Annotated in this window: 55 protein-coding genes (1 of these 55 cut by a window edge); 26 read left to right on the forward strand and 29 right to left on the reverse strand. The window is 70.4% G+C overall.

Annotated features, from left to right (window positions below):
- Window positions 1–144 precede the first annotated feature (144 nt).
- Entirely contained in the window at window positions 145–555 is a 411-nt protein-coding gene (locus tag ACFW9O_RS32085) for an organic hydroperoxide resistance protein (RefSeq protein ID WP_384614216.1), read from the reverse strand.
- A gap of 111 nt (window positions 556–666) precedes the next feature.
- Here ACFW9O_RS32085 and ACFW9O_RS32090 point away from each other — a divergent pair, with 111 nt between their 5' ends.
- From ACFW9O_RS32090 to ACFW9O_RS32100, 3 genes are all read left to right on the forward strand, one after another.
- Window positions 667–1,146 carry a MarR family winged helix-turn-helix transcriptional regulator gene (locus tag ACFW9O_RS32090; RefSeq protein WP_384614217.1) on the forward strand — a complete coding sequence of 160 codons (480 nt, stop codon included), beginning with the start codon at window positions 667–669 and terminating at the stop codon, window positions 1,144–1,146.
- A 93-nt stretch (window positions 1,147–1,239) separates the two neighbouring features.
- Window positions 1,240–2,073 (forward strand): PP2C family protein-serine/threonine phosphatase, encoded by an 834-nt coding sequence (locus tag ACFW9O_RS32095; protein WP_384614219.1) that lies wholly within the window; start codon window positions 1,240–1,242, stop codon window positions 2,071–2,073.
- Window positions 2,074–2,136: 63 nt separating this feature from the next.
- Complete coding sequence (locus ACFW9O_RS32100; protein WP_384614221.1) at window positions 2,137–3,132, forward strand: MASE1 domain-containing protein; 996 nt, start codon at window positions 2,137–2,139, stop codon at window positions 3,130–3,132.
- A gap of 25 nt (window positions 3,133–3,157) precedes the next feature.
- Here the strand turns inward: ACFW9O_RS32100 and ACFW9O_RS32105 are convergent, their stop codons facing one another.
- Together ACFW9O_RS32105 and ACFW9O_RS32110 are read right to left on the reverse strand one after the other, a co-directional pair.
- Window positions 3,158–4,489 carry an FAD-binding protein gene (locus ACFW9O_RS32105; RefSeq protein ID WP_384614223.1) on the reverse strand — a complete coding sequence of 444 codons (1,332 nt, stop codon included), beginning with the start codon at window positions 4,487–4,489 and terminating at the stop codon, window positions 3,158–3,160.
- 53 nt (window positions 4,490–4,542) lie between these two features.
- Window positions 4,543–5,346 (reverse strand): SAM-dependent methyltransferase, encoded by an 804-nt coding sequence (locus ACFW9O_RS32110; protein ID WP_384614225.1) that lies wholly within the window; start codon window positions 5,344–5,346, stop codon window positions 4,543–4,545.
- A 333-nt stretch (window positions 5,347–5,679) separates the two neighbouring features.
- On the opposite strand from ACFW9O_RS32110, the gene ACFW9O_RS32115 reads away from it, so the two are divergent.
- From ACFW9O_RS32115 to ACFW9O_RS32125, 3 genes are all read left to right on the forward strand, one after another.
- Complete coding sequence (locus ACFW9O_RS32115) at window positions 5,680–5,874, forward strand: antitoxin (protein WP_384614227.1); 195 nt, start codon at window positions 5,680–5,682, stop codon at window positions 5,872–5,874.
- 234 nt (window positions 5,875–6,108) lie between these two features.
- Entirely contained in the window at window positions 6,109–7,683 is a 1,575-nt protein-coding gene (locus tag ACFW9O_RS32120; RefSeq protein ID WP_384614229.1) for a sigma-70 family RNA polymerase sigma factor, read from the forward strand.
- 141 nt (window positions 7,684–7,824) lie between these two features.
- Window positions 7,825–9,678, forward strand: coding sequence for an FUSC family protein (locus ACFW9O_RS32125; protein ID WP_384614230.1), 1,854 nt, complete (start codon window positions 7,825–7,827; stop codon window positions 9,676–9,678).
- A gap of 56 nt (window positions 9,679–9,734) precedes the next feature.
- Here the strand turns inward: ACFW9O_RS32125 and ACFW9O_RS32130 are convergent, their stop codons facing one another.
- Window positions 9,735–10,241, reverse strand: coding sequence for a DinB family protein (locus tag ACFW9O_RS32130; RefSeq protein ID WP_384614232.1), 507 nt, complete (start codon window positions 10,239–10,241; stop codon window positions 9,735–9,737).
- A gap of 68 nt (window positions 10,242–10,309) precedes the next feature.
- Here ACFW9O_RS32130 and ACFW9O_RS32135 point away from each other — a divergent pair, with 68 nt between their 5' ends.
- Window positions 10,310–10,687 carry a VOC family protein gene (locus ACFW9O_RS32135; RefSeq protein WP_384614233.1) on the forward strand — a complete coding sequence of 126 codons (378 nt, stop codon included), beginning with the start codon at window positions 10,310–10,312 and terminating at the stop codon, window positions 10,685–10,687.
- A 61-nt stretch (window positions 10,688–10,748) separates the two neighbouring features.
- On the opposite strand, the gene ACFW9O_RS32140 is transcribed toward ACFW9O_RS32135, so the two are convergent.
- The 3 genes from ACFW9O_RS32140 to ACFW9O_RS32150 all read right to left on the reverse strand — a co-directional run bounded on the left by ACFW9O_RS32140 (window position 10,749) and on the right by ACFW9O_RS32150 (window position 13,623).
- Window positions 10,749–11,090 (reverse strand): hypothetical protein, encoded by a 342-nt coding sequence (locus tag ACFW9O_RS32140; RefSeq protein ID WP_351182347.1) that lies wholly within the window; start codon window positions 11,088–11,090, stop codon window positions 10,749–10,751.
- 39 nt (window positions 11,091–11,129) lie between these two features.
- Window positions 11,130–12,860, reverse strand: coding sequence for a cytochrome c oxidase subunit I (ctaD, locus tag ACFW9O_RS32145; protein ID WP_384614235.1), 1,731 nt, complete (start codon window positions 12,858–12,860; stop codon window positions 11,130–11,132).
- 211 nt (window positions 12,861–13,071) lie between these two features.
- Complete coding sequence (locus ACFW9O_RS32150) at window positions 13,072–13,623, reverse strand: glycoside hydrolase family 25 protein (RefSeq protein ID WP_384614237.1); 552 nt, start codon at window positions 13,621–13,623, stop codon at window positions 13,072–13,074.
- On the opposite strand from ACFW9O_RS32150, the gene ACFW9O_RS32155 reads away from it, so the two are divergent.
- Window positions 13,553–14,467: an NADPH-dependent F420 reductase gene (locus ACFW9O_RS32155; RefSeq protein ID WP_384614239.1), complete on the forward strand. Its 915-nt coding sequence runs from the start codon at window positions 13,553–13,555 to the stop codon at window positions 14,465–14,467. The genes ACFW9O_RS32150 and ACFW9O_RS32155 overlap by 71 nt on opposite strands.
- Window positions 14,468–14,526: 59 nt before the next feature.
- Here the strand turns inward: ACFW9O_RS32155 and ACFW9O_RS32160 are convergent, their stop codons facing one another.
- From ACFW9O_RS32160 to ACFW9O_RS32175, 4 genes are all read right to left on the reverse strand, one after another.
- Entirely contained in the window at window positions 14,527–15,228 is a 702-nt protein-coding gene (locus tag ACFW9O_RS32160; protein ID WP_384614241.1) for an SDR family oxidoreductase, read from the reverse strand.
- Between the two features lie 203 nt (window positions 15,229–15,431).
- Complete coding sequence (locus ACFW9O_RS32165) at window positions 15,432–16,235, reverse strand: alpha/beta fold hydrolase (RefSeq protein WP_384614243.1); 804 nt, start codon at window positions 16,233–16,235, stop codon at window positions 15,432–15,434.
- A 136-nt stretch (window positions 16,236–16,371) separates the two neighbouring features.
- Window positions 16,372–16,557 carry a hypothetical protein gene (locus ACFW9O_RS32170; protein ID WP_351181756.1) on the reverse strand — a complete coding sequence of 62 codons (186 nt, stop codon included), beginning with the start codon at window positions 16,555–16,557 and terminating at the stop codon, window positions 16,372–16,374.
- Window positions 16,558–17,082: 525 nt separating this feature from the next.
- Window positions 17,083–17,814 (reverse strand): SDR family NAD(P)-dependent oxidoreductase, encoded by a 732-nt coding sequence (locus ACFW9O_RS32175; RefSeq protein ID WP_351181773.1) that lies wholly within the window; start codon window positions 17,812–17,814, stop codon window positions 17,083–17,085.
- A 95-nt stretch (window positions 17,815–17,909) separates the two neighbouring features.
- Between ACFW9O_RS32175 and ACFW9O_RS32180 the strand changes: the two genes are divergently transcribed.
- Both ACFW9O_RS32180 and ACFW9O_RS32185 read left to right on the forward strand, forming a co-directional pair.
- Complete coding sequence (locus ACFW9O_RS32180; RefSeq protein ID WP_351182191.1) at window positions 17,910–18,761, forward strand: LysR family transcriptional regulator; 852 nt, start codon at window positions 17,910–17,912, stop codon at window positions 18,759–18,761.
- Window positions 18,762–19,081: 320 nt separating this feature from the next.
- Window positions 19,082–19,627, forward strand: coding sequence for an SRPBCC family protein (locus ACFW9O_RS32185; RefSeq protein ID WP_383185166.1), 546 nt, complete (start codon window positions 19,082–19,084; stop codon window positions 19,625–19,627).
- A 29-nt stretch (window positions 19,628–19,656) separates the two neighbouring features.
- Here the strand turns inward: ACFW9O_RS32185 and ACFW9O_RS32190 are convergent, their stop codons facing one another.
- Window positions 19,657–20,517, reverse strand: a complete 861-nt coding sequence (locus tag ACFW9O_RS32190) for a pentapeptide repeat-containing protein (RefSeq protein WP_384614245.1) — start codon at window positions 20,515–20,517, stop codon at window positions 19,657–19,659.
- Window positions 20,518–20,662: 145 nt separating this feature from the next.
- Between ACFW9O_RS32190 and ACFW9O_RS32195 the strand changes: the two genes are divergently transcribed.
- Together ACFW9O_RS32195 and ACFW9O_RS32200 are read left to right on the forward strand one after the other, a co-directional pair.
- Window positions 20,663–21,160 (forward strand): hypothetical protein, encoded by a 498-nt coding sequence (locus ACFW9O_RS32195; protein WP_384614246.1) that lies wholly within the window; start codon window positions 20,663–20,665, stop codon window positions 21,158–21,160.
- 81 nt (window positions 21,161–21,241) lie between these two features.
- Complete coding sequence (locus ACFW9O_RS32200; protein ID WP_384614247.1) at window positions 21,242–21,472, forward strand: hypothetical protein; 231 nt, start codon at window positions 21,242–21,244, stop codon at window positions 21,470–21,472.
- An 82-nt stretch (window positions 21,473–21,554) separates the two neighbouring features.
- Here ACFW9O_RS32200 and ACFW9O_RS32205 read toward each other — a convergent pair whose 3' ends face one another.
- Window positions 21,555–22,316, reverse strand: coding sequence for an ArsR/SmtB family transcription factor (locus ACFW9O_RS32205; protein WP_384614249.1), 762 nt, complete (start codon window positions 22,314–22,316; stop codon window positions 21,555–21,557).
- 199 nt (window positions 22,317–22,515) lie between these two features.
- Between ACFW9O_RS32205 and rhaI the strand changes: the two genes are divergently transcribed.
- The 4 genes from rhaI (at window position 22,516) to ACFW9O_RS32225 (ending at window position 28,876) form a co-directional block, all read left to right on the forward strand.
- Complete coding sequence (gene rhaI / locus ACFW9O_RS32210) at window positions 22,516–23,682, forward strand: L-rhamnose isomerase (protein WP_384614251.1); 1,167 nt, start codon at window positions 22,516–22,518, stop codon at window positions 23,680–23,682.
- A 70-nt stretch (window positions 23,683–23,752) separates the two neighbouring features.
- On the forward strand, window positions 23,753–25,798 hold the full coding sequence (locus ACFW9O_RS32215) for a bifunctional aldolase/short-chain dehydrogenase (protein WP_384614253.1): 2,046 nt from the start codon (window positions 23,753–23,755) through the stop codon (window positions 25,796–25,798).
- A 77-nt stretch (window positions 25,799–25,875) separates the two neighbouring features.
- Window positions 25,876–27,420 carry a rhamnulokinase family protein gene (locus tag ACFW9O_RS32220; RefSeq protein WP_384614254.1) on the forward strand — a complete coding sequence of 515 codons (1,545 nt, stop codon included), beginning with the start codon at window positions 25,876–25,878 and terminating at the stop codon, window positions 27,418–27,420.
- Window positions 27,413–28,876: an arabinose isomerase gene (locus ACFW9O_RS32225; protein WP_384614256.1), complete on the forward strand. Its 1,464-nt coding sequence runs from the start codon at window positions 27,413–27,415 to the stop codon at window positions 28,874–28,876. Before ACFW9O_RS32220 ends, ACFW9O_RS32225 begins: the two co-directional genes overlap by 8 nt.
- 33 nt (window positions 28,877–28,909) lie before the next feature.
- On the opposite strand, the gene ACFW9O_RS32230 is transcribed toward ACFW9O_RS32225, so the two are convergent.
- Window positions 28,910–29,968, reverse strand: coding sequence for an enoyl-CoA hydratase/isomerase family protein (locus ACFW9O_RS32230; RefSeq protein WP_384614258.1), 1,059 nt, complete (start codon window positions 29,966–29,968; stop codon window positions 28,910–28,912).
- Window positions 29,969–30,168: 200 nt separating this feature from the next.
- On the opposite strand from ACFW9O_RS32230, the gene ACFW9O_RS32235 reads away from it, so the two are divergent.
- On the forward strand, window positions 30,169–32,310 hold the full coding sequence (locus ACFW9O_RS32235) for a SpoIIE family protein phosphatase (RefSeq protein ID WP_384614260.1): 2,142 nt from the start codon (window positions 30,169–30,171) through the stop codon (window positions 32,308–32,310).
- 131 nt (window positions 32,311–32,441) lie between these two features.
- On the opposite strand, the gene ACFW9O_RS32240 is transcribed toward ACFW9O_RS32235, so the two are convergent.
- On the reverse strand, window positions 32,442–33,071 hold the full coding sequence (locus ACFW9O_RS32240) for an LAETG motif-containing sortase-dependent surface protein (protein WP_384614262.1): 630 nt from the start codon (window positions 33,069–33,071) through the stop codon (window positions 32,442–32,444).
- A gap of 251 nt (window positions 33,072–33,322) precedes the next feature.
- Between ACFW9O_RS32240 and ACFW9O_RS32245 the strand changes: the two genes are divergently transcribed.
- On the forward strand, window positions 33,323–34,006 hold the full coding sequence (locus ACFW9O_RS32245; protein ID WP_384614264.1) for a histidine phosphatase family protein: 684 nt from the start codon (window positions 33,323–33,325) through the stop codon (window positions 34,004–34,006).
- 17 nt (window positions 34,007–34,023) lie between these two features.
- Here the strand turns inward: ACFW9O_RS32245 and ACFW9O_RS32250 are convergent, their stop codons facing one another.
- The 3 genes from ACFW9O_RS32250 to ACFW9O_RS32260 all read right to left on the reverse strand — a co-directional run bounded on the left by ACFW9O_RS32250 (window position 34,024) and on the right by ACFW9O_RS32260 (window position 36,062).
- The gene (locus ACFW9O_RS32250) at window positions 34,024–34,512 is read right to left on the reverse strand and encodes a GNAT family N-acetyltransferase (RefSeq protein WP_384614265.1); all 489 of its coding nucleotides are present in this window, start codon (window positions 34,510–34,512) and stop codon (window positions 34,024–34,026) included.
- A gap of 40 nt (window positions 34,513–34,552) precedes the next feature.
- Window positions 34,553–35,542: a DUF6397 family protein gene (locus ACFW9O_RS32255; RefSeq protein ID WP_384614267.1), complete on the reverse strand. Its 990-nt coding sequence runs from the start codon at window positions 35,540–35,542 to the stop codon at window positions 34,553–34,555.
- 109 nt (window positions 35,543–35,651) lie between these two features.
- Window positions 35,652–36,062, reverse strand: a complete 411-nt coding sequence (locus ACFW9O_RS32260) for a roadblock/LC7 domain-containing protein (RefSeq protein ID WP_384614268.1) — start codon at window positions 36,060–36,062, stop codon at window positions 35,652–35,654.
- Between the two features lie 136 nt (window positions 36,063–36,198).
- On the opposite strand from ACFW9O_RS32260, the gene ACFW9O_RS32265 reads away from it, so the two are divergent.
- Entirely contained in the window at window positions 36,199–36,627 is a 429-nt protein-coding gene (locus tag ACFW9O_RS32265) for a PPOX class F420-dependent oxidoreductase (protein WP_384614270.1), read from the forward strand.
- Between the two features lie 35 nt (window positions 36,628–36,662).
- Here the strand turns inward: ACFW9O_RS32265 and ACFW9O_RS32270 are convergent, their stop codons facing one another.
- The 5 genes from ACFW9O_RS32270 to ACFW9O_RS32290 all read right to left on the reverse strand — a co-directional run bounded on the left by ACFW9O_RS32270 (window position 36,663) and on the right by ACFW9O_RS32290 (window position 41,934).
- Window positions 36,663–37,295 (reverse strand): ATP/GTP-binding protein, encoded by a 633-nt coding sequence (locus ACFW9O_RS32270; protein ID WP_351180089.1) that lies wholly within the window; start codon window positions 37,293–37,295, stop codon window positions 36,663–36,665.
- A 251-nt stretch (window positions 37,296–37,546) separates the two neighbouring features.
- Window positions 37,547–37,948, reverse strand: coding sequence for a DUF742 domain-containing protein (locus ACFW9O_RS32275; protein ID WP_329204345.1), 402 nt, complete (start codon window positions 37,946–37,948; stop codon window positions 37,547–37,549).
- A gap of 22 nt (window positions 37,949–37,970) precedes the next feature.
- Window positions 37,971–38,405: a roadblock/LC7 domain-containing protein gene (locus tag ACFW9O_RS32280; protein WP_329204346.1), complete on the reverse strand. Its 435-nt coding sequence runs from the start codon at window positions 38,403–38,405 to the stop codon at window positions 37,971–37,973.
- Complete coding sequence (locus tag ACFW9O_RS32285; protein ID WP_384614272.1) at window positions 38,402–41,062, reverse strand: nitrate- and nitrite sensing domain-containing protein; 2,661 nt, start codon at window positions 41,060–41,062, stop codon at window positions 38,402–38,404. The genes ACFW9O_RS32280 and ACFW9O_RS32285 overlap by 4 nt, the downstream gene beginning before the upstream one ends.
- Before the next feature lie 101 nt (window positions 41,063–41,163).
- Window positions 41,164–41,934 (reverse strand): MHYT domain-containing protein, encoded by a 771-nt coding sequence (locus ACFW9O_RS32290; RefSeq protein WP_351180096.1) that lies wholly within the window; start codon window positions 41,932–41,934, stop codon window positions 41,164–41,166.
- A gap of 161 nt (window positions 41,935–42,095) precedes the next feature.
- Here ACFW9O_RS32290 and ACFW9O_RS32295 point away from each other — a divergent pair, with 161 nt between their 5' ends.
- Entirely contained in the window at window positions 42,096–42,695 is a 600-nt protein-coding gene (locus ACFW9O_RS32295; protein WP_384614274.1) for a class I SAM-dependent methyltransferase, read from the forward strand.
- Between the two features lie 11 nt (window positions 42,696–42,706).
- Here the strand turns inward: ACFW9O_RS32295 and ACFW9O_RS32300 are convergent, their stop codons facing one another.
- Complete coding sequence (locus ACFW9O_RS32300) at window positions 42,707–43,474, reverse strand: alpha/beta fold hydrolase (protein ID WP_384614276.1); 768 nt, start codon at window positions 43,472–43,474, stop codon at window positions 42,707–42,709.
- A 104-nt stretch (window positions 43,475–43,578) separates the two neighbouring features.
- On the opposite strand from ACFW9O_RS32300, the gene ACFW9O_RS32305 reads away from it, so the two are divergent.
- A complete protein-coding gene (locus ACFW9O_RS32305) occupies window positions 43,579–44,109 on the forward strand; it encodes a PadR family transcriptional regulator (RefSeq protein WP_384614278.1) in 531 nt (176 codons plus the stop codon).
- On the opposite strand, the gene ACFW9O_RS32310 is transcribed toward ACFW9O_RS32305, so the two are convergent.
- Entirely contained in the window at window positions 44,089–44,991 is a 903-nt protein-coding gene (locus ACFW9O_RS32310) for an oxygenase MpaB family protein (protein ID WP_384614280.1), read from the reverse strand. The genes ACFW9O_RS32305 and ACFW9O_RS32310 overlap by 21 nt on opposite strands.
- Before the next feature lie 208 nt (window positions 44,992–45,199).
- Between ACFW9O_RS32310 and ACFW9O_RS32315 the strand changes: the two genes are divergently transcribed.
- Window positions 45,200–46,081, forward strand: a complete 882-nt coding sequence (locus ACFW9O_RS32315; RefSeq protein WP_384614282.1) for a hypothetical protein — start codon at window positions 45,200–45,202, stop codon at window positions 46,079–46,081.
- A gap of 100 nt (window positions 46,082–46,181) precedes the next feature.
- On the opposite strand, the gene ACFW9O_RS32320 is transcribed toward ACFW9O_RS32315, so the two are convergent.
- The 3 genes from ACFW9O_RS32320 to ACFW9O_RS32330 all read right to left on the reverse strand — a co-directional run bounded on the left by ACFW9O_RS32320 (window position 46,182) and on the right by ACFW9O_RS32330 (window position 48,050).
- Window positions 46,182–46,712, reverse strand: coding sequence for an MOSC domain-containing protein (locus tag ACFW9O_RS32320; RefSeq protein ID WP_384614283.1), 531 nt, complete (start codon window positions 46,710–46,712; stop codon window positions 46,182–46,184).
- A gap of 8 nt (window positions 46,713–46,720) precedes the next feature.
- The gene (locus ACFW9O_RS32325; protein ID WP_329204354.1) at window positions 46,721–46,903 is read right to left on the reverse strand and encodes a hypothetical protein; all 183 of its coding nucleotides are present in this window, start codon (window positions 46,901–46,903) and stop codon (window positions 46,721–46,723) included.
- Between the two features lie 85 nt (window positions 46,904–46,988).
- Window positions 46,989–48,050: a fatty acid desaturase family protein gene (locus ACFW9O_RS32330; RefSeq protein ID WP_384614285.1), complete on the reverse strand. Its 1,062-nt coding sequence runs from the start codon at window positions 48,048–48,050 to the stop codon at window positions 46,989–46,991.
- A gap of 258 nt (window positions 48,051–48,308) precedes the next feature.
- On the opposite strand from ACFW9O_RS32330, the gene ACFW9O_RS32335 reads away from it, so the two are divergent.
- From ACFW9O_RS32335 to ACFW9O_RS32350, 4 genes are all read left to right on the forward strand, one after another.
- On the forward strand, window positions 48,309–51,212 hold the full coding sequence (locus ACFW9O_RS32335) for a DEAD/DEAH box helicase (RefSeq protein ID WP_384614287.1): 2,904 nt from the start codon (window positions 48,309–48,311) through the stop codon (window positions 51,210–51,212).
- Complete coding sequence (locus ACFW9O_RS32340; protein WP_384614288.1) at window positions 51,209–52,504, forward strand: SWF or SNF family helicase; 1,296 nt, start codon at window positions 51,209–51,211, stop codon at window positions 52,502–52,504. Before ACFW9O_RS32335 ends, ACFW9O_RS32340 begins: the two co-directional genes overlap by 4 nt.
- A gap of 113 nt (window positions 52,505–52,617) precedes the next feature.
- The gene (locus ACFW9O_RS32345) at window positions 52,618–53,976 is read left to right on the forward strand and encodes an esterase-like activity of phytase family protein (RefSeq protein ID WP_384614289.1); all 1,359 of its coding nucleotides are present in this window, start codon (window positions 52,618–52,620) and stop codon (window positions 53,974–53,976) included.
- Between the two features lie 210 nt (window positions 53,977–54,186).
- Window positions 54,187–54,768, forward strand: a complete 582-nt coding sequence (locus tag ACFW9O_RS32350; RefSeq protein ID WP_384614291.1) for an N-acetylmuramoyl-L-alanine amidase — start codon at window positions 54,187–54,189, stop codon at window positions 54,766–54,768.
- Window positions 54,769–54,812: 44 nt separating this feature from the next.
- Here the strand turns inward: ACFW9O_RS32350 and ACFW9O_RS32355 are convergent, their stop codons facing one another.
- Window positions 54,813–54,871: the end of an MFS transporter gene (locus tag ACFW9O_RS32355; protein WP_384614292.1), read on the reverse strand. Its footprint extends 1,594 nt past the window's final position; 59 of the gene's 1,653 nt are visible here — the last part of the coding sequence; its start codon lies off the right edge, out of view; it ends in the stop codon at window positions 54,813–54,815.

The raw sequence follows: 54,871 nt of genomic DNA on the forward strand, positions 1-54,871 counted from the left end.
TAGCTCATCGCCCTGCGCGCCGGCCTCCAAAACCTGTTGCCGCTGGTTCGCCTCCGGCCCCCCCGGCTCGCCCCGGACCGCCGCCGGCCCGCCACCGCCCGTGGGGCCGCGGGCCTGCGGCGTGAGTGGAGGCGGCCGGCTCGGTTACTCGATGACGAGTTCGACGTCTATGTTGCCGCGGGTGGCCTTGGAGTACGGGCAGTAGGCGTGCGTGGCCTCGACCAGCCGACGTCCGGTCTCGCCCTCGAGAGCCTCCGGCAGCTCGACGCGCATGACCACCGCGAGGCCGAAGCCCGTGTCGTCCTTGCCGATCGACACCTCGGCCGTCACGGAGACGTCCTTGGTGTCGAGCTTCATCTCGCGGCCGACCGCGCTCATCGCGCTGGCGAAGCAGGCCGCGTATCCGGCGGCGAACAGCTGCTCCGGGTTCGTGCCCTTCCCGTTACCCCCGAGGGCGGGCGGCAGGGCGAGGCCGAGGTCGATCTGGCCGTCCGAACTCACTGCCCGGCCTTCGCGGCCGTTCGCGGTGGCGACAGCGGTGTACAGCGCGTCCATGGGATGACCTTCTCTCGTACGACGGCGACCGCGGGCCGGTCGCCTCCAAGAGAATTGCACATAACTTAATTGCGCACAACCCAATGACGGGCAGCAGGTTACTCTGGACTCATGACGCCACCGCCGATCCCCGCTCCCGACCTGACGGACCTGCCGGACTCCGAGCTCCTCCGGCTGGACCACCAGGTCTGCTTCTCGCTCCAGGCAGCCTCGCGCGCCTTCGGCGGCGTCTATCGCGAAGCGCTCAAGGAGCTCGGCCTCACCTACCCCCAGTACCTCGCGATGATGGTCCTGTGGGAGCACGGCCCGCTCCCGGTCAAGACGATCGGTGAGCGGCTGCACCTGGATTCCGGAACGCTGTCCCCGCTGCTCAAGAGGCTGGAAGCGGCCGGACTCGTCAGACGCGAACGCAGCCCGGAGGACGAACGGTCGGTCACCGTCCACCTCACGGAGGCGGGAACCGGGCTGCGCGAGCGCGCGCTGCCCGTCCCGCGCACGATCCTCGGAGCCACGGGCATGTCGGTCCAGGAGATCCTCGCCCTGCAGGAGACTCTCGGACGGCTCACGGCATCCCTGAGCCGGAACGACTGAGCTCGCTCGTCTCCCTCGCACCCGAACCGCAGCGGTCGCAGGACCCTGCCCGCCGAAATAGGATGCACGTACTTACGCACCGCGGAGCGGCCCATGAACCGGCGTCGAACTCCCAGATCAGCGAGCGCCGAGGACCTGCTCAGCACACTGCAGCACCTGACTGCCCGTGCCCGGCAGGAGGTCGAGCTGCATCGGGCGCGGGTCGAGCTGGCCGGTGCCCTGCAGCGCAAGATGCTGCCTGCTGCGCTGCCCTCGCTGCCGGGCCTTCAGATCGCCGCCCGATACGCTCCCGCCCGCGACGGGCTGGACATCGGCGGCGACTGGTACGACGCGTTCCTGCTCCCCGACGGTTCGCTCGGACTGGCCATAGGCGATGTCCAGGGCCACGACGTCGAAGCGGCGGCCTTCATGGGGCAGATACGGATCGCCATGCGCGCCATCGCCATCACGGCGTCTGATCCGGGCGAGGTCATGGGCCGGACGAACGACCTGATTCTCTCGGTGGACTCCACTCTCTTCGCCACCTGCTCGTTCTTCCGGCTGGACCCTGTGACCGGGGACCTCCAGAGCGCGCGGGCGGGTCATGTGGCCAGTGTGTGGGCCACCGCCGACGGACGGTCGGGGATCACGGCGGACGCGGGAGGGCTCCCGCTGGGTATCGACGCCCAGCAGCACTATCCGGTCACGCGGCGCACGCTGGCCGCCGACGGATCCCTCGTCCTGGTCACCGACGGGGTCGTCGAAGGGCCTTCGCTGTCGATCGGGGACGGTCTGGAGCGGGTCAGGCGGCTGGTGAGTTCCCATGCCGGGGCCACGGCCGAGGAACTGGCCGACAGGGTGCTCCGGGCAGGGACACTCACCGGCCACGAGGACGATGTGGCCGTCCTCGTGCTGCGGCACGAGCCTCCCCCGCCGGGCGCCAGGTGACGTAGGGGTCGGGCCGCGCGTGTCACGGCCGCCTGCTCCCACGGGCGGTGTCTGATGAGATGCGTGATCCGCAGCGAGGAAACGAGACGTCGGACCCTGCTCGGCCTGCAGATGGCGGGCATCGCGGCTGCCTACTACGCGTCCGGACAGCTCGGTCTGTTCAGGCAGGTGACCGTCAACAGCGCCGTGGTCTCGCCGCTCTGGCCCCCCACGGGCATCGCTGTGGCCGCCCTGCTGTACCTGGGTATCCGGGTCTGGCCGGCGATCGCGGTCGGATCGCTGCTCAGCGTCCTCTCGATCAGCGGCGAACTCAGCCTCTCGAGCGTCGGCATCGCGGCAGGCAGCACGCTGGCCCCCGTGTGCTCCTGTCTCACCCTTCGCGCGGTGGGTTTCCGCAACGAACTGGACCGCCTGCGCGACGGTGTCGCCCTCGTCTTCCTGGGAGCGATGGGCAGCATGCTCATCAGTGCGACCGTCGGTGCCGGAATCCTGCTGCTCAACGGCAATCTGCCGTCGGGGAAGTTCTGGCCCGTCTGGTCGGCCTGGTGGGCCGGCGACGCCATGGGGGTCCTCATGGTCACTCCGCTGCTGCTCGTCCTGCGAACGGCTCGCCTGCCGCAACGTGGTGATCGGTGGGCGGAGCCCGTGGCGCTGGCGGTGGTCACGGTGGTGCTGGCAGTGGTCGCCACCAGGAGTCCGCTGTCCATGATCTACCTCGTGTTCCCGCCGCTCGTCTGGGCAGCGCTGCGCTTCCAGCTGGCAGGCAGCGCCCCGTGCGTTCTCCTGGTCTCCGTCATGGCGATCATTTCCGGAACCGACCGGGTGGGGCCGTTCGAATCCCACTCCTGGCTCGAGATCATGCTCAACCTCGCGGTCCTCAACGGCTGCGTGGCGCTCACCGCCCTGCTCCTGGCGGCGATCGTCACGGAGCACAAGAACATCCGCCACGAGACGGAACTGGCGTGCGATGAGCTCGCCGCCCTGGTGGAGGAGCTCGCACCACATCCGGTGCGGCGCCGCGGAGCGGCCGGGCCGGAGGAAGGGCCCGGCTCGCTCTGACCCCCTTGGGGGCGTCCGCTCGTTCTCAGCCGGTCTCGCCGATGTCGGTGGAGGTGCCGCTGCCCGTACGGGGGAAGTGGTACGCGAGGAACTCGTTGCGGAAGGTACCTGTGGGGTCGAACCGGTGAGCGAGCCGCTCGAAATCGGCGTAGTGGCCGTACAGGGTGCGCAGCGTCCCCGGAGGGGTGGTGAACACCTTGCCCCAGTGCGGCCGGGCCCCGAACGGGGCCAGAGCCTCCTCGATCGCCGCCAGGACGGGTGTGACCGCTGCCGTGTCGGGCACCCAGGTGAAGTGGAAGGCCACGGAGTCGGTGCCCTGGGCGGGGCTCAGCCACAGGTCGTCGGCGGCCACCGTGCGGATCTCAGAGATCTGCAGAAGCGGTGCGATGCGCTCCCGGATGCGGTCCAGGGCCTCGTAGGCCGCGACCGCGTCCTGCCGGGCGACGAAGTACTCCGACTGGAGTTCCTCGCCGTTGCTCGGGGTGAATTCGAGCCGGAAGTGGGGAAGCCGGGCGTGCCAGGGGCCGGGGTCGCCCTGCTGGGGCGTGCAGTGCTTCGCCGGCATGCCGGGTACGGGATGGCGCGGCCCGTCCGCGAGCGTCGCACCGAGCCACTGGGGCGGCGCCGTACGGTGTCCGTCCCCGGTCACCCGCTGCTTGAGCCACACCTGGTCGATCGGTCCGTCCCGCCAGCGGGTGAAGAGGCTCACGCTGTAGGCCTCGGCCATCACGTCGTCGAAGCGGCCGAGCAGGTGTTCCGCGGGCAGCCCCTCGTACACCCATTGCTGAATGTCGAACGCGGGCACGAGGTCCAGGGTCACAGTGGTCACGATCCCCAGCGCGCCGAGGGAGACCACGGCGCCCGCGAAGTCGGGGTCCCCCCTGCGCAGCGTCTCCACGCTGCCGTCCGCCGTGACAAGCTCCAGCGCACGCACCGCACCCGCGAGGGAACGGTTGCCCACGCCGGAGCCGTGGGTGCCCGTCGCGCAGGCGCCCGCGACCGAGATGTGGGGCAGCGATCCCAGGTTGTGCAGGGCGAATCCGCTTCGGTGCAGCGTCTCGGTCAGTTCGCCGAAGCGCAGCCCCGCGCTCACCGTCGCGGTACCGGCCTTCCTGTCGATCTCGATCGACCGGGGCAGCCCCGCCACGGATATCAGGTCGCCCTCGGTATCGGCGACCGTGTTGAAGGAATGGCCGGTGCCCAGCGCCCCTACCGCACTCCCGGCGGCGACGATGCTCCGGAGCTCGGCCACCGTGGCCGGCGTGTGCAGCTTCCGCGCCCCGAAAGTGATGTTCCCTGCCCAGTTGCGCCGCGGGAGAGTGCCCGCCGTCCCGGGGTCCGACGAATGATCGATCATGACTCGGGAGCTTACGCTCCACCCGTCCGCCCCGGCCCGGAGCCGCCTCCGGCTCAGGCCTTGCGTGCGACGCCGCTGACCGCGTGGCTCTGCGGGGAGTCCAGCCTGTCCTGACCGGGGTCCGGGCGCCAGGCCGACGTCCTGACGATGCCCGGCTCGACCACGTCCAGCCCGTGGAAGAACTCGGCGATGCGTGCGGGACTGCGCAGGTGGTAGGAGCTCGCCGAGTTCGCGTTGTATGCCTCGATGGCACTGTTCAGCGAGTCGCTCGTGTCGGTGCCGTCGGCGAGCGCCAGATAGCTCCCGGACGGCAGCCCCGCCAGCAGGCGGTCGACGAGCGCCCACGGGTCCTCGTCGTCAGGCAGCTGGCCCATGATGCCGAGCAGGGTGAGACCGATCGGCCGGCCGGGATCCAGGGTCCGGGCAGCCTCTTCGAGGATGTGGTCCGTGTCGCGCACATCGGCGTCGATGTACGCGCAGGCGCCTTCGGGGGTACTGGTCAGCAGCGCTCTGGCGTGCGTCAGGACGAGTGGGTCGTTGTCGACGTACACGATGCGGGACTCGGGAGCGATCCACTGGGCGACCTCATGCGTGTTGTTCGCCGTGGGCAGCCCCGTCCCGATGTCGAGGAACTGGCGGACTCCGGCCTCGCCGGCCAGGAAGCGGACCGCGCGGGCCAGGAAGGCGCGCTGGTCACGGGCGATGCCCGCGATGTCGGGAAACATCCGCAGGATCATCTCGCCCACCGCAGCGTCGGCCGGGTAGTTGTCCTTGCCTCCGAGCAGGTAATTCCATACACGGGCGGAGTGCGGCCGGTCCGCATGCAGGTCGGCCGGCGGCTGTCCGGGAATGCTCATGGCGAAAGCCTCACACACTGCACCTTCGGGACACCGCTACGGCAGGGAGTGAACGACCGGAGCGCTCCTCAGTAGGGCAGGGTCCGCCCGGACGGGGTGCGCAGGTCCAGCGGGGGCGGCCCCGTGGGGGGTGGCGGACGACGGACGATCTGGATGCGGCCCACTGCCACCACCTCCTCCTGGTAACCCGGTATGTGCCCACCCGGGAGCTCTTCACACGTCCGGACCGGATCCTGGCGTGTGAAGAGCGTCCGGGCGTCGCCCGCGGATGCGGCCGCCGCGATGTGCGGTGACCCTTGATGGGAGGGGGACGCCGACCGGAGGAGACCAGCCATGTCCGCACTGGACAAGATCAAGAAGATGTTGAAGGGGCACGAGGACCAGGCCGGCAAGGGCGTCGACAAGGCGGGTGACATGGTCGACGACAAGACCCAGGGGAAGTACCGCGGTCAGGTCGACACCGGCCAGGACAAGCTCAAGCAGCAGCTCGGCGCCGACCGTGACAAGGACAACCCGCCCCGTACCTGACATAAGAACGCCGGCTGCCTGGCCGGCCTCTTCCGTACCGCTCATCTCCGCACGCCGGACCGGGTGACACCTTCGTGCCACCGCGGCCCGGCGTGCGGTGTGCCGGGCCGCGGCGGCACGGTGCGGGGAGAAGCTCGCAAGACCGGGCCGGGAATTCCTGTTATCGTCCCCGCCGCACGCCGTCTCCCGAGTGTGGGCAGTGACGGAACAGGATCCCGGAAGAGTGAGCACACCATGGGCGAGGCACGCGAGACGGCGTTGATCAAGGCGGCGCAAAAGGGGGACCAGCAGGCGCAGGACCAACTCGTCGCGTCGTACCTGCCGCTGGTCTACAACATCGTCGGCCGTGCTCTGAACGGCCACGCGGACGTCGACGACGTCGTGCAGGAGAGTGTGCTGCGCATGCTCGACGGCCTCCCCTCGCTCCGCTCCCCGGGGAGCTTCCGGTCGTGGTTCGTGGCCATCACCATGAACCAGATCCGGGGGCACTGGCGTGAGCGAAGAACCGGGGACATATCCGCCGACCGGATGGACGACGCGTACGACCTCGTCGATCCCGGGGCCGATTTCGTCGAGCTGACCATCGTCCGCCTCGGCCTGACCGGACAGCGGCGTGAGGCCGCCGAGGCCACTCGCTGGCTGGACGAGGACGATCGCGCGTTGCTCTCGCTGTGGTGGCTGGAGACGGCCGGCGAGTTGTCCCGGGCCGAGGTCGCCGCTGCGCTCGACCTCTCCCCGCAGCACACCGCGGTGCGTGTACAGCGGATGAAGGCCCAGCTGGAAGGGGCCAGGGTGGTCGTGCGCGCGCTGGCCGCCCGCCCGCGCTGCATCCTGCTGCAGGACCTCACCGCCGGATGGGACGGGGTGCCGTCCGCGCTCTGGCGCAAGCGCATGGCCCGCCACGCGCGTGAGTGCACCGTGTGCTCGGGGCACGGGTCGGGCATGGTGCCGGCGGAGGGCCTGCTGGTGGGCCTGGCTCTCGTACCCCTGGCAGCGTCCGCCGCCGGTGCGGGAGCGTCCGCGGCCGGCAGGGACATCCTCCCGGTGGCCGAAGCCACGCACCTGTCCGGTCCGGGGCGCGCCGAGCGGCGGCGGAGTCAGGTGCGGCGCCGCCGTCGCACCACCGTGCTGGCGGGGCTGGTGGCGGTGACGGTCCTGGGCGGCGGAGGCGCCGCGGTGCACCTCTACACGGACGGGGACGACGAAGGTCCGGCGACGGCGGTCGCGCCTCAGTCCGGCTCCGCCCCCTCGCTGTCCGCGCCGGAGTCCCTGTCCGCTTCGCCGTCCTCCGCATCGCCCTCTCCGTCGCCGTCCCGGACGAAGAAGAAGACCGCCTCCCCCACCCCCAAGGCCGCTCCGAGCACGCGTGCGCCGTCCTCGAAGCCGCCGGCCGCACCGGCTCCGAAGCCCGCGGACCCACCGCCGTCCTCGGCCGCCGACGAGGTCACGGCGCTGGTCAACGCCGAGCGCGCGAAGGAGGGCTGTTCAGCGGTCCGCAGCAACAGCAAACTGGCGACGGCCGCGTCGCGGCACTCCGCCGACATGGTGTCGCGCGACTACTTCTCGCACACCTCCCCCGACGGCACAGACCCGGGCGACCGCATCACGGCGGCGGGTTACCGCTGGAGCACGTACGGCGAGAACATCGCGAAGGGGCAGAGCTCTCCGGCCGCGGTGATGGACTCCTGGATGAACAGCCCCGGCCACCGGGCGAACATCCTCAACTGCGCGTTCAAGGAGATCGGGGTCGGACGTGTGGACTCGTCCGGCGGCCCTGTGTGGACGCAGAACTTCGGAGCCGCCCTGTGACGTCGCGCGTCCGGCAGGCCGTCATATTGCGGAAACGAGCAGGTAGCACCCCCTCCACGTAAAGGATCTACGCTGGGGAGGCGCCCAGGCCGAAGGTGTCCGCCGGCGATCTGATGATCCCCCTGCGCGGACAGGAGCCCGGTGTTCACACCTGCTTTTCTCTCCACCGTCCCTCCCCTCCCTCCGTGGCTCGCCCATGTGCTGCGGGCGCAGCGCGGGCCGGTCCCGTGGAACGCGGTGCTGCGGGGGTCCCTGGCCGGGGCCCCGCTGCTCGCGGCGGTTCTCGCCGATCGGCCGACGGCGGGGATCCCGGCAGCGCTGGGGGCGATGCTGGCCGGGATCAACGACCGTCCGGGCAGCCGGCGCGCCGCGCTCTCCCGGCTCGGGATCCCCGCGCTCGCGGGATCGGCCGGTCTACTGCTCGGCACCATGACCGCGGCCGCCGCCGGAGCCGGTCCGTCCGTGGTCGTTCTGCCGCTTCTGCTCGGGGTGCTGGGGCTGATCGCGGGAGCGGTCAGCTCGACGGGTCCGGTCGCGTCCGCGTGCGGTACGCAGCTGCTGGTGGCGGCTGTGATCGGGGCCGGCATGCCGTTGCCCGAGCCTGGTCCGCAGCGTGCCCTGCTGTTCCTGGCGGGTGCGGGATGGCTCATCCTGCTCCGTCTGGTCCTGCCCTCCCCCGTCCGGCCCGGCGGCGGCCCGTACCGGCTCGACGGGGAGCGGGAGGCGGTTGCCGCCGTGTACGGGGCCGTGGCCGGGCTCCTGGAGGCGGCCGGCGGACGGCGGGCTCTCGCGCGGCGCGCCGCGCTCAGTGCGGCCCTCGACCACGCGCAGGACGCGCTGACGGGGCCGAGGCTCCGTCGGCGGGCGAGTTCGGCGGCCGAGCGCAGGCTGCACGCGCAGTACGCCGCGGCGCTGCCGCTCGCCGAAGCGGCGACCGCGCTGGCCTGGGCGGGGGTTTCGCTGCCCGCCGGAATCGTGGACGGTCCGCGCCGGCTGGCCGACGCGGTGCGTACGGGCGGCTCCTGCGGGCCGCTGTCGGCCCCGGCACGTACCGATGCCGCGCTGCGGGCTCTGGACGATGCCATCCTGCGGGCCGCAACGGCCTTCGACTGCCCCGCGGGTGCGCCGGTGCGCACCCGGAAGGGGCGTTCCTACCTCTCCGCCGTGAGCGGGGCGTGGAGTGCCGCGGGACGTGAGTACGGGGTACGGGTCGCGCTCTGCTGCGTGGCGAGCACGGTCGTGGCGCAGGCTCTGCATCACGAGCACTGGTACTGGCTGCCCGCCACGACCGTGTTCCTGGTCAAGCCCGATCTGGGACCGCTGGTGTCGCGGGTGGTGTGCAGGGCCGTGGGGACCGTCGCCGGTGCCGCTGTCTTCGGTGTGGTGGCCCTGCTGCTGCCCGGCCCCTTCACCCTGGTCGGAGTGGTCGCGCTCTGCGGTGCGCTGCTTCCCGTCGCCACCCGGCATTTCGCGGTGCAGACAGCGGTGGTGACGGTGCTCGTGCTCGCGCTCGTCCTGCTGGGCGGAGAACCGCCGGCGGCCTGGGGCCGCGTCGTGGAGTCCCTCCTCGCCTGCGCCACGGTGCTGCTCGTCGGACACCTCCCGCTGCCCGGCAGTCGGGGTCACCGGGTCCGCGCGGCACTCGACAGTGCGGTGGGCGCGGCGCACCGGTACCTGCGGCACGTACTGGGTGCCCCGGAGGACCGCCACGGGCGGGACGCGCTGCGGCGCGACGCCTACCGGTCGCTGGCCGCGGCGCGCGCGGCCATCGACCTGTCGGCGGCCGAACTTCCGGCGGTGGCCCGGCACACGGCCGGATCCGGGGACGTGGCGAGTGCCCTGGAGCAGCTCATCGACACGACGACGGCCTGCGCCGTGCAGTTGGGGCACCATGCCGACGAACTTCCCGCCTCGCACGCCGAGCAGCTCGCCGCGCAGCTGTCCGCGCTCGACCGGGCGTGGCCCGCGCCGCGCCCGGTGGTTCCTGCCGCCTGATCGACGGTCGCGAGCCGCGGCGCCCGACGGCCGTGCCGGGAGCAGTCGGCGTCCGCTCATTCCCCGGTGGAGCCGTCGATCCGCTCCCTGAGCAGGTCGGCATGACCGTTGTGCCGGGCGTACTCCTCGATCATGTGGGTGAGGATGTACCGGAGCGAGAACAGCTCGTCGCGCCACTTGACGGTGGCGTCGAGCGACCCGGCGGCGTCGACGATCTCGCGGGACCGCGCGCAGGCGGTGCGCCAGACGGTGAACGCCTCGACGGGGTCGGCCTCATGGCTGTCGAACTCGGCGAAGGTGCCGTTGACGGTGCCCGGCCAGTAGGCCCCGGGATCCTCGCCGTTCCAGACGGCCTGGAACCATATTCGCTCGACCTCGGCGGTGTGCCGGACCAGTCCGATGAGGGAGAGGCCTGACGGGGCGACGGCCTTGTGCCGCAGCTGGTTCGCCGTCAGACCGGCGCACTTCAGTTCCAGCGTCTCGCGCTGGTACTGCAGGAAGCCGGTGAGTGACGTGCGGTCGTCAGCCGTTCTGGAGGGTTCGGTACGCCGGTGATCGTTCATCCCGGCATCCTGTCAGGGGCCCGGCCTGACCCGTTCGAGTTTCTCGGCCGGCTCGTAGGATGCGGACCATGATCGCCGAACTGCAGTGTGTGGTGCTGGACTGCCCGGATCCCGTCGTGCTCGCCGATTTCTACGCGGCCGTGCTGGGCGGCAACGTGAATCAGCCCGATCCTCGATGGGAGAACGACGAGAGCTGGGCGACCGTCCATGCACCTGCCGGGTTCGTGCTCGCGTTCCAGCGGGTCGAGCCGTACCGCCCGCCGCGGTGGCCGGATCCCGAGCACCCGCAGCAGTCACATCTGGACTTCGGCGTCCCCGACCTGGATCGCGCCCAGGAGCAGGTGCTCGCGCTCGGCGCGACCGTGCTGGACGATCGGCCCGCCTCACGGAGTTGGCGCGTCTTCGCCGATCCGGCGGGGCATCCGTTCTGTCTGGTGCGTGACTGACCGCGGCCGGCCGTCGCCCCGGGTTCCGCGCCGAGCGCCCGGGGCAACGGCCGGCCGCGGTTCACCGGCTGATCAGTGTGAGGGCCGTGCAGGTACCGCTCGCCGCGCCGACGGCCAGCACGGACGCTGCCACGCAGCGTGCCCTGAGCCGCTCGTACCGTGCGGTGTACTCACCGCGGAGCTCGCCGGCGCGGTCGGCGATTCTCAGGAGTGACTGCCGGGAGAGGGCCACCCGGTCGGCGACGTAGACGCGTTCGACGTCCTCCAGCTGGGCGGTCGTCAGCCAGGGCAGCTGCTCGGTGAAGCGGGAGGCCCCTCGGCGGGCCTCCTCGACCTCGGCGTTCCACAGCAGGTAGCCCTCCATCTGGGCAAGGCCCCGGGCACTGTCCTTGTCCGGTTCCACGCGGTCCTCCTTTCGTCCGGCCGTCGTTCGGGCCCCGTCTCACGCCTGCTTGTCCCCGGGCGCCACCGTCTTCGAGTCCGCGGGGCGGTTGACCACTTCTTCGAGCGCGCGGACAGCGGGGTGGTGCAGGTCGAACGCCGGGGATTCGGAACGGATCCGCGGCAGCGTGAGGAAGTTGTGCCGCGGAGGCGGGCAGGACGTCGCCCATTCGAGCGAACGGCCGTAGCCCCACGGGTCGTCGACCTCGACCTTCTTGCCGTACTTGGCGGTCTTCCACACGTTGTAGAGGAAGGGCAGCACCGACAGGCCGAGCAGGAAGGAGGCGATCGTCGAGATGGTGTTGAGCGCGGTGAAGCCGTCCGCCGCGAGGTAGTCCGCGTACCGACGGGGCATACCTTCAGCGCCGAGCCAGTGCTGCACCAGGAACGTGCCGTGGAAGCCCACGAACAGCGTCCAGAAGCACATCTTCCCTAGCCGTTCGTCCAGCATCTTTCCGGTGAACTTCGGCCACCAGAAGTGGAATCCGGCGAACATCGCGAAGACCACGGTGCCGAACACGACGTAGTGGAAGTGCGCCACCACGAAGTACGAGTCGGAGACGTGGAAGTCCAGGGGCGGCGACGCCAGGATGACGCCCGTGAGGCCGCCGAAGAGGAAGGTGACGAGGAACCCGACCGACCAGAGCATCGGTGTCTCGAAGGAAAGCGACCCCTTCCACATCGTGCCGATCCAGTTGAAGAACTTCACACCGGTCGGTACCGCGATGAGGAATGTCATGAACGAGAAGAACGGCAGGAGCACACCGCCGGTGACGTACATGTGGTGCGCCCACACCGTCGCGGAGAGACCGGCGATGGAAATCGTCGCCGCGATGAGGCCGATGTAGCCGAACATCGGCTTCCGGCTGAACACCGGGAAGATCTCGGAGACGATTCCGAAGAACGGCAGAGCGATGATGTACACCTCTGGATGGCCGAAGAACCAGAAGAGGTGCTGCCAGAGCAATGCGCCGCCATTGGCCGCGTCGAAGATGTGCGCACCGAATTTCCTGTCGACCTCGAGGGCGAGCAGGGCTCCCGCCAGGACGGGGAAGGCCAGCAGGACCAGAACACCGGTGAGAAGTACGTTCCATACGAAGATCGGCATGCGGAACATCGTCATGCCGGGGGCGCGCATGCAGATGATCGTGGTGATGAAGTTGACCGAGCCGAGGATCGTGCCGAAGCCGGAGAAGGCCAGGCCCATGATCCACATGTCGGCGCCGATTCCGGGCGAGAAGACCGCATCGGTGAGCGGGGAGTAGGCGAACCAGCCGAAGTCGGCCGCGCCCTGCGGGGTGAGGAAACCGGCCACGGCGATGATCGAGCCGAAGAGGTACAGCCAGTACGCGAACATGTTCAGTCGCGGGAACGCCACATCGGGCGCGCCGATCTGCAGCGGCATGATCCAGTTCGCGAACCCGGCGAACAGCGGCGTCGCGAACATCAGCAGCATGATCGTGCCGTGCATCGTGAACGCCTGGTTGAACTGCTCGTTCGACACGATCTGATTACCCGGCCGGGCCAGTTCGGCACGCATCACGAGCGCCAGGACACCGCCGATGAGGAAGAAGGCGAACGACGTGAGCAGGTACATCGTGCCGATCGTCTTGTGGTCGGTGGTGGTCAGCCACTTGATGACCACATTCCCCGGCTGCTTCCGGTGAAGGGGCAACTCGTCCTGAAAGGCGGTATCGGATTCCACCGATTCTGCGGGGCCCCTCGTCGTCACTGCGGCACTCCTTCGGTCGACGGCCGGTTGCGGACTCGGCGACCAGGATGGACTCCCCCGTGGCGGTACCGCGGGACATCCCTGTCCGCACTGCACCTGTGGCTGGCAAAGGACACTCCATTGGCCGACGGCCACGCCACCCTTGTTGACGCACGGACCGCGGGCAGACGGCGGGGACGCCTTTCCGTACGGCCTCCCCCGTCGAGGGCGCTCAGCCCTTGGCCCAGGCCCGCATGGCCGCGCGTGAGGAGAAGTCGGCCACGTTCTTGTCAATCGGCCGGTCGGTGTATTGGTGAATGCGCCAGGACGCCTCGATCCGCGGCTTTCCCGCCGTCACGTAGTCGGCGATCCAGAGACCGTCGCCCGCATACGAGGTCGTGTCGTGATTCAGCCAGAAGGACCGATTGCAGTACAGCAGGACACGGTGGTCGGGCCGCAGACGCTTCACCTCACGGATGAAGCGGTCCTTGTCCCCATTGCTCGCCCGGGTCCCCTCGCCGGTCGTCTCCCAGTCGACGGCGAGCAGATCGCCGGCCTTCTCCGGCGCACCGGCGACGAAGTACGCCGCCTGTTCCTTGACGTCCCCCGGCCACAGGAAGTGGTAGAAGCCCACGACGCACCCGGCTCCTCTGGCGCGTGTCGTCTGGCCGGCGAGGCGCGGATTGATGTACGAACGTCCTTCGGTCGCCTTTATGAAAACGAAGTCCAGACCGTCCGTGTCGAAGGACGTCTGGTGGGAACTGACATCGACGCCGTGCAGCACAGGCGTCACCTCCACATGGGGCATTACGGTTCCGGTTCTCCTCCCATGCGTGCCCGCGTGCACGGGTTCCATCCGCCCACGGCACGCAGAACCGATTCGGTGCGGGCGGAATAGTCGCCGCCCGAACGCGGTTGGTGGTCCCGCGAGACGTTCTCACCCAACGCAGCAGCATCGGAAGGTCGAATCCATGAAGATCGGCATCATCGGGGCCGGCAACATCGGCGGCAACCTGACGCGGCGTCTTACCGAGCTCGGACACGATGTGTCCGTCGCGAACTCTCGCGGACCCGACACTCTCCAGGCGCTCGTCGACGAGACGGGCGCCACCGCGGTCACCGCGGCACAGGCGGCGCGCGACGCCCGGATCGTCGTGGTGACCGTCCCTCTCGGAAGAGTCCCGGACCTGCCCTCCGGGCTCATCGACGGGGCCGCACCAGGCGCGGCTGTCATCGACACCGGCAACTACTACCCGCAGCGTGACGGACGCATCGCCGCCATCGAGGACGGCCTGCCGGAGAGCCGGTGGACCGAACAGCAGATCGACCACCCGGTGATCAAGGCCTTCAACGGCACGTACGCCCAGGACATCCTCGACAGGGGACTCCCCCAGGGGACTCCCGGCCGCCAGGCGCTCCCCGTCTCCGGTGACGACCCGGCCGCCAAGCAGGCGGTACGGGAGCTCATCTCGGAGCTGGGCTTCGACACCGTGGACACCGGCGGGCTGGACGAGTCGTGGCGCCAGCAGCCGGGGACACCTGTCTACGGGAACCGGGGCGACGCGGACGCCATCCTGAAGGCACTGGCGGACGCGTCGCCGGAACGTACCGCGGAGTGGCGCGCCTGAGCCTTCGCCCCGGTCCCGTGCCGCGCTCCCTGATTCGGGGGCGCGGCACGGGGTTGTCGTCAGACGGGCTGGCCGATCGGCCGGATGATGACGTTGTTGACGTCGACACCCTCGGGCCGGCTCATGGCCCACACGATGGAGTCGGCGATCTGGTCGGCCGTCAGCAGATGCCCCTCGGGCAGGCTGCCGAGGCCGTCCCAGAACGGGGTCTCCACGCGACCCGGCGCGACCAGGGTCACGCCCACACCGTCGCCCGTCACCATGCGCCGGGTGTTCTCGGCCAGCCCGGTGACCGCCCACTTGGTCACCCCGTAGATGTTTCCCGGGGTGTGGACGAAGCCGGCGACGCTGCCGACCAGAACGATGCGCCCCCGCGTCTCCTTGAGTGCCGGGAGAGCCGCCCTGATCAGCAGGGCAGGTCCCAGGACGTTGGTGAGGACCATCTCCCGCCAGGCCTCGGGGTCGCCGTCCGCCAGGGTGTCGTGGGTGGCGAATCCCGCGTTGGCGACGACGGCGTCCAGCCTTCCGAACCGGTCGACCGTCGCGTCCACGGCGGACTGAACCGCTTCGTGGTCGGCCGCGTCTCCGGTGATCGCCAACAGCGTGTCGGGCTTGCCGAGTTCCTCGGCGAAGCGACTGAGCCGGTCCTCGCTGCGCCCGGTGACAGCCACCCGATGGCCCCGTTCGAGGAGCTGACGGGCTGTCGCCGCGCCGATACCGCTGCCGCCTCCGGTGATCAGCGTGACCGGTGCTTCACTCATGCTTCGCTCTCCCTCGTCGTCCCTTGCCGCGTGCGGTGCGGGCATGTCGGGGATTCCACCATTTTGAGCGCACTCGAAGTCAAGGGCTCTTTCCGGACGCGCACTTGGCGCCGAGCATGCCGGTGCTGAGTTGGCGACGCTGCGATCAATCCAACAGAAGGCCGGCTGAACGCGGCCGCACCAGCCAAGGTCCCGGCGCGTCTCTACGTGGACAGGCCGGCGAGAAATGGGGAGACCAGGCCGTACACGATGTCGGGTTGCTCCAGGTGCAGGTCATGACGGGCCTCGCGCACACTGACGGACACGGTCGGGACGCGGCGGCGCATCAGTTCGTCGACCCGTGCGGGCGAGATGAAGCTCGACTGCGCCAGTATGAGCAGAGTGGGGCAGGTGACGCGCTCCCACTCGTGCGCAAAGGAGTGCTGGGCAGCGTCCGCCACGGACTGGACCATCACGTCCCGGTCGAAGCGTGGCCACCATTGCCCACCGCGTTCCTCCAGGCCATCCGCCCAGCCCGTGCCGACGGCTCCCCCGCCGAAGAACTGGACCGCGGCAGCGCGCGAGGGAAAGGAGGCGGGCCACGAGTCGAACCACCGGCGGATATGCGTCGGCCATTCCGGGTCGGGACCGCTCACGTCGGCTTCGATGGCCACCAGCGCACGGACCACATCAGGATGCCTCGCGGCAGCCAGGATGGCGGCGTGTCCGCCCATCGACTGTCCGGCAAGCACAACGTGCCCCAGGCCCAGCTGGTCTGCCACGGCGACGACGTCTTCGACGTAGGCATCCCTGGAGACGTCAGAAGGGAATCGGTCGCTGGCGCCTTGACCGCGTTGGTCGACGGCGACCACCCGATGCACCGAGCTCAGGCGGCCTGCCAGAGCATCCCATTCGCCTGCATGGCCGGCCAGCCCGTGCAACAGCACCAGCCCTGGCCCTTCCCCGCCCCAGTCCCGGCATACAAGGCGTACGCCTTCCCGTTCAACCACACGCTCGGTCCACGTCACCGCGGCACCCTAGCGCGCAGAGATCTCCCCACGAAGCCGGACGCAAGGCGGCGCCACCGGGGCCCGGAAGTCGCCGGGATTCCCGCGAGCCGGGCGCCGTAGGAGAAGCTGTGTGCCCTGCGAGCCGCCAGGCCAGTCACCTGCCCTTTTTGTTGAACCATCCGAGCGACTGGACGACGGACGCGCCGATGACGAGGATGCCGAGAGGAACGACCGTGAACCAGGTGGCATCGGCCTTCATGGCCGCGAGCAGGGCGATGGCGCCGAGGGCCAGCGCCAGGAGCGCGAGCATGCCCAGAAGGACGCGAATCTTGGAAACCAACGGAGGACTCTCCAATGTTCAGGCGGGCTTTGTTGACCAGACAGCGTTCGCTACCCGTTGGACGGTTGCCCAGTAGGGAGTCAGCAAGCTCCCCGACGTGACACCAGGGCTCCGTCAGGAAGCTCATGGGGTGAGTCTCCCAACGCTGCCTTCCCGGGGCGCCAGTAGAACTACGTAATCCAATACGTAGGTTCACCGGCCGGGGCGGGCCGGGGCAGCGGCCAGCCGTACTGTGATCCGTCGCCAATCTCGCCTGTCGGATGGCCAGTTGGCCTGACAGACGAACAAAGCCCCTGGTAGGTGGGTTTTCGATCAGGCCCCGCGTTCCTCACTACCCGCCTGAGGGACACGCTGCTTGCAACCTGCGGTGAATTGCCATCCATGCGGGAACCGGTAGCGGTGCGGAGCGTTGCCCCGAACACCGGAGCGTCGGCCGGGGCGGCCGACAGTCGATGAACCTGCTCGAGACGCGCGGGCCAAGCGGCCTCACCCTGGTGACTGCGCGGGTGATGACCGCCGTGCACTTCACCAGGGCACTACGCCGGCGTCCTCGAAGAACTGGCCCGTCGGGCCGTCGTCGGGCAGGGTCGCGAGTTTGATGGCGATGGCCGCGCCCTGTTCGGGGGTGCGCACGCCCCGGAAGCCGTTGAGGTCGGTCGCGACGTAGCCGGGGCAGCCTGCGTTGATCAGGATGTTCGTGCCGCTCAGCTCCCGGGCGTACTGGAGGGTGACGGCATTCAGGAACGTCTTCGACGGCGAGTACGCCACGGCCACTGGACCTGTGGTCAGCTCACCAGCGGTCCCTGACTGCCGGGTGAGGGAGCCGACACTGCTGGACATGTTCACGATCCGCGGTGAGGCAGAGCGGCGCAGCAGCGGCATCATCGCGTTGGTGACGCGGATGACGCCGATGACGTTGGTCTCCACGACCGTGCGGATGGTGGCGGTGTCGACGCGGGTGGGCTCCTGGGGCATGCCGCCTGTGATGGCGGCGTTGTTGACGAGCACGTCGAGGCGCCCGGCCTGTTCCTCGATCAGCCGTGCGGCGGCTGTCGCGCTCGCGTCGTCGGTCACGTCCAGCGGTACGCCGAACGCGTCGACGCCGGCCGCGCGCAGGCCCTCCACCGCGGCCTTGCGGCGCTGATCGTCGCGGGCGCCGACGCCGACGCTCCAGCCGAGGGCGCCCAGGCCTGCGGCGATCTCGTAGCCGATTCCCTTGTTTGCGCCGGTGACCAGCGCAATCGTTCGTTCGCTCATGGGGACCATGCTGCTCTCGGACCCCTGCGGGGGTCCAAGACCGATTGGGTGGGCAACGATACCTTCCAGGTATTGACCGTGAGTATCCTGGCCGGATGGAGACCAGGGAACTGCGCTACTTCATCGCTGTCGCCGAAGAGTTGCACTTCGGGCGCGCCGCGCAGCGGCTCGGGATCGCACAGCCGCCTCTGTCACGGGCGATCCAGCAGCTCGAACGCCGACTCGGGGTAGCGCTGCTGGATCGGACCAGCCGCACCGTCACGCTGACCGAAGCCGGCTCGGTGCTGCTGGCCGAGGGCCAGGCGGCCCTCGACGCGGTCGAAGCGGCCGAGCGCCGGACCCGCCGCGCCGCCCTTACCTCGACCGGCCGTCCCGGCCTGGTCCTGGTCACGAAGGCCAGCGCGTCCCGCGAACTGCTGGCGAAACTGCTGGACGCGTACGCCGCCGAACCCGGCGCGGTCCCCGTCGACGTCATCCTGTGCGGCCCCGCCGAGCAGGAACGGCTTCTGCGCGAGGGCCGGGCCGACGTGGCGCTACTGCACCGGCCGTTCGACTCGACGGCCGGGCTCCACACCGAAGAACTCAGCACGGAGGGCCAGGTCGTGGTCCTGCCGGCCGGGCATCCGCTCACCGTCCAGCCCCATGTGCACATGGCCGACATCACCGGGCTGCCCGGCCTGCCCCTGCCACGCTGGCCCGACCCCGACGGCACCTACCCGCCCGGCCCCGGCCCGCAGGTCCGCGACCACGCGCAGTTGTTGCAGCTCGTCGCGCTCGGCCGTGCTTGCGCGGTCTCACCGGAGTCGTGCCGAGCTCAACTGCACGGTGACCTCGCCGCCGTGCCCGTGCTGGACGCGCCGAAAGTCACCACCGTGATCGCCTGGCCGCCGCACAGTCGGTCCAGAGCCGTCGCCGACCTTGTCCGGACTGCGACCCGTCTCCGGTAGTTCCCATACGCCTGGCCAGGTTCCACGATCGTGCCCCGGCTCATCATTTTGGGTAATAGCCCGCCCTGGACGACGGATTCCATGCTGACGCGACAGTTGGCCCGCAGAGTCACACCATATGAATTGGCGACTACCGACGGCCCGTGACGGATACCGCTGCGAAGTGACACCTATCGCTACGAGTCACATCGGGTCCGGTGTCCCGGGCGGTTCCGCGTGTAGGCCACACTGTCCGACGAACGACCAACGCCATCCGTTCGCCCACGATCCGCCCGGCCTGCGGCAGGTGTCCCAGGACGGCCGTGGACAAGGAGTCCCCCATGCCCCGCACCATGTCCGTGTCGGACAGCATCGTGATCGACGCGGCCCCCTCGGCCGTGTACGAACAGCTCAGCGACCCCACTGCGATGGGGCGCTGGAGCCCGGAGAACCGGGGCGCGACGGTGCTCGGGGAACACCGGGGCGCACACGTGGGCATGGTCTTCGAGGGCCGCAACAAGCGCGGCGCCTTCCGCTGGACGACGAAGTGCACGGTCACAGCCGCCGATGAGGGCGAACGGTTCGCGTTCCGTGTTCACGCGATCGGGGCCAAGCGGCCACGGCTGCGCGGGCCGATCGCGACGTGGGAGTACCGCTTCGAGGCGGTCGAAGGCTCCACCCGGGTCACGGAGATATGGACGGACGACCGCCGGGCATGGCCGGACCTGCTCGCCAACACATTCGACCGGATCGCGACGCGCGGGCAGACGTTCGCCGAGTTCCAGCGTGGCAACATCCGCACCACGCTGGAACGGCTGAAGGCGGCACTGGAGCAGGACGATGCGGCTGCCGCCGGACACGGGGAGGACGGCCCCCGCCCCGCGTGACCCGGGCGGGGCGCCAATCACAAGGGTGTTCAGGCCTGTCCTGTGCCCTGGCCGGACCAGTGTGCGGGCCGCGTCAGGGACGGCGGAAGCCGTGTGGTGGTGTCGCCCTTCGCCGCGTTGAGCTGGGCCTGAGTGAGGAACAGCGCCCCGCTGAGGTCTGCGCCGGACAGTTCGGCGTCACGGAAGTCCGCGCCGATCAGGTCGGCCAGCCGCAGGTCGGCCCCGCTCAGGTCTGCCGCGATGAGGTAGGCCCCACGCAGATCCGCCCCCCGCAGATCGGCGCCCCGCATGCGGGACCCGATGAGGTCGGCACCCCGGTGGTTGCGCTTCTTGCGCCGGGGCACGGCGGCGCGTGCGAGCTCGCTGGCGCGCAGCAACAACGACGCGACCTCGTCGCGGTGTGCCGACACGTCGAGTTCCGCGAGGACTTCGGCCGAACCGCGGGTGAGCCGCTCGGTGCTGTCGAGGGCGCTGCGGAGCTCTGCACGCAGGGGTCCGGCGGAAGGCAGGGCGAGGGCTTCGGTGAGATACCAGAGCAACTCGTAGAGGCGGCGCATCACGGGGAAGACCTGGAACATCTGCTGGGCGGTGTCCGGAGCGGCCCGCCAGTCCCGGCCTTCGTAGGTTTCCTGGGAGACCTTCTGGCCGGCGCCGAAACAGTCGTACACCGTGCAGCCGGAAAACCCCTTGGGCCGCAGTTGCGTGTGGATGCCGCACCGGAAGTCGTCCCGCAGGTTGCGGCAGGGCTCTCCGGCGTCCTTGTTGATCGCGAAGTCCGCGGACGCGGTCAGTGTCAGCGCGACGCAGCAGAGACCGAAACAGTTCGCGCAGTCGGCGCGCAGGTCCTCCCGTTCGGTGGCCGGAACGCCGGGCGGTTCATGGTCGGGCACAGGACGTGATTCCTCCAGGGAAGCGGGCGGGTGTGCCGAGCCTATCGATGCCTGGCAACTCCCGGCCCGGCCGCCGTTGTCGGTGGGACGGCGCACACTTGGCCACAGAGCACCGCACTCCACCGCACCGGCGAAGGGGATACGCATGGGCACCTCGCGGGAGACCGCGTTCGAGCCTCTCACCGGGGACGGTCCGCCGCTGTCCGGACCCGTCGACGAGCGTGCGGGCGTCGTGCGCACCGCGTTCGAAGGGATGTTGCAGATCCGGCGGCTGACCAATACGTGGCACGCGGATCCCGAGCGTGTACCCGCCCAATGGGAGCTGCACCGGCCGGTCCGGGCCGTGGCACTGGCCCTGGAGGCCGCGGAGGTGTCCGCCTCGGCGGTCGGAGCGTCCGGGGAGCGAACGGCCACGGGGTACCGGGTGTGCGAGGGCGAGTCCCCCGGATCCGTACGGGTGGAATGGGTGGGCCCTCCCGGCAGCGGTGCCGCCCATGACGAGGAGCGCGCTCTGGCCGGGTGCGTCACCGTGCTGTCGCGCCTGGGCTGGACAGCTCTGTCGTACCGCGGTCCCCGCCGACGGCGTTTCCTGGAGGTCGAACCACCGGCCGCAGGTCCTCGCCCACAGGACGTCCGATCCTGATCGCCGCACGGCTCGGGCGGACATTGTCAGACCCATGGGGGATGCTTGACGGTCCGACACCTCTGACCAGGAGATGCTGAGATGCGCAATGACGAGATCGCCGCGGCCCAGGCGTACGTCCGGCTACTCGCGGCCACCCGCGCCGCGCTCACGGACCCGGCGGACGCCCCGCTGTACATGCCGCTGCTCGCCTCCCCGATCGAGGAGGCCGACGAGGCGCTGCGGAGCGCGGGCCTCTCGGGCAACGAGGACAGGCTCTTCGCTCTCGTGCGGGCGCTGCAGCCGAGCCTGACCGGTTCGTCCGGCCGCTGACCACTGCGGCTCGCGCCGGCTGCCGCACTCCCTGCCGGGAGCGCGACAGCCGGCGTGCGGCGTTTTCAGCGGGGGTGATCGTCTAGTTGTTGCCGCTGTACATCAGGGAGCCAGGCGTGGTGAGGAGCTCACCCGTCTCGAGCCATGTCTTCAGGCCGGAGAGGATCATCGGCCAACCGCCGTAGAGCTCGTCGTTGGCGCCGTCGCGCAGCTCGTCATGGGTGACGGTCAGCCGGCAGGAGTCACCGACGGGCTCGATCTCCCACGTGATGCGGGTCGGCCCCTCGCTCTTCACCTCTTCGCTCCAGAGCGCCACCATGCTCTGGACCAGCTTGCGCGGCGGGTCGACCTCGATGTTCTGGCCCTCGCCAAGCGGGCCCGGGGCTCCGGGGGCACCCATCTCGAAGCGTGACCCAGGCGTCCAGTCCGAGGTGACACGGGCACCGAAGTTGTACTTGCTCCTGATCTCGGGGTCCGTGATGGCTTCCCAGAGGCGCTCGGGAGTGGTGCGGATGTAGATCTCGAAGATCTTCTCCATGGGATTCTCCAGTCGGCTCTTGAGGCCGCTGAGCCCTGCGGCCCAGGGCTCCGCATACTTGCTCACCCACCGGTCGTGGACGAGCCGGATGGGCACCGGGTTCAGGAAGTGGAGCTTCTCCCGGCCTCGCCGCCTGGTGACGACCAGACCCGCCGCCTCCAGCAGCTTGAGGTGCTTCATTACCGCGAACCGCGTGATCTCGAAGCGGGCTTCCAACGCACTCAGTGTCTGCCCGTCGTCACGGAACAGCTCGTCGAGCAGACTGCGCCGCGTCGGGTCTGCCAGGGCTTTGAACACCGCGTCCATGAATCCAAAATATGTGACCTTTTGGTCACCTGTCAACCGCAGAGAAAGCAAGCGCTTTCGATGAATTGATTCAATGGCTACAAAACTTGACTAGCTGCTTGACTAGCAGCATCGGCCAAACCTAGCGTACGTTCCGGATGAAACGATTCACATCCCCGATCCTCACCGGTCGCCGGATGACTCTGATTACGAGGTGTTCATGTCTGATGTGTCGGCCGTCAAGGCAGCCCTGAAGTCTCAGGTCATCGAGACGCCGTCCTGGGGTTACGGCAACTCCGGTACCCGTTTCAAGGTCTTCGCCCAGCCCGGAGTCCCGCGCGACCCGTTCGAGAAGCTTGCGGACGCGGCGCAGGTGAACAGCTTCACCGGGGTCGCCCCGAAGGTGTCGCTGCACATTCCGTGGGACAGGGTCGAGGACTACGCGGCACTGACCCGGTACGCCGAAGGGCTCGGGCTGAGGATCGGCGCCATCAACTCCAATGTGTTCCAGGATGACGACTTCAAGCTGGGCTCGGTCACCCACCCGGACCCCAAGGTCCGCCGCAAGGCCACCGACCACCTGCTCGAGTGCGTCGACATCATGGACGCCACCGGGTCGCCCGACCTGAAGCTGTGGTTCTCCGACGGCACCAACTACCCCGGTCAGGACGATATTTCGGGCCGCCAGGACCGGCTGGCCGAGGCACTTGCCGAAGTCTACGAGCGGCTCGGCGACGACCAGCGGATGCTGTTGGAGTACAAGCTCTTCGAGCCCGCGTTCTACACCACCGACGTCCCCGACTGGGGCACTTCGTACGCCCACTGCCTCAAGCTCGGACCGAAGTCCCAGGTCGTCGTGGACACCGGCCATCACGCACCGGGCACCAACATCGAGTTCATCGTGGCGTTCCTGCTGCGCGAGGGGAAGCTCGGCGCGTTCGACTTCAACTCCCGCTTCTACGCGGACGACGACCTGATGGCGGGCGCCGCAGATCCGTTCCAGCTCTTCCGGATCATGCACGAAGTGGTCAAGAACGGCGGAATGAAGCCCGAGACCAACGTCAACTTCATGCTCGACCAGTGCCACAACATCGAGGCCAAGATCCCGGCCGTCATCCGCTCGGTCACCAATGTGCAGGAAGCGACCGCGAAGGCGCTGCTCATCGATGTCGAGGCGCTGGCCGCCGCGCAACGCTCCGGCGACGTACTCGCCGCCAACGGCGCACTGATGGACGCGTACAACACCGACGTACGACCGCTGCTCGCGGACGTGCGCGAGGAACTCGGCCTGGCCCGCGACCCCTTCGCCGCCTACCTCGCCTCCGGCAACCAGGAGCGCATCGCAGCCGACCGGGTCGGCGGCGAGCAGGCCGGCTGGGGCGCCTGAGCCCCCCGGCGCTCCTGCCGTCCTGCTGTCCGCCCGGCACCCGCCGGCCCATCACCTCGAAGGAACCCTCATGACGTCCGCGACGCACGCCGCAGTCGCCGCGCTCCTGGAGCGCGCCCACCGGATCGGCTCCGACCCCCGTAACACCAACTACGCCGGCGGCAACACCTCGGCCAAGGCCACGGAGACCGATCCGGTCACCGGCGGCGAGGCCGAACTGCTCTGGGTCAAGGGCTCGGGCGGTGACCTCGGCACGCTGACCGAAGCCGGCCTCGCCGTGCTCCGGCTGGACCGGGTGCGCGCGCTCAAGGACGTGTACCCGGGGGTGGAGCGCGAGGACGAGATGGTCCCGGCGTTCGACTACTGCCTGCACGGCAAGGGCGGCGCCGCCCCGTCCATCGACACCGCGATGCACGCGCTGGTCGAGGCCGCGCACGTCGACCACCTGCATCCTGACTCCGGTATCGCCCTGGCGTGCGCCGCCGACGGCGAGAAGCTCACCGCGGAGTGCTTCGGGGACAAGGTCGCATGGGTGGGCTGGCGCCGGCCCGGTTTCCAACTCGGTCTCGACATCGCGGCCGTCAAGGAGGCCAACCCGCAGGCGGTCGGCGTCGTCCTGGGCGGCCACGGCATCACAGCCTGGGGCGACACCTCGGAGGAGTGCGAGCGCAACGCCCTGTGGATGATCCGTACGGCCGAGACGTTCCTCGAGGTCCACGGCAGGGCGGAGCCGTTCGGCCCCGTGCTGCCCGGCCGGGAGGCACTGGCGCAGGAGGCACGCCGGGAGCGGGCCGCGGCGCTGGCTCCGGTGATCCGCGGTCTGGCGTCCACGGACCGCCCGCAGGTGGGGCACTTCACCGACGCGGAACCGGTGCTGGACTTCCTCTCCCGCGCCGAGCACCCGCGCCTCGCCGCACTCGGTACGTCCTGCCCGGACCACTTCCTGCGGACAAAGGTCAGCCCGCTGGTCCTGGACCTGCCCGCGGACGCGCCGCTGGACGAGGCGGTGGCCCGTCTCGGGGAGCTCCACGAGGAGTACCGCGAGGCGTACCGCGCCTACTACGACCGTCACGCGACACCCGGGTCGCCCGCGATGCGCGGCGCTGACCCGGCCGTCGTGCTGGTACCCGGTGTGGGGATGTTCTCCTTCGGCAAGGACAAGCAGACCGCCCGGGTCGCCGGGGAGTTCTACCTCAACGCGATCAATGTGATGCGGGGTGCGGAGGCCGTCTCCTCGTACGCTCCGATCGAGGAGTCCGAGAAGTTCCGCATCGAGTACTGGGAACTGGAGGAGGCCAAACTCCGCCGCATGCCGCCGCCGAAGGCGCTCGCCACCCGGGTCGCGCTGGTTACCGGCGCGGGGTCGGGCATCGGCAAGGCCATCGCGCACCGGCTGGTCGCGGAGGGTGCCTGTGTCGTCGTCGCCGACGTCGACGCCGCGAACGCGGCGGCGGTCGCCGACGAGCTGGGCGGGCCGGACAAGGCCGTCGCGGTGACGGTGGACGTCACCAGCGAGGCGCAGATCGCCGAGGCTTTCACGTCGGCGGTGCTCGCCTTCGGCGGCGTGGACCTGGTCGTGAACAACGCCGGGATCTCCATCTCCAAGCCGTTGCTGAAGACCACCGCGCGGGACTGGGACCTCCAGCACGACATCATGGCGCGCGGCTCGTTCCTCGTGTCGCGCGAGGCCGCCCGTGCCATGCAGGCCCAGAAACTCGGCGGCGACATCATTTACATCGCGTCGAAGAACGCCGTGTTCGCCGGTCCGAACAACGTCGCGTACTCGGCGACCAAGGCCGACCAGGCCCACCAAGTGCGTCTGCTGGCCGCCGAGCTCGGCGAGCACGGCATCCGGGTCAACGGCGTCAACCCCGACGGGGTGGTGCGGGGGTCCGGTATCTTCGCCGCGGGTTGGGGGGCCCAGCGCGCGGCGACGTACGGCATCGAGGAGGAGAAGCTCGGCGAGTTCTACGCCCAGCGCACGCTCCTCAAGCGGGAGGTGCTTCCCGAGCACGTCGCCAACGCCGTATTCGCGCTGACCGGTGGGGATCTCACCCACACCACCGGCCTTCACATTCCCGTCGACGCCGGTGTGGCGGCGGCCTTCCTGCGCTGACCACGCGCGTTGAGCCGTGTCCCGCACCGTCTGCGCACGTGCGAGACGCGGCCCCGCCCGGATCGGATGAGATTTCCATGTCTGCGACTTCACGACACGACCCGGTGTTCGCCGCGGTCGACCTCGGTGCCACCAGCGGCCGGGTGATCACCGGCCGGGTCGGTGCCGACGAGTTGGTGCTGACCGAGGCGCACCGCTTCGCCAACACTCCGGTCCGGCTGTCCGACGGGCTTCGGTGGGACGTGCTCGCCCTGTACCGGGGCATGCTGGACGGACTCCGGAACGCGGCGCGCAGCGGGCCCGTCGCCTCCGTCGGCATCGACACCTGGGCCGTGGACTACGGGCTCCTGGACTCCGACGGTGCACTGCTCGGGGTGCCGTTCCACTACCGGGACAGCCGTAACGTCCGGGCTGCCGACGCGGTGCTGGCCCGGGTCGGGGCACAGGAGCTGTACGGCGTGAACGGTTTGCAGCATCTGCCGTTCAACACCGTCTTCCAGCTGGCCGCCCATCGTTCCACCGCGCAGTGGGAGGCGGCGCGGACGGTGCTGCTGATGCCTGATCTGCTGGTGTACTGGCTGACCGGCACGGTGGGTGCGGAGGCGACCAACGCGTCGACGACCGGATTGTTCGACGCCCGCACCGGGGACTGGTCCGATGTGCTGATCGGGCGGCTGGGGCTGGAGCGTTCGCTGTTCCCCGCGCTGCGCGAACCGGGCGATCCGGCGGGGAAACTGCTGCCGCACGTCACCGGGTTCACCGGTCTGCCGGCGGGCACGCCGGTGACGACGGTCGCCTCGCACGACACGGCGTCGGCCGTCGCCGCGGTCCCTGCCACCGACCCCGGGTTCGCGTACGTGTCGTGCGGTACCTGGTCGTTGGCCGGTCTGGAACTCGACGCGCCGGTCCTGACCGAGGAGTCGCGGGCCGCGAACTTCACCAACGAGCGCGGGGTCGACGGCACCGTCCGCTATCTCCGCAACATCATGGGCATGTGGCTGCTGGAGGAGTGCCGTCGTTCGTGGGAGCGGGACGGTCGGTCCCCGAGCCTGCCGCAGCTCCTCGCGGACGCGGAGCGGGCCAGACCGTTCGCCGCGGTGATCGATCCCGACGATCCGGCATTCCTCGCCCCGGGTGACATGCCCTCGCGCATCGACTCCGCCCTCACCCGGACCGGACAGGCGCTGCCGGACGGCCCCGGCGGGTATGTGCGCTGTGTACTGGAGAGCCTTGCTCTGGCCCATCGCCGCACGCTGCGGAAGGCCGCCGGACTGGCGGGCCGCGAGCTGACCCGCGTCCACCTGGTCGGGGGTGGATCGCGCAACGAACTGCTGTGCCAGTGGACCGCCGACGCGACCGGTCTGCCGGTCACCGCGGGTCCTGCCGAGGCGACCGCGCTCGGCAATGTACTGCTCCAGGCGCGGGCCCACGGCCTGGTGGGGGGCCTGGCGGACATGCGCCGGCTCGTCGCGCACACCCAGGAACTGCGTCACTACAGCCCTCAAGGGGATCCCTCGGCCTGGGACAGGGCCGAGGACCGCCTGGAGGCGACGCGTACGGCGGGCGCACCGGCCGCCGCCGACCGCCCCGCAGAAGACGAAGGAAGGAATTCCGATGGCTGACAACGCCACCGCGGCACTCGACGCCTCTCTCGTCCGCACCGCACGCCGCCCTACCCGCGTGGGCCTGGTCTCCGGCGGGCTGGCCGCCTACTGGCCGCAGTTCCCCGGTCTCCTGGACCAGCTCCAGGACTCGGCGCGCTACGTCTCCGAGCGGTTCGAGGCAATGGGATGTGAGGTGGTCGACGCCGGCTTCATCTCCGATCCCCAGGAGGCGGCCGCCGCGGCGGAGCAGCTCCGCAGGGCCGACTGCGACATCGTCGTCACGTTCCTGACGACCTATCTCACCGCTTCGATGGTGCTGCCGATCGCCCAGCGCACCCAAACACCGGTGCTGGTCATCGATCTCCAGCCGACGGAGGCGATGGACCATCCGAACACCGATACCGGGAAGTGGCTGGCCTACTGCGGTCAGTGCCCGCTGCCCGAGGTCGCCAACGTGTTCCGCCGCAGCGGGATCGCCTTCCGCTCGGTCTCGGGACATCTGCGGGACGAGAACGCGTGGAACCGGATCCGCCGGTGGATCTCCGCGGCGGCTGTGCGGGGCGCGATGCGTCATGGCCGGCACGGGCTGATGGGCCATCTCTATCCGGGGATGCTCGACGTGTCGACGGACATGACGCTGGTGTCCTCCCGGTTCGGCGGCCATGTCGAGGTCCTGGAGTTCGATGACCTGCGGGTACGGGTCGCGGCGGTCACCGATGAGGAGACTGCCGAGCGCGTCGCGCTGGCCCGGGGTGTGTTCACCCTCGACGAGTCCGTCGACGAGGGTGATCTCGACTGGGCTGCCCGGGTGTCCGTGGGACTGGACCGGCTCGTCGAGGACTTCTCGCTCGACAGCCTCGCCTACTACCATCGCGGCCTCGACGGCGAGATCCACGAGCGGCTCGGTGCCGGGATGATCCTCGGAGCTTCCCTGCTCACCGCCCGCGGCATCCCGGTCGCCGGTGAGTACGAGCTCCGCACCAGCCTCGCCATGCTGATCGCGGACACGCTCGGCGCCGGCGGGTCCTTCACCGAACTGCAGGCCCTGAACTTCCGTGACGGGGTCGTCGAGATGGGCCACGACGGCCCTGCGCATCTGGCGGTCAGCGCCGAGGACCCGCTGCTGCGGGGACTCGGCGTCTACCACGGGAAGCGCGGCTGGGGCGTCAGCGTGGAGTTCGACGTGAAGCACGGCCCGGTGACCACGTTCGGAATCGGGCAGGAGGCGGACGGCTCGTTCGTGTTCGTCGTCTCCGAGGGCGAGGTCGTCCCCGGCCAGTTGTTGAAGATCGGCAACACGACGTCCCGCGTGGACTTCGGCTTCGACCCCGGTGAGTGGACGGACGCCTGGTCCTCGACGGGCATCGGTCACCACTGGACCCTCTGCACGGGGCACCGCGCGAAGGACTTCAGGGCCACCGCCGGACTCCTCGGCATCCCGTTCCGCGCGGTCACCGGCCCGGGCGACCTCTGAGCGGCATTCGTGCCGCCCGGAGGTGACGCCGGTTCAGCCCGATGCCAGGCCGAGTTCGAGTTCACCGAGCGGCTCGAAGTGGCGGGCGACGTCCGCGTCGGTGACGTCGCCCGGCTCGGCCGGGTGCCACTTCGGACGACGGTCCTTGTCGATGATCTGGGCGCGTACGCCCTCCACCAGATCGGGCCCGGCGAAGGCCCGGCAGGAGACCCGGAACTCCTGGTCCAGGGCCGCTTCGAGGCTTTCGAGACTCCGGGCGCGGCGCACGGCGGCAAGGGTGACCTTGAGCGCGGTGGGTGACTTGGTGAGGAGCGTCCCGGCGGTCTCCTTCGCCGCGGGCTCACCACTGTCGAGGAGGCGGCCGATGATCTCTTCGACGGTGTCGGCGGCGTAGCAGGAATCGATCCACGAGCGCTGCGTCGCGAGCTCCCCTTCCGGTGCTTCCGTGGCGTAACGCACCACCGTCTCCGTCACCTCGGCGGCCGTGGTGCCGAGGGCAAGGGCGGCGGTGAGATCCGTCAGCCGCTCCGAGGACACGAAATGGTCGGCCAGCCCGCACAGCAGGGTGTCGGCGGCGCCCACGGCCTGCCCGGTGAGCGCGAGGTGGGTACCGAGCTCACCGGGTGCCGCGGCCAGCAGATGGGTACCGCCCACATCGGGGACGAAGCCGATCCCGGTCTCGGGCATCGCCACACGGGAGCGCTCGGTGACGACGCGGACGTCACCGTGGGCGGACACCCCTACCCCGCCGCCCATCACGATGCCGTCCATGAGCGCCACGTACGGCTTGGGGAAGCGGGCGATGCGGGCATTGAGCCGGTACTCGTCGCGCCAGAAATCCACGGACGCCCGGCGTCCGGCTCGCGCGTCCTCGTAGATCGACCGGATGTCGCCACCCGCACACAGACCGCGCTCCCCGGCCCCGCTGATGACGACGGCCGTGAGGTCGTCGTCCTGTTCGGCGAGGGTGAGCGCCTCGTCGATGCTCCGCACCATGGTGTGGGTGAGCGCGTTCAGGGCCCGGGGGCGGTTGAGCGTGATGTGCAGGCTGTGACCCTCGGTATGCAGCAGGACGGGCTCGTCGTCATTCATAGGTGCGCTCCGGTCAGGCATGGGCGGTGCATCCACCGGTCGTGGGAGATCTCTGCCTGCCATTCTGCGACGGCCTCCTCGATGCCCCGGAGGCGGGTGCCCCGCCGAACCGCTGTGGCACTCCCGCACGGCGGGCTCGACAATTGAGACCTACGGGCCGCGACGTCCAGCAGCCCCGCCGGACGACCTCCGGAGCAGGAATGACCGATCATCCACGGCGAGCAGACTCCAAGGCTCCGCCTCCCCTCCGGTCCGACGGGACCGGCAGCAGCGAAACGGGGACGGCGGAGCGCCTCGCCATGAATCGGACCGGCAGTTTCGAATGGGACCTGGACGCAGGGACCCTGGACATCGACGAAGCCGGGCTGATGGTCTTCGGCCTGGACCCCGACACCTTCGACGCACGGCCCGGGGCCGTGGTGGAGCAGCTGGATCCGTCGGAGCGAGCACGTCTGGACGTCACCATCGACGAGGCGCTCTCCAGCGGGAGCAGTTCCTACAGCGTGCACTTCCAGGTGCCCCTGGCGGACGGCACCCGCCAGTGGACCCATGTTCAGGCCAGGATCCTGCGTTCCGAGGACGGCCGCGCACGCCGTGTCATCGGCGTGGTACGGGACGCGACGGCGGAAGTCACCCATTCGGCCTTCGTACAGGATCTGGAAAAGCGCCGCGCGCGCCAGACCAACATCGTTGAACGCACGACGAGCGCGATGTCACGTGCGGTGACCGTCGACGACGTCACGGCAGCGCTCACGGGCCCGGGCGGCCTGGCCGGGCTCGGCTCGGACGGACTGGCACTCGGGCTGGTGGAGAACTCCGCGCTCAACATCATCGCCTTGAGCGGGGACTCCGTGGAGGTGCTCGGCGGACTGGGCTCCGGGGAACTCGACGCGAACCTTCCCCTGGGCGACACGATCCTCAGCGGAAAGCCCCGGTTCATCACCTCGCTCGACTCCCTGATCCGGCGCTATCCGGTACTCGAGCCGCACATGGGCCGGCTGAAGTTCCGCGCCGCCGCCTACCTTCCGCTGGTCGCACAGGCGCGGCCCCTCGGCGGGCTCGCGCTCTTCTACCGGGAACGCACGGTGTTCAGCGCGGACGAGCGCATCCTCTGTCTGGGGCTGGCCGCCATCGTGGCGCAGTCGCTCCAGAGGGCCATGCTGTTCGACGAGGAACGCGAGTTCGCCACCGGGCTCCAGTCGGCCATGCTTCCGCGGCGGATCCACGACATCGAGGGCGGGGAGATCGCGGTCCGGTACCACGCGGCGTGGAGCGGCCGGCAGGTCGGCGGCGACTGGTACGACGTGATCGCGCTGCCCAACCACCGCTTCGGCGTCGTGGTGGGCGACGTACAGGGCCACGACACGCACGCTGCCGCGATCATGGGCCAGCTGCGTATCGCCCTGCGCGCGTACGCGGCCGAGGGACACCCGCCGGCGACGGTACTGGCTCGCGCCTCCCGCTTCCTGGCCGAACTGGACACCGACCGCTTCGCCACGTGCGCGTACGCACAGGTGGATCTCGCCACGGGCACCGTGCGTGTGGTGCGTGCCGGGCACTTCGGCCCGCTCATCCGGCACACCGACGGCAGGGTGGCCAGCCCTCAGGTGCGCGGCGGTCTGCCGTTGGGGATCTCCACGACCTTCAAGGACGAGGAGTTCCCGGAGACTCGGCTCGACCTGGTACCGGGAGAGACGCTCGTCCTGTACACCGACGGACTCGTGGAGGAGCCCGGCGCCGACATCGACTCGGGCGTGGCCACGCTGGTTCACGAGATCAGCAACGGGCCGGCGGGCGCCGAGGCCCTCGCGGATCATCTGTCGGACCGGCTGTGGGAACGGTGGGGCTCGGGGGACGACGTGGCACTGCTGGTGCTGCGACGCAGCCCGGACCTGGGGTCGCCACGCGCTCCTCGGCTGCACCAGTACATCCATCAGGCCGACCCGGAGGGTCTGTCCGATGCGCGCGCCATCGTCCGCCAGGCGCTGACGGACTGGGACATGGCCGCACTGGCCGACGACGCGGAGCTGGTCACCGGGGAGTTGCTGGTGAATGTGCTGCTGCACACGGAGGGCGGGGCCGTTCTCACGCTGGAGGTCCTGCCGGAACCTGTCCGGCGCATCAGGCTGTCGGTCCAGGACCGTTCGAGTGTCTGGCCTCGGCGTCGCACTCCGGGAGAGACCTCGACTTCGGGACGTGGTCTGCTGCTCCTGGACGCGGTCGCCACACGCTGGGGCATCGAACCCCGTGGGGAAGGCAAGGCCGTCTGGTGCGAGATGGGCCCGGCTTCCCCGGATTCCGCCGCCGCCCCGCCGGCCGCCTCGGCCGCACCTCGCCCCTGATGGCAGTCGGATCACTCATCCGGCGCGGCCACGAGGAACGCGGTGAGGGGCGTACCGCAGCGCTTCCGCTGCGGTACGCCCCTCACCCGGCCTGCCGGTACTGGCCCGTCGGGCCGGACTGCCGGGCTACGTCAGTGCTGCGCGGAACGGCGCTTGCGGACGGCCCACAAGATGCCGCCACCGGCGAGCAGAACCGCGATCGCGGCTCCCCCGATGACGGGCGTCGCGGACGACGAACCGGTCTCGGCCAGGTCGGGCGCGCTGGGGCTCGGCTCCGCCGGGGCGGGGGCCGTCTCCGTAGCGGTCTCGCTCGGCGTGGCGCTCGGCTCGGGGGTCTTCGTGGCCGGCGGCTCGGTCGGCTTCTCCTTGGTCGGCGTCGGCGAGGGAGTGCTGTCCTCGCACACCGGGGCCTGCTTCGTCTCGTCGCGCGAGAACTTCTCGCCGTCTCCGGCCTTGACGACGAGCCGGATGGTCAGCTCCTTGTCGTGCGCCGGCAGCTGGAGCGGCGTCTTCGTGTGGAACTCCCGACCGAACGTCGTCGCGGGAAGCAGTTCCTTGCCGCCCACCACGGAGACGGTCACGACGTTGGCCACGTCGCTCGAGTAGGCGGTCAGATCGACGCTCACGTCGGAGCAGGTCACGACCCAGGTGGGGGTGTGAGCTGCGGCCGGCGCGGCGGAGATGACTCCGCCGGCCAGGCCGACAACCGCAGCGGCCGCGAATGCTCCCGCGCCACGCCACGATCTCCTGGGTATGGTCATGGATTCTTCCTCCATACGAGTTTCCCCGCCGGACTGGCGGTGGGGCGCACAGTACTGCCCTCGCCACCCGGGTGCGCACCCACCCCACGAAGCATCGGGCACACCAACTGCTGTCGTATCGCCGCGACTTATGACATGGCGGACACGCCGGTGCGGGTGCGGGTGCGGTCCGGGATGGCTCGATGAGAGGGTGACCAGTACATATATCTGTTGTCGCACGATGCGACCCGCCTTGGAGCCCGACCCGTTCTATGCGATTGCTGTTGATCCGTCACGGTCAGACGCCGTCCAACCTCGGCCACTTCCTGGACACCGCACCACCCGGACCCGGGCTCACCGATCTGGGCCTGCGCCAAGCGGCCGAACTGCCGTCCGCCCTGGCAGGCGAGGACATTCGGGCCCTCTACGCCTCGACGCTGACACGCACGCAACTGACGGCGGCGCCCCTGGCCTCCGAACGGGGTCTGGAGGTCCGCATCCGCGACGGCATCCGCGAACTGAGCGCCGGGGAGCTGGAGATGCGCGCCGACCGGGCGGCGGTGGCGGAGTACCTGACAACGGCGTTCGCCTGGTCCGCCGGCGACACGGCAAGGCGTATGGCGGGGGGCGAGAGTGGCGCCGAGGCGCTGGCCCGCTTCGACGCGGTGGTTGCGGAGGCCGCCTCGGCCACCGGACCCGCCCCCACGGGCACGGCTGCTCTGATCAGTCACGGCGCGGCGATCAGGATGTGGGCGGCGGCCCGTGCCCACAACGTCTCGGTGGAATTCGCCGCCGCCCACGCCCTCGGCAACACGGGAGTCGTGGTGGTCGAGGGCACGCCCGAAGATGGCTGGAAGGCACTGTCCTGGGCCGGCACCGTCGTCGCTCCAGAGACCAGGAGCGATGTGGAGGACGCCGGACCCGCGGGTCGCACGATCTCCGGTGTCGGCGACTGAGCGGCTCGGCGGGCGCTTCAGAGGGCCTTGTGCATGATGTGCAGTCCGACGTAGCCCTCGACCGGGTGGTTGAATCCTTCCGGAAGCGTCCCCAGCACCTCGAATCCGAGCGAGCGGTACAGCCGCACGGCGTGGGTGTTGGTCTCCACCACGGCGTTGAACTGCATGGCGCGGAAGCCCGCTTCCCGCGCCCACTCCACGGTGTACTCGCACAAGGCCCGGCCCACGCCTCGGCCGGAGTGCCGGGAGTCGACCATGTAGCTGGCGCTGGCGATGTGCGATCCGTTGCCCATGTGGTTCCGGTTCATCTTGGCCGTGCCCAGGACGGTCCCGGCGTCGTCGACCGCGACGACCGTGCGGCTCGGTGCGGTCAGGAGCCACCAGCCCCTGGCATCGCTCTCCCCCAGGTCCAGGGGAAAGGTGAACGTCTCGCCTGCGGAGACGATTTCGTGGAAGAACGGCCAGATGGCAGGCCAGTCCTCCGTAGTGGCTTCTCTGATCAGCATGGGGCAAAGATGCCTGTGGGCACGGTCCGGCCGCAAGCACTTAATGATCTCGGCTGCGTCGCCTGCCCAGACCGATCCGCGCGAGGAGACCCGGCCCGGCGACGGTCGCCACAGCGGCGCGACCCGGCATCCGGTCGAGCACCTCCCTCGTCCGCGGGGGCACAGGTACCGGGGCGCTCCCGGGTTCGCCACCTGGCCGGGGAGCGGAACGGCGCTCGCGCGCCCGGTCCAGCTCCATGACCAGGTTCACCCGCCGCCAGAGGATCTCGTCCGGATCGTCGGCCAGCATGAGCTGCCCCATGGCCTCCCTCCCGGACACGGATCCCGGCCGTCCGAAGTCAGGTTCCGGCCTGACACGCGCAAGGTAGGCGCGTTCGTACGGGTCGTCCACCACTTCCGCGAGCTGGACCGCGTCCAGTGCGGACGCCTGCACCGCGGCACGCGCCCACGGATCCTCCGTCCGGCTCAGCAGCCTGTCGATCCTGCGCGAACGCCAGTTGCGCGCACGCCAGTCGACGCCGGCCTCCAGCATGGTCCGCATCCCGACCGGGCTCCTGCCGGCGAGCAGCTCGGGCTCCTTGGCGCCGAACCCTGCGAGTTCGTCCACGAGATAGAGCCAGACCACCGCACGGTACCGATTCAGGTAGAACGCCACCGGTGAGATGCACCCGACCCGGGCGAGCCCGCTGAAGCGGACACTGCTGATGCCGAGCAGTGCGGCGCCCTCCGCCGTCCCCGCCGTGCGCACCCTGTCCCGGAGGGACTCGGGGAAGCCGTCCATGGCTTGCAGCCTGTCGACTTCTTCCCTCCGGACCCGCGGCCTCCCGCCGCCCGGCGGCGCGTCCGCGCCGACCAGCCCGAGATGGACGGCAAGATCGAACTCGCCGCGCTTCAACTCCAGCTCCTGCGCGGCGCGCCCCGCGGTCAGCGTGCTCCCCGCACCCCCGGACGTCCCGGCGTCCCCACCCGCTCCCGAGTGGCTTCGGTCCGCTCCCGCGCGGGCCGTACGTGCCGCTTCCTTGACAGCCATGACTGGCCTCCCCCGTGTGGTCGAATACTCTCCGTGACCACGGTAGCCAGGGGAGGCAGATCCCGCTGCCCCTGTGGATAACTACCTATTCTCAGCGAAAACGCGCAGCTCAGAGGCGGTCGGCTCGCTCCGCACCTTGTCGCGCTGTCACGCCGAGGTGTTCGCCCACGCGATTGACCAGCAAGGTCATCTCGTAGGCGACCTGGCCGACGTCGGCTTCCGCGGAACTCAGCACGCACAGACAGCTGCCGTCGCCCGCCGCCGTCACGAAGAGCAGTGCCTCGTCGAACTCCACCATGGTCTGGCGCGCTCTTCCGGCCCGGAAGTGACGCCCCGATCCCCTGGCCAGGCTGTGCAGTCCGGACGAGACGGCCGCCAGGTGCTCGGCGTCCTCGCGGGCCAGTTCCGTGCTGGCTCCGGTGACCAGCCCGTCGTTCGACAGCACCAGCGCGTGCTGTATGTGCTCCACCCGGCTGGTGAGATCGTCAAGGAGCCAGTCGAGTCCCTGGTCCATCGGCATGTGCTCATCCTCCCCGTTCGTCCGTTCCCCGCATCGATGGGCAAGCCTCGCGCACGGGTCCCTCGCGGGCAAGCGCCTCCCCGCCTCCGGGGCGTCGCTTCGCGCCATGACGGGGATCTCGTCCGAAGATGGGCTCATGGCACACCACATGACCCAGGACGAATGGCGGGCGTTCCTCTCGGAGGGGACCCGCACCGCCAAGATTTCGACCGTACGCGCGGACGGCAGCCCGCACATCGCGCCCGTCTGGTTCCTGCTCGACGGCGACGATCTGGTCTTCAACACCGGGAAGGGGAGCGTCAAGGGCCGCAATCTCGCGCGGGACGGGCGGGTGTCGATCTGCGTGGACGACGACCGGCCCCCGTTCGCGTTCGCCGTGCTCCAAGGACGTGCGGACCTGAGCGAGGACCTCGACGAACTACGCCACTGGGCGACGCGTATCGCAGGCCGGTACATGGGGGCGGAGGCGGCCGAGGAGTTCGGGGCACGCAACGGTGTGGCCGGCGAACTCGTCGTACGTGTGCGCATCGACAAGGTGGTGGCCATGGCTGACATGGCCACCTAGACCGTGCCGGCGGGCCGGCACGGTCTCCGTCCGGCTCAGTGCGTGCCTGCCTGCCCCACCGAGTCGAGCAGCCGGGCGGTGTGCATCCGCCCGGCGTACTCGACCATGCGGATCAGGACCTCCTTTCCGGAGGCACGGTCGCGTGCGTCGCACAGCACGACCGGTGTGCCCCGGTCGAGGTCGAGTGCGCGGGAGACGTCCTCCTCCCCGTACGTACGTGCACCCGAGAAGCAGTTGACCGCGACGACGAAGGGAATGCGGCGGTGCTCGAAGTAGTCGACGGCCGGGAAGCAGTCCTCGAGCCGTCGGGTGTCGGCCAGGACGACCGCTCCCAGCGCCCCCGTGGAGAGTTCGTCCCACAGGAACCAGAAACGGTCCTGTCCCGGGGTGCCGAACAGGTAGAGCGACAGCCCGGACCTGATGGTGATGCGGCCGAAGTCCATGGCCACGGTCGTGGTGGTCTTCTGGTCCACTCCGCCGGTGTCGTCCACGGAATGTCCTGCCTCACTGAGAAGTTCCTCGGTGCGCAGGGGCCTGATCTCACTGACGGCTCCGACCAGGGTCGTCTTGCCGACCCCGAAGCCGCCGGCGACCAATATCTTCAGAGCGAGGGCCGTCGAGTCCTCGGTCTCTTCCCCACCCGTGCTGTCCACATGCTCGGAGGACATCCATCACTTCTCTCGCGAGTGCCATCAGTAGAGGCGACAGCATGGCAAGGAGCGGCTGTCGCCGAAGGGAGTGAACGGTTTTTGACCGATGTGACCGGACAGACCCGCTCGGTGTTCACATCCGGCCGCTCCGGTCGGAATTCGACTCGGTGATCGAGGTATTCGGGGCATTTCAGCTATTCGGGCATCCCAGGTTCTCGACTTGGCAGGCGTGAGAGGGCAGCGTGCACGGGCATCCCGGAGGGTGCCTGTCACAGCGCACGCAGGCCGTCGATCACCTCACGCAGGATCCGCTCGTCGGGCAGCTGCGCCGGGGGCACCGGACGGCTGACCCGTACGAAGCCGGCTTCGAGCAGATCGCCGAGGAGCACCCTCACCACGCCGACGGGCAGGTCGGCGTCGGCGGAGAGTTCCGCGACCGACTGGGTCTCGCTGCGGCACAGCGTCAGCAGGGCCCGGTGTTCCGGGCCCAGCAGTCCCTCGTCGGAACCGTCCGGTGCCGCCTCGTCGACCGCCACGAGCGCGATCAGGTCGAACCGCACCCCGCTGGGCCCAGGATCGGTACGGCCTCCCGTCACGGCGTAGGGGCGGACCAGCGGGCCCGCCTCGGCGTCGTACCACTGACTGCCCTGCGCGGTGCCGTCGTCGCTCATGCCCGTGCGCACGCCCGCCCCCTCAGCCGGTCGCCGGTGGTTCGGCGAGCCTCACCGGAGTGGCGAGGTGCTCGCCCACCCGTTTCACCAGGCGCGCCATCTCGTAGGCCACGAGGCCGATGTCCGCGAAGGCCGTGCTCAGCACGGCGAGACAGGAGCCGTCGCCGGCCGCGGCGACGAACAGGAAGCCCTCGTCCATCTCGACCATCGTCTGGCGCACTCCCCCGGCCCGGAAGTGCCGGCCCGCCCCCTTCGCGAGGCTGTGGAAGCCCGACGCCACGGCCGCGAGGTGCTCGGCGTCCTCTCTGCTGAGGGCGCTGGACGCACCCACGGCCAGTCCGTCGTTGGACAGCACGACTGCGTGCCGGACCTCGCCGACCCGTGCGACGAGATCGTCCAGCAGCCAGTCGAGTTCGCCGGAGCCACGGGAAGCCGCCGCCCTCTCGTTCGCGATCATGCCTGGTCTCCTTCGGTGTACGGCCGGATACCGGATGCGGGTCCGGATGTGCTGCCGCCCGGTGCGGCCCCGCCGCCGCGGACCCATCCGTTGCGGTAGGCGGTCATGCGGTCGCGGGCCTGTTCGGGCGTGCGTTCGACCGGTGGCGTGGCCCCTCGGTCGCGCGGGTCTCCGCGCTCCGGGCGCGGCTTCTCCCGCAGTTGGGGTACGAGGCTGGCCTGCCGCACGCGGCGCGGCAGCTCGCCCTCCTCGTCCGAGGAACTGGCGGGACCCGGGACTCCCGAGAGACCCGTGGAACCCGAGGGTCCCGCGGAACCCGAGGAGCGCGCGCGCCGGTGCAGCGTGGTGACCGGCGCGGGTGCGGTCTTCGGCCCGGTGCGGGCCTCGACGGGCGTCCGCGGCTCGATCGCGGGCACAGCCACCGGGGCGGGGAACGCGCTGGGGCGTGGGGCCGCCGCCGGGTGTGGCCCTGACCCCTGTGTCCTGCTGTCGTCGCCGTCCCGGGCCACCGTCGCAGCGCTCCCGGAGTCGGGGCCCGCGGGAGCGGCCGACTGCCCTGCCGGCAGTCCGCCCTGGAGCAGCGTCGTCGGCAGCAGCACCACCGCGGTCGTGCCCCCGTACGGCGAGGTGCGCAGCTGGACCTTGATCTGGTGACGGGCGGAGAGCCTGCTCACCACGAAGAGGCCGAGCCTGTCGCTGTCGAAGAGGTCGAGAGCCTCCGACTGCTCGATGCGCCGGTTGGCCTCGCCGAGCAATTCCTTGCCCATGCCGAGCCCACGGTCCTCGATCTCCAGGGCGTACCCGTTGCCCACCGGTTCGCCGCTGATGCGCACCTTGGTGTGCGGCGGGGAGAACTGTGCCGCGTTCTCGACGAGTTCGGCCAGGAGGTGGGTGAGGTCGGCCACTGCGGCCCCCTTGACGCCCGCGTCCGGCAGCGCCCGCACCTCCACCCGTGAGTAGTCCTCGATCTCGGAGACGGCTGCACGTACGACATTGGTCAGCGGTACGGGCATCCGCCAGGCGCGCCCGGGTGCCGCCCCGGAGAGAATGATCAGGCTCTCCGCGTGCCGTCTCATCCGCGTCGTGAGGTGATCGAGCCGGAACAGGTCGCCCAGCTCGTTGGGATCGTCGGCACGGCGCTCCATGCCGTCGAGAAGGGTGAGCTGGCGGTGGACGAGAACCTGGCTGCGACGGGCGAGGTTGACGAAGACTCCGGAGATCCCGCTGGCGAGTTCGGCCCGTTCGACGGCGGCGCTGAGTGCGGCACGGTGAACGGTGTCGAGCGCTTCGCCCACCTGGCCGATCTCGTCGTGGGAAGGTCTGCCCGGCGGCGCCTCCGCCCGGATGTCCAGCTCCTCGCCGGCGCGCAGTCGCTCCATGGCGCGGGGCAGTTTGCGCCGGGCGATCTCCAGCGCGCTGTTGCGGAGGCTGACGAGCTCGACGACGAGTGCCCGGCCGATGCGCACGGAGATCATGAGTGAGGCGGCGGCGGCGAAGAACCCGAAGAGGACTGCCGCTCCGGCAGGACTGAACAGTGCGCGGGCGAGGGGGTCGGCGCGGTCGGCGGCGCGGTCGACCGCGCCGGTCTCGATGGAGCTCAGCTCCTCGCGCACAGCTGTCGCGTCGCGTTCCCATGCCGCGGCGGACACCGCCTGCGCGGCACGGCGGCCGGGCTCCGCCTGCAGCACCTTGTCCTCGGCTGCCGTGATCCTGCGATAGGCGTCGCCTTCGGTGAGGGCGCGCCAGGCACTTCGGCCGGTGGACGGCAGATCGGCCCCGGCCGTACTCGCGAGGCTCCTGCGGGTCGCCACCGCGCCGGTGAAGCTGCGCAGCTGCTCACCGTCGAGTGTTCCGGTGAGTCCGGCGGATGCCAGCAGCGCGTCCTCCCGCGCCAGCATCTCGCCGCTCCGCGCCAGTTCGAGCAGGATGCGGGCCTCGGACCCCAGCTCGGCGTCCTGGATCCCGGTCAGTGCGCCGGAGACACCGAACGCTGCGGTGATGGCCTCGGAGTACTGCGTGAATGCGGCGTCCGCGTCGGCACGCCGGTCGGCGGCCCGGTCCCGGGAACCGCCGGTGGGAGGGTCCAGGAGGCTGCTGCGCAGGGTGGGGAGTTGCCGGGTGTGCTCGAGGAAGGTGTTGAGCCGGCCCGCGACTCCCGCGGGGAGGTTGCCCGCGTCGGCGACAGTGTGCCGGTCGCCGAGGCGCAGCGCTCCGAGGGTGGCATCGGTGTGCTTCGCCTGCCGTTTCAGGTCGGCGGCGTGCCCGGTACCCGGGTCCACCGACTGGCGCAGTGCCGCCTCGCGTTCGGTCTGCAGGGCGGCGACGGCCGTCTGGACCGGTGCTCGTACGGTGCTGTCCACGCGTTGCAGTTCGCGCAGTCGGGCCACGTCCTGTGCGGTGGTGACGGTGGCGAAGCCCCACAGGGCGAGCAGCGAGACGACCGGGACCATCAGCAGGGAAATGACCTTGGCCCGCACGGTCCTGGGGCGCAGGGATGCCCGACGCGCCGGGGGATCGTCCGGCGACGGGGAACGCACCTCGTGGCCGGTGCGCTCGTCGGCCGGCCGGCCTGCGTGCGCGCGTCGTCCGCGCGGCGGTGGCGCGGGCCGTTCGGCGTGCGCACCGGGGTCCGGGGTCGTCGTGCGGGGTGGGCGCATGGCCTCCTCGTTCCAGGTGGGGAGCTGAATGCCCCGAGGGCTGTGTACGGCGGAATTCCGCGCCGTCCGGTCGCCGGGGCGGCGTTGCCGCCGCCCTGACGTCAGGGCGCCACGGCCGCCGGGGCCCGTTCGGCGGCGTCCTCCACGCGCTCGCGGGCCGCCGGTGAGAGCGCGACGAACGCCGAGGTGAGGAAGAGGTACGAGCCCAGGCCGACGGCGAGCGGGAAGATGAACTGCATCACGGTCGCTCCTGAGAGCTCCGATCCCGACGGCGCGACCCTGACTCCGACGGCCAGCATTCCGGTGTAGTGCATGCTGCTGACTGCCGCGCCCATGACGAGGGACGCGAGTGCGACGGCCCCCGGCGTCCTGATGTTCAGTGCCGCCCAGAGCGCCGCTGTCGCGGCGACGACGGCGATCGTCACCGAGAGCGCCACGAGCAGCGGGTCGTACGCGACGGTGCCGTGCAGTCTCAGGGCGGCCATGCCGAGGTAGTGCATGCTGGCCACCCCCAGCCCGGTCGTGAGGCCGCCGACGAGGAGCGCACGCGAGCGGTCGCGGCTGTAGCCGACCACGAAGACCCCGGCCCCGACCACCACCATGGCGACCAGCAGGCTGAGCAGGGTGAGCGGAACGTCGTAGCGGATGTCGGTGCCGGTGACGCCGAAGCCGAGCATGGCGACGAAGTGCATCGTCCAGATGCCCGTCCCGATGGCGGACGCGGCGGTGAAGAGCCAGTTGCGGCGCGAACGGCCGCTGGTGGCGAGCGCGCGCACGGTGCAGCGGAGCCCGAGTGCGGCGCCGATCGATGCCATCGCGTACGACAGCGCGGGTGTCAGCCAGCCGAAGGTGGCGTGGTCCAGGTGTCCCATGAATCGGGGAGGCTAGCCCGCTCAGGGGCGCATGCCAGGGGCGCATTTCGAAAGCTGCTGAAATATGACAGAGAGATGTTCCCGAACGATCAGCCCAGGTTCGAACGTGCGCACCGATCCGTGCCGTTTCGCTCGGATACGGACTACGCGATCATGTCTGTATGGCCGACGACCACACACATGTCCAGGACTTCTTCTCGGTCCGAGCTGCGGACTGGGACAGCCGGTTCCCCGATGACGGCCCCGCGTACGCCGCCGCCGTCGGCGCCGTCGGGCTTCGCCCCGGCGACGCCGTTCTCGACGCGGGCTGCGGTACGGGGCGCGCGCTGCCGTACCTGCGGGACGCGGTGGGACCCGGCGGCACGGTGCTCGGCGCCGACCTCACACCCGCCATGCTGGCCGCGGCGGTACGGGCGGGGCGGGACGCCGGTGGCGCCCTGCTCGTGGCAGATGCGGCACGACTGCCCGTGCGCGGCGCAGCGCTCGACGCGGTGTTCGCGGCCGGCCTGATCTCCCATCTCACCCATCCCGAAGGGGGACTGCGCGAGCTGGCACGCGTGGTGCGCCCCGGTGGCAGGCTGGCCCTGTTCCATCCGATCGGCCGGGCCGCGCTGGCCGCGCGGCACGGCCGCAGCATCTCGGACGACGATCTGCGGGCGGAGCCGCGTCTCGGTCCCCTGCTGGCACACGCGGGGTGGAGGCTGGACTCGTACACCGACGAGGACGACCGCTACCTGGTACTCGCCGTACGCGCGCACTGAGCGTCCGCGCCTCACACGGGACGCTCGGCGACGGCCCGCACCAGCGCGTCCGGGCGGTCGAACATGAGGACGTGTCCCGCCCTCGGGACGGTCTCCACCCGTACGCCGGAGGCCAACAGCTCCTCCCTGCCGGCGAGTTCACCGCTCAGCTCGCCCTGCAGGAACACACGCTCGGCCGGCGACTCCATCAGCATCCGGCGCATGGTCGGGTCGGTACCGCGCACCAGGCCGGTCGCCGTGCGGTGCAGGGCGACCGGGTCGGCGAGCCGCATGGTCGCGGCCCAGGCCGGACCCACCCGCGCCAGCACGCGGGCGAAGCCGCCGCCGTGCACGAACTCCTCCTCCGACAGTCCGGCGATACCGCTGCTCCCCGCCGTGACGGGCGGGTACGGATCGAGGTTGGCCTCGGTGAGGACCAGCCGCCGGACCAGCTCGGGACGCCGGTGCGCGAGGACGATCGCCACCGCGCCGCCCATGCTGTGGCCGACGAGGTCCGCGCCGCGCACTCCCGCGCCGTCGAGCGCGGCGGCCAGCGCGTCCGCGTGGTCCTCCAGCGTGTAGCCGAAATCCTGGGGCCGGTCGCTGATGCCGTGCCCGGGAAGGTCGACGAGGAGTGAGCGGCGCCCGGAAAGCGCCGGGTCGGCCGCGATGTGCGCGTGATAGACGGAGGACATCGCTCCGAGCCCGTGCACGTACACCGCGGCCGCACCGTCGGACGTCCCGCCCGACTCGGTCCACCGGACAACACTGCCCCTCTGGTCGAACTTCGCCTCGCGCACAGGCCCACTCCCTCATTCGTCGACTTCCCACTTCGCCGGGAGCATACATCGTCGCCGAAGTATACCGGCAGCGATGTACCACGTGGATGAGGCAGAATGCGGACATGCTGGAGCTCGCCATCCTCGGATTCCTGTACGACACCCCCCTGCACGGCTACGAACTGCGCAAACGCATCACGGCCCTGACCGGACATGTGCGGCCGGTCGCGGAAAGCACGCTGTATCCGGCCATCAAGCGGCTGGAGAAGGGCGGCCTGCTCGCCCGGGAGACGCAGCCGGGCAGCACGGCCGCGCCCCGTCACGTCCTGACACTGACCGAGGCGGGCAGAACGGAGCTGCGGCACCGTCTGGCGGAGCCCGCCAGGGGCGACATCACCGACGAGAACCGCTGGTTCACGCTTCTGGCGTTCCTGCGCCATCTGCCGGATCCGTCGGCCCAGGCCGACGTGCTCCGGCGGCGGCTGGCCTTCCTGGAGGAACCCGCGAGCTTCTTCTACTCCGGGGACCGGCCGCTGCGCGCCGAGGAACTGGACGACCCGTTCCGCCGGGGAATCCTCACGATCGCCCGGGCCACCAGTGAGACCGAGCTGAGATGGCTCCGTGCCACCCTCGACTCACTCGACAGGCGTGTCTGAGGGCCGACCGTGCGGGGCCGGGCACCCGCGGACGCCCGGAGTGGGGAACGTCCCGAGCCCGGCGACCTCGTACCCGTTCGGATAGCCCTTGATCTCGGGGTTCTGACGGGCGTAGTGCGCGGTGGAGCGGGGCGGCAGGAGCCGTACAGCTCGGGCCCTCAGGCGCAGCGCGCCGCGGGTCAGCCCCCGGGCGACGGGGCCGGGGCGTGCGTAGCGGAAGGTCCGCAGGAGCGAATCGTCGAGCAGGGCGAGCGCGGCCTTGCGCGCGACGGGTGCCAGCGGGCCCGGGTACCAGGAGCCCATGAGGGCCAGCGTCGCGTCGGAGACCGAGCGTGCGCCCTCGTCCCAGGCAAAGTGCTCCTCCTCGTAGGCGTCCAGGGTGCGCTCGAAGTCCTCGTACGTCTGCGGCACGTCCTTGATGCCCAGGTGCGTACCGAGGGTGCGGTAGTAGACGGCGAAGGCGCGCAGCTCGTGGTCGGACAGCCTGCGCCAGCCGTAGGTGTCGAGCCACCGCTTCGGGGTGACCACGAAGGTGCACAGGACATAACGCATGTCGTCGTCGCTGATGTCGTAGCTGCGGTGCATCCCGTTGATCCGCCGGATCGCCGTGCGTCCTGTCTCGCTGTCGAAGCCGTGCTCCACGACGGAGTCGAGGAGAAGCGCGGTGTCGTCGTACCGCTTCTGTGAACGTTCCGTCAGTTCCCCTGTCTCCGCGAGGAGTCGGCCGATGCTGGGGACGGCGTAGGTGCGGTACAGGGCGAGTTCGAGTGCGCGGGTGATGTCCCAGGGGAATTCGTACGTCACGGTGAGTCGGTAGATCTCGAGGAAGTCCCGCTCCGGGTCGAGACGCTGGATCTCCTTGAGCCGTTCGAACCGCTTCACCCTGGCTGTCCCCTCGTCGGCAGGAGACACAAGCCTATGCGGGCCGGGCGGACGGGCACCATGGCGCGAGGGGTGCTCCGGCGTGCCGGAGCCGCTGCTGGCACCACCCCTCCAGCGGGCAAGATCCCTTGTCAGGGCCTCGACGGCAGGGTTACCGAGTAGTTAAGGTGCGCCGACGGACGAAGCTGTGAGGAAAGAGGAGGGTGCTGTGGCCGGGACCGACGAGGCGGTCGCCGACGACGACGCACTGTTTGTGCTGACCGCGGTACTGCTGACCCCCGCGCAGTTCCCGAGCGTGCTCGGCGACGACTACGTGGCCGCGTGCGGCGCACTCGGCCTCGAACCGTACGCCGAGGGATACGGTCTGGTGCTCGGCCAGGACGGCGGAGGCGCCCGTTGGACGGTCGTCGTCGACGATGTCTCCCTGGTCGCCGTCGCCATCGCTTCCTGGGACTGCGGCATGGAGTACGACCTGTCCCCGGACGACCGCTCGGTGGTGTGCGCACTGCCGGGCTGGCCGCTGGCCCTGGCGGTCGCGGCGCCCGGCGTTCCCGCGCCGCACGACCCGCTGCCGGACCCGGAGGCCGAGGGGACCGACCCGGCACCCCTGGCACCGCCGGACACCGAGACGTGGGGAGCCGCCCAGCGTCGGCTCGGCGCGGACGAGATCGCCCTGCAGTGGGCCGCGTGGCGCGAGCAGATCGACGACGACACCACGTTCAGCAGGCCCGACGACAAGGCGCCGGTGAACGGGGAAGCGTCGACGGAGCAGCCGTCGGAGGGTGGGCAGGGCGACGCCGCCGAAGGCAACGGCTCCCGGCAGCACCCCGGCGTTCGCCGGGCGCTCGCAGAGGCCCTCGCATACGTCACGACCCCGCCCCCGCCCGGCCGGATACGCTCCGCGTTCGCCCCCGGCGGGGCCCGCATGCTGCGCGTCGACGGCCCGGGCTGGTCACTGGTCGCCAGAACCGACGACATCGCTTTCGTCCTGCTGGACGAGGAGCCGGGCGAGGTCCTCCCGGTCGGCCGCGGCCCCGAACTGCCGGGGCTACTGAAGTCGCTGGACGAGCTGGCGGTCCGGCCGGCCTGAGCCCCGGGGCCGCCACGGGTGTCCGGCAGCCACGGGCCCGCCCTGCGGGCGCGGCGGACACCCTGCGGACCCGGGACCCCGAGCGGGCCGGAGAGAGGTCCTAGACCCGCTCCAGCGGCCGGTGCGGCTCGGCGGGCAGCTCGGTCTTGACCGGGTCACCGGGCCGCACGACTCCGCCGGCTCTCACGATGCCCATGATCCCGGCCTTCCGGACGATGCCGCCGTCCTCGTCCCTCCCGACGACCCGCTTGAGCAGTCCGTCCTGGAAGTGGTCGATCTGGAGGCACGGATTGCGCAGGCCCGTCACCTCGACGACGGCCTCGTCGCCGAGGTGGAGCAGCGTGCCCGCGGGAAGGGCGAGAAGGTCGATGCCATGGGTGGTGACGTTCTCGCCGAGGTCGCCGGGCGCAACGTCGAATCCCGCCTCCCGCAGCTCGGCGAACAGCTCCTGATGGATCAGGTGGACCTGGCGCAGGTTGGGCTGCGTCGGGTCCTGTGCGACTCGCGACCGGTGTTTGACCGTGACACCGGCGTGGACGTCACCCTCCACGCCGAGCCCGGGCAGCAGCGTGACGCTGTCCCGGTTCGGTTTGGTGAACGAGTACTCGCCGTTGCTGCTGACGGCCACCACTGTGCTGTTCAGCGCCCTATCTCCTTGCGGCTGATCCTGCGGAGCCTGCGCCTCTGGGCCGGATCGAGCATCAGGTAGCCCACCGTGGGCACCCCGATGAGGACCAGCAGTGACCACCAGAATCCGATGAACGGAATCAGGATGACTGCCGCGACGACTCCCCCGATGGCGATCTTTGCACCGTTCGACATGATCCATGCCTCCTCCGCGGCCGGAGCCGCTCCTGGTGTGAGAACGCCTGCGACCGCCCATCGGTTCCAGCAGGCCGCCCCCGGTCTAGCGCAGCGGCTCGCCGACCTCGTGCATGTGCTCCAGGGCCTGCCGGTAGGACTCGATGAGGCCGGTCTCCGCGTACGGCATCCCGATCTCGCCGCAGTGGGCCCTGACCAGCGGCTGCGCCAGGCGCAGGTGGGGGCGGGGCATGCTCGGGAAGAGGTGGTGCTCGATCTGGTAGTTCAGGCCGCCGAGGAACCAGTCGGTGAGGACGGCGCCGCGGACGTTGCGTGAGGTGAGGACCTGGCGCTGCAGGTGGCCCCAGCGGTCACCGTCCGGGTCGGGCATCTCCATGCCCTTGTGGTTCGGCGCGAAGGCCATGCCCAGGTGGAGGCCGAAGAGCGCGTGGTGCACGAGGGCGAAGACGACGGCCTTGCCCGGCGACATCGTGGTGAGCAGCAGCGTCGCGTACAGCGCGAGGTGGCCGGCCAGCAGCACACCGGCGAGCGCGCGCTCGCGGACGGGCTGGCGGCGCAGGAACTGGAAGCCGTAGATCTTGAGGGCGATGCCCTCGAGGAGCAGCATCGGGAAGAAGAGCCGCGCCTGGTTGCGGGTGAGCCAGCGGGCGAAGCCCTCGCGCTGCGCCGCCTGCTTCTGCGTCCACACCAGGGCGCCGACCCCGACGTCGGGGTCCTTGTCGATGTGGTTGGGATTGGCGTGGTGGCGTACGTGCTTGTCGTTCCACCAGGCCTCGTTCATGCCGAGGAGCAGGTTGGCGTGGATCAGCCCGACACTGCGGCTCGCCTTGCGGTTCCCCGATATCTGCGCGTGGCCGGCGTCGTGCCCGAAGAAGGCGGTACGTGTCCACAGGATGGCCAGCGGAAGGGCGAGGAACAGGGTCCACCAGGTGTCACCGAGGAACACCATGCCGGTGATGACGCCCCCGAGGGCGACCAGGTTGGCGGTGATGCCCGCCGCGTACCAGCCGGTGCGGCGCTCCAGGAGTCCCTGGCTCTTCACGGCCTTCAGGAGCGGTGCGAAATCACTGCCGGAGGCCTGGGAAGCTCCCGGGCCCTCCGATCCGTCACGGGTGTGCTGCGCAACGGTGGCTACCGCCTGGGGCATGACGTCTCCGGTTTCTGGGCATCTACGCTGACCTCGTCAAACGTACGGATGGCGGGCCTGCGGCTGCCATGGCGTCACCACCCGGGAAGTACGGGGGCCAGCCCCCTCCCCCCGTGGTGGTGCCGACTGCACCCCAAGCTTCAGAAGGCAGAAATGAGTGAGGTGGATCACTGTGCATTTCTCCCGGAAGGGGCCGTGGATGGAGTACCCTCGGCGACCCCGGGCTCACTAGTCAAATTTGAGGAATCTGACATCGCTGTGCACAGGCTCCCTGCGGCAACAACACATGACGAGATCGTTGAACTGTCCCGCTGCTCCGCAGTCTTCCTCCCCGCGGATCCGGCCCGTACCGGCCTGATCGCGTTCTGGAACCCGGACGGTAGCACCCCTCCCGGTGGACCAGGGAGTTCGACGGAGCTGACAGTCCTCGCTAGCGACGCCCGCCCGTGCACCGTGCAGGCGTTGGCCGTGCCGGTACGTGACGCCCTTCCCGTTCTCACACGGGCACGCGCGAGCGCGCACGCCTCCGCTGCGACGGCGTTCTGGGGCGCCGCCGGGATGCTCGCCCTTCAACTCGTCGCGCGCGGGCTGCTCCTGCCGGGGCTGAGTCCCGGTGACAACGACGCCTGGCGCGCGGGCCCGCTGACCGCCGAGGACCTGGAACGGATCAGGGTCCTGGCGGCTTCCATGCCGCCCACCGCTCACGCGGTACCGCTCGACGCGGCAGCGGATCCGCTCATGCTCCCCGAACCCGAGCCGCTGCTGCGCTCGTTCCTCGATGCCGTCGCCGACGGAATGCCTCGCACCCCGGCCGCCGAACTCGTCACGGGCGGGCCCGCGTTCGCGTCCCGGACCGTCCAGCACCTGCCCGGCCTGCGGCCGTGGGCGGCCGATGTCGCCGCCGGGAACGACGCGGGTGTCCGGCTCTCGCTGCGTATCGAGGTGCTGGGGCTCTCCGGGACTGACGACCCGGCAGACGGCGGGGGCGCACGGCCGTCCTTCCGTGCCGTCCTGCAGATCCACAGCGTCCAGGATCCCGCCCTGGTCGCCGACGCGGCCGACGTATGGGCCGGCCGCTCCCCCGCCGCCTCGTTGTTCGGCCCGCGCGCCCGCATGGACGCCCTGCTGGCCCTGCGCCGCGCCGCCCGCGCCTGGCCTCCGCTGACACCGCTGCTGTCGGCCGCCGTGCCGGACGTGGTCGAGCCGGCCGACGAGGAGATCGCGGAGCTGCTCGGCCCCGCCGCCCGCGCCCTCGCCGCGACGGGAGTTCAGGTGCACTGGCCCAAGGAGCTCGCCAGGAAGCTCACGGCCCGCGCGGTGATCGGCCCCTCGGGCACGTCCGGCCGGGACGACGGGGAGGGCGGGGCCGACCGCCCCGCGAGGACGGAATCGGACACGCCCTCGCTCATGTCAGCCGACGCGCTGCTCTCGTTCGACTGGCGGTTCGCACTCGGGGACCGGAAGCTGAGCCGCCAGGAGCTCGACCGGCTCGCCGAGGCCGGCAGACCCCTGGTCAGGCTGCGCGACCAGTGGGTCCTCATCGACCCGGAGGAGGCCCGGCGCGCCCGGGAGGCCCAGGACCGCAAGGTCACGCCCATCGACGCACTGGGTGCCGTACTGACGGGAACCGCCGACATCGGCGGACGACGTGTGCAGGTTTCGGCGACGGGCTGGCTCGAGGAACTGCGTGAGCGGCTCGCCGACCCGGAGTCGCGGGCCATGCAGACGGTCGGTCAGCCGAAGGCACTCGCCGCGAACCTGCGTGACTACCAGCTGCGCGGCCTGAACTGGCTGCACACCATGACGTCGCTCGGCCTCGGCGGTTGTCTCGCCGACGACATGGGTCTCGGCAAGACCATCACCCTCATCGCCCTGCATCTGCACCGGCAGGGCATCGGGAGCACGGCCGGGCCGACCCTCGTGGTGTGCCCGACCTCCCTGATGGGCAACTGGCAGCGGGAGATCGAGAAGTTCGCCCCGGGCACGCCGGTACGCCGCTTCCACGGCGCGGCGCGTTCCCTGGAGGACGTGGCGGACGGCGAGTTCGTCCTCACCACGTACGGCACGATGCGCCTCGACGCGGCACGGCTCGCGCAGGCGTCGTGGGGCATGGTCGTCGCCGACGAGGCCCAGCACGTGAAGAACCCGCACTCGGCAACGGCCAAGCAGTTGCGGACCATCGGTGCCGGAGCGCGCGTCGCGCTCACCGGTACCCCTGTCGAGAACAACCTCTCCGAGTTGTGGGCGATCCTCGACTGGACGACCCCCGGGCTGCTGGGCAGGCTCGGTACGTTCCGTACCCGGTACGCGGGCGTGGTCGAGGGCGGCAACGACCCTGCCGCCGGCGAGCGGCTGGCGGCGTTGGTACGTCCGTTCCTGCTGCGGCGCCGCAAGTCCGACCCGGGCATCGCCCCGGAGCTCCCGCCGAAGACGGAGACCGACCGCGCGGTGTCACTGACGGCGGAACAGACCGGTCTGTACGAAGCGGTGGTGCGGGAGACCCTCGCCGAGATCTCCGGCGCCGACGGCTTCGCACGCCGCGGACTCGTCGTGAAACTGCTGACAGCGCTCAAGCAGATCTGCAACCACCCGGCGCAGTACCTCAAGGAGGAGCAGCCCCGGATCGCGGACCGTTCGGGCAAGGTGGAACTGCTGGACGAACTGCTCGACACGATTCTGTCCGAGGGCGCGAGCGTTTTGGTGTTCACGCAGTACGTACAGATGGCGCGGCTGCTCGAACAGCATCTGGCCGCTCGCGGGGTCCCCACCCAGTTCCTGCACGGTGGTACGCCCGTCGCCGCGCGGGAGGCCATGGTGAACCGGTTCCAGGAGGGCGGCGCCCCGGTGTTCCTGCTGTCGCTCAAGGCGGCGGGTACGGGGCTCAACCTCACCCGGGCCGGCCACGTGGTGCACTTCGACCGCTGGTGGAATCCGGCCGTGGAGGCGCAGGCCACCGACCGCGCGTACCGGATCGGCCAGACCCAGCCGGTGCAGGTGCACCGGCTGATCGCCGAGGGAACCATCGAGGACCGGATCGCCGACATGCTCGTCCGCAAGCAGAAGCTGGCCGACGCCGTCCTCGGCGGGGGCGAGGCGGCTCTGACGGAACTGACCGATGCCGAACTGGCCGACCTGGTCGAGCTGCGAGGGGGCGCACGATGAACGACAGCTACGGACCGGAGCGTACGTTTGCGGCCCTCCCGCCCGCACACGGCAGGGGATTCGCGTCGTCCTGGTGGGGACAGGCGTGGCTGAAGGCTCTGGAGGACACGGCGCTCGACGGGCAGCAGCTCAAGAAGGGCCGCAGCCTGGCCCGCGAGGGCAGGGTCGGCGCGGTCTCGGTCCGGCCGGGCCGGATCACCGCGGTCGTTCAGGACCGCGACGCGACCGCGTACCGAAGTGATGTACTCCTCCAGCAGCTGAGCGAGGCGGAGTGGGACCGCTTCCTCGACATGGCGTCCGAGCGGTCCGGGCACATCGCGGCGCTGCTGGACCGTGAGATGCCCCCTCACCTGGTGGAGGACGCGGCGGCAGCCGGGGTCGAGCTGCTGCCGGGGATCGGCGACCTGGAGCCCGAGTGCAGTTGCGAGGCGTGGGACCACTGTCCGCACACGGGAGCCCTGTGCTACCAGGTGGCGCGGCTCCTGGACCAGGACCCGTTCGTACTGCTGCTGCTGCGGGGACGTGACGAACGGCGGCTGCTCGACGAGCTCCAGGTGCGCAGCGCCGCACGTGCGGTCCGTGAGGCCGACGGTGCGGATCCGGAGCCGGACCCCCAGCCGGGTCAGGCTCTCCAGCGCGGCGTCCGGGCCGACGAGGCGTTCGCGGCACGGGACATCCTGCCGCCCCTGCCCCCTCCCCCGCCGCTCCCGGCCGAACCCGGTCCGCCCTTGTCGCTGGACTCGGAGACGGACCCCGTGGCGGGCGTCGATCCGGCCTCTCTGGAGGTGCTGGCGGCGGACAGCGCGGCACGGGCCTTCGCGATGCTGGCGGACGCCCTCGCCGAGGGCCACGACCGGCAGCCCGTGGCAGGCGGGCTGACGCCGGAACAGGACGCGGTGCGGCTGGCCGCCGTGACCCGGCCGGACGAGCAGATTGCCGCCCGCCTCGCCTCGGCTTCCGGACGGCAGCGGGGGGACCTGGACGCCGCTGTGCGGGCCTGGCAGTACGGCGGGACGGCCGCGCTGGCGGTGTTCGACGAGGAGTGGCTGCCCGGCCCCGAGGAGCTGGCGCGGGCCCGCGCCCAGCTGGCCGCCGCGTGGGAGGAGGGCGAGGGCCCGCGGTTGAGCGCCGCGAACAACCGGTGGACCGCGGCGGGTTCCGGTGCGCAGTTGCGGTACGGGCGGGACGGGCGCTGGTGGCCGTACCGCAAGGAGCGGGGCAGGTGGCTTCCGGCCGGGCCGGCGGACGACGATCCGGCGGGCGCGCTGGCCGGGGCACTGTCCGACGCCTGAGCGGCCGTCCCGTTCCTCACCTGCTGTCCCCACGTTCAACTCGATGTCACCAGGCGTTGAGCGTGGGGGCAGAGCCTGACGACCGACCGAGCGTCAGTCCACCAGGAGGCCCCATGTCCGCGCGCGTTGTCCGTCGTTCCCTGTCTGTCGGGCTGCCGCTCGCCCTGCTCTCCACGGTCTGTGTCGCGGCGACCGCGGCCGGTACGCAGGCAGGCCCCGGATCCGGTGGCCGCCCCGAGCGCACGGCACGGGTCATCGGCAGTGCGGTGCTCGGCGATGTGCCGCTGGCCGGGTTCAGCAACGGTCTGTTGCCGGGTACGGTCGCCGACGACCGGGACGTGATGCTGGGCGGGATCGGCAGCGACCTCTTCCCGACGGGCCGCAGGGGCGAGTTCTGGACGGTGACGGACCGCGGTCCGAACGGTCAGATCAAGGTCGACGGCAAGAAGCGGCGCACCTTCCCCGTGCCGGGCTTCGACCCCGCGATCGTCAGGATCCGCGTCGAGGGCAAGCGGATCGAGGTGCTGGACTCCCTGCCGTTGACGACGCGTTCCGGCAACGCGGTGACGGGTCTGGCGAACCAGGCGAGCCGCGACGAGGCCCCGTACACGTTCGACGCGCAGACCCCGCTCGCGTACAACCCGAACGGGCTGGACACCGAGGGCATCGTCCGTGCGGCGGACGGTTCGTTCTGGCTGGTCGACGAGTACGGTCCGTCGCTGGTCCATGTCTCCTCCCGCGGCCGTGTCCTGACGCGTTACGTACCGCAGGGCCTGCGGCTCGAGGGCGCGGACTACCGCGTCGTCGAGGCACTGCCCGGCGTGCTGCTGCACCGCAAGATCAACCGCGGTTTCGAGGGTCTGGCGCTGCTGCCCGGCGGCGACCTCGTGCTCGCGGTGCAGAGCCCCCTCTCGCTTCCGGACCAGGACGCGGGCGAGGCGTCCCGCAACGTGCGGTTCCTGCGCTTCTCGACCAAGAAGCAGAAGGTGACGGCGGAGTACGCCTACCGTTTCGACCCGGTCGAGGTCGTCGACCCGGGCGAGGACGACACGTCCGAGCTGAAGATCTCCTCGGTCGTCGCGATCGGCCGCGACAGTCTGCTGGTGGAGGAGCGCACCGACAGGTCGGCCCGGCTGCACAGGGTGACGCTGCCCGCCGGTTCCGGCATCCTGGGCTCGGTGTGGGACGATCCGGCCACCTCGCCCGCGTACGAGGAGCTCGACGATCCCTCCGCGTCCGGGGTACGGGTGCTGCGCAAGAGCCTGGTCGTCGACCTCGGCACGGTCGCAGGCGTGCCCGGCAAGATCGAGGGGGTGGCGGTCACGGGCCGCGACACCCTCGCACTCATCAACGACAACGACTTCGGGATGACGGACGGCGCTGAGGCCTTCGACGCGAACGGCCGGTTGGTGGACAGCGGCATCGAGACCTCGGTGACCCTGCTCGAGCTGCCGCGGCCACTGACCGGTTGATCCTGCGCGACACACCGGCACCGGGCGCAGCCGTCGTTCCACGAGGGCTGCGCCCGGTGCCGTTCGCGTGCGTGGGCGCGTCCGCTCGTCCACGGGATGCCGCCCTCTTCCTTCGTCCGTATCGCAGCCCTTGGGTGAGGCGGCCGGTTACCCTGCCGTACATCGGACGGCCCGTCACGGACTACGGACGTCTCCCGAACAGGAGTGTCGATGCGCCGCAGAAGGATTCTCCAGAGTGCAGCCGTCACAGCCGCCGCGGCCCTCTTGCCGGCATCGGTCCGAGCAGCCGCCGTCCCCACCGGCGACACGGACTATCCGTCGGCCCACTGGGCTCCGGCCTCCCCTTCCAACTACACGGCGTCGAACCGGCCTTCGGCCTACCCGGTCGACTTCGTCGTCATCCATGTCGCTCAGGAAACCTTCACCGACACCATCGGCATCTTCCGGAATCCGGCCAAGAAGGTCTCGGCGCACTACGTGGTGCGCTCGGGGGACGGATACGTCGCCCAGTGCGTACGCGAGGACGACATCGCCTGGCACGCGGGGAACTGGGACCACAACACCCGCAGCATCGGCATCGAGCACGAGGGCTGGGTGGATCAGCCCGCGTACTTCACGCATTCCATGTACGAGCAGTCGGCCAGGCTCACGGCGAACATCTGCGACCGCTACGGTCTGGCCAAGGACCGCGCGCACATCATCGGTCACCACGAGGTCCCGGGCAGCGACCACACCGACCCCGGCGTCAACTGGGACTGGGTGCGCTACATACGGCTCGTCAACCTGCTGTGACCCCACCGGGCCCGCCGACGGGGTCACACCTGCTCAGCCGTGCCTCAGCCGCCCGGGTCCCGGTCCGTCTCCCGATTCCGTACCGGGGCGGGAGCACCTGTGG

Source organism: Streptomyces sp. NPDC059499, from assembly GCF_042749285.1.
In the GTDB taxonomy this organism is placed as follows: domain Bacteria; phylum Actinomycetota; class Actinomycetes; order Streptomycetales; family Streptomycetaceae; genus Streptomyces.

Excerpts from the sequence above, each read along its gene's own strand:
- ACFW9O_RS32185 (WP_383185166.1), top strand. The coding sequence starts at position 19,082 with ATGCCCCGCACCATGTCCGTGTCGGACAGCATCGTGATCGACGCGGCC.
- ACFW9O_RS32345 (WP_384614289.1), top strand. The coding sequence starts at position 52,618 with ATGTCCGCGCGCGTTGTCCGTCGTTCCCTGTCTGTCGGGCTGCCGCTC.
- ACFW9O_RS32120 (WP_384614229.1), top strand. The coding sequence starts at position 6,109 with ATGGGCGAGGCACGCGAGACGGCGTTGATCAAGGCGGCGCAAAAGGGG.
- ACFW9O_RS32115 (WP_384614227.1), top strand. The coding sequence starts at position 5,680 with ATGTCCGCACTGGACAAGATCAAGAAGATGTTGAAGGGGCACGAGGAC.
- ACFW9O_RS32220 (WP_384614254.1), top strand. The coding sequence starts at position 25,876 with ATGTCTGCGACTTCACGACACGACCCGGTGTTCGCCGCGGTCGACCTC.
- ACFW9O_RS32260 (WP_384614268.1), bottom strand. The coding sequence starts at position 36,062 with ATGCCGATGGACCAGGGACTCGACTGGCTCCTTGACGATCTCACCAGC.
- ACFW9O_RS32270 (WP_351180089.1), bottom strand. The coding sequence starts at position 37,295 with ATGTCCTCCGAGCATGTGGACAGCACGGGTGGGGAAGAGACCGAGGAC.
- ACFW9O_RS32180 (WP_351182191.1), top strand. The coding sequence starts at position 17,910 with ATGGAGACCAGGGAACTGCGCTACTTCATCGCTGTCGCCGAAGAGTTG.
- ACFW9O_RS32205 (WP_384614249.1), bottom strand. The coding sequence starts at position 22,316 with ATGGACGCGGTGTTCAAAGCCCTGGCAGACCCGACGCGGCGCAGTCTG.
- ACFW9O_RS32245 (WP_384614264.1), top strand. The coding sequence starts at position 33,323 with ATGCGATTGCTGTTGATCCGTCACGGTCAGACGCCGTCCAACCTCGGC.
- ACFW9O_RS32230 (WP_384614258.1), bottom strand. The coding sequence starts at position 29,968 with ATGAATGACGACGAGCCCGTCCTGCTGCATACCGAGGGTCACAGCCTG.
- ACFW9O_RS32200 (WP_384614247.1), top strand. The coding sequence starts at position 21,242 with ATGCGCAATGACGAGATCGCCGCGGCCCAGGCGTACGTCCGGCTACTC.
- rhaI (WP_384614251.1), top strand. The coding sequence starts at position 22,516 with ATGTCTGATGTGTCGGCCGTCAAGGCAGCCCTGAAGTCTCAGGTCATC.
- ACFW9O_RS32175 (WP_351181773.1), bottom strand. The coding sequence starts at position 17,814 with ATGAGCGAACGAACGATTGCGCTGGTCACCGGCGCAAACAAGGGAATC.
- ACFW9O_RS32085 (WP_384614216.1), bottom strand. The coding sequence starts at position 555 with ATGGACGCGCTGTACACCGCTGTCGCCACCGCGAACGGCCGCGAAGGC.
- ACFW9O_RS32275 (WP_329204345.1), bottom strand. The coding sequence starts at position 37,948 with ATGAGCGACGACGGCACCGCGCAGGGCAGTCAGTGGTACGACGCCGAG.
- ACFW9O_RS32095 (WP_384614219.1), top strand. The coding sequence starts at position 1,240 with ATGAACCGGCGTCGAACTCCCAGATCAGCGAGCGCCGAGGACCTGCTC.
- ACFW9O_RS32215 (WP_384614253.1), top strand. The coding sequence starts at position 23,753 with ATGACGTCCGCGACGCACGCCGCAGTCGCCGCGCTCCTGGAGCGCGCC.
- ACFW9O_RS32235 (WP_384614260.1), top strand. The coding sequence starts at position 30,169 with ATGACCGATCATCCACGGCGAGCAGACTCCAAGGCTCCGCCTCCCCTC.
- ACFW9O_RS32340 (WP_384614288.1), top strand. The coding sequence starts at position 51,209 with ATGAACGACAGCTACGGACCGGAGCGTACGTTTGCGGCCCTCCCGCCC.
- ACFW9O_RS32280 (WP_329204346.1), bottom strand. The coding sequence starts at position 38,405 with ATGATCGCGAACGAGAGGGCGGCGGCTTCCCGTGGCTCCGGCGAACTC.
- ACFW9O_RS32325 (WP_329204354.1), bottom strand. The coding sequence starts at position 46,903 with ATGTCGAACGGTGCAAAGATCGCCATCGGGGGAGTCGTCGCGGCAGTC.
- ACFW9O_RS32295 (WP_384614274.1), top strand. The coding sequence starts at position 42,096 with ATGGCCGACGACCACACACATGTCCAGGACTTCTTCTCGGTCCGAGCT.
- ACFW9O_RS32330 (WP_384614285.1), bottom strand. The coding sequence starts at position 48,050 with ATGCCCCAGGCGGTAGCCACCGTTGCGCAGCACACCCGTGACGGATCG.
- ACFW9O_RS32350 (WP_384614291.1), top strand. The coding sequence starts at position 54,187 with ATGCGCCGCAGAAGGATTCTCCAGAGTGCAGCCGTCACAGCCGCCGCG.
- ACFW9O_RS32195 (WP_384614246.1), top strand. The coding sequence starts at position 20,663 with ATGGGCACCTCGCGGGAGACCGCGTTCGAGCCTCTCACCGGGGACGGT.
- ACFW9O_RS32155 (WP_384614239.1), top strand. The coding sequence starts at position 13,553 with ATGAAAACGAAGTCCAGACCGTCCGTGTCGAAGGACGTCTGGTGGGAA.
- ACFW9O_RS32225 (WP_384614256.1), top strand. The coding sequence starts at position 27,413 with ATGGCTGACAACGCCACCGCGGCACTCGACGCCTCTCTCGTCCGCACC.
- ACFW9O_RS32250 (WP_384614265.1), bottom strand. The coding sequence starts at position 34,512 with ATGCTGATCAGAGAAGCCACTACGGAGGACTGGCCTGCCATCTGGCCG.
- ACFW9O_RS32130 (WP_384614232.1), bottom strand. The coding sequence starts at position 10,241 with ATGAACGATCACCGGCGTACCGAACCCTCCAGAACGGCTGACGACCGC.
- ACFW9O_RS32110 (WP_384614225.1), bottom strand. The coding sequence starts at position 5,346 with ATGAGCATTCCCGGACAGCCGCCGGCCGACCTGCATGCGGACCGGCCG.
- ACFW9O_RS32135 (WP_384614233.1), top strand. The coding sequence starts at position 10,310 with ATGATCGCCGAACTGCAGTGTGTGGTGCTGGACTGCCCGGATCCCGTC.
- ACFW9O_RS32305 (WP_384614278.1), top strand. The coding sequence starts at position 43,579 with ATGCTGGAGCTCGCCATCCTCGGATTCCTGTACGACACCCCCCTGCAC.
- ACFW9O_RS32090 (WP_384614217.1), top strand. The coding sequence starts at position 667 with ATGACGCCACCGCCGATCCCCGCTCCCGACCTGACGGACCTGCCGGAC.
- ACFW9O_RS32255 (WP_384614267.1), bottom strand. The coding sequence starts at position 35,542 with ATGGCTGTCAAGGAAGCGGCACGTACGGCCCGCGCGGGAGCGGACCGA.
- ACFW9O_RS32160 (WP_384614241.1), bottom strand. The coding sequence starts at position 15,228 with ATGAGTGAAGCACCGGTCACGCTGATCACCGGAGGCGGCAGCGGTATC.
- ACFW9O_RS32105 (WP_384614223.1), bottom strand. The coding sequence starts at position 4,489 with ATGATCGATCATTCGTCGGACCCCGGGACGGCGGGCACTCTCCCGCGG.
- ACFW9O_RS32285 (WP_384614272.1), bottom strand. The coding sequence starts at position 41,062 with ATGCGCCCACCCCGCACGACGACCCCGGACCCCGGTGCGCACGCCGAA.
- ACFW9O_RS32290 (WP_351180096.1), bottom strand. The coding sequence starts at position 41,934 with ATGGGACACCTGGACCACGCCACCTTCGGCTGGCTGACACCCGCGCTG.
- ACFW9O_RS32240 (WP_384614262.1), bottom strand. The coding sequence starts at position 33,071 with ATGACCATACCCAGGAGATCGTGGCGTGGCGCGGGAGCATTCGCGGCC.
- ACFW9O_RS32265 (WP_384614270.1), top strand. The coding sequence starts at position 36,199 with ATGGCACACCACATGACCCAGGACGAATGGCGGGCGTTCCTCTCGGAG.